Source organism: Pseudoalteromonas sp. OANN1, assembly GCF_024124685.1.
GTDB classification, from domain to species: domain Bacteria; phylum Pseudomonadota; class Gammaproteobacteria; order Enterobacterales; family Alteromonadaceae; genus Pseudoalteromonas; species Pseudoalteromonas piscicida.
On sequence record NZ_JAMXSE010000003.1, the window covers coordinates 173,015 to 230,685 of the forward strand.

Here is a 57,671-nt window from a genome sequence, read left to right on the forward strand (position 1 = left end):
CAAATCCGGTGCGGCTATCCGTTGTTAAGGTCTTCTTGTAGTACATAAAGTACAAGCTCACGACAACCAAAAACATCACAAAGAAGAAGCTAGCGTCAATGGCTGCATCCATTACACTTTCTTGTAACCGACTTTCTAAATCGTGAATGGTTAAGTCAGCACCTGCTATATAAGTAGTGCCATCTGGTAGCACAAAGGGAATAAACACACTTTTAAAGTGGCCCCATTTGTCTTTGGCGATTTCAAACACAGGTTCGGTAGAGTGAAAGGCGCTTTTTAGGGTAATCGAAGCCTCGGAATAAACATCTTGATAACGTGTAAGTCTGTTGAGTTTAAGATCTTCTCGGGTGTAACTGGACGCGGTAAAGTGCACATAAGGTGGCTTAAGCACCATAGTATAGACGTATTCAACATTTAGAGCACGGGCAAGCTCTGTGAGGGCATGACTTTTTTGCTTAAATTCGGCAGGGGTTATGTGTTCTGGTGACTCGTGATATTTTTTACCTACAATGACGTTGGCGCTGGTGGCTGCATTGATTAACTGGGCGTCGATCCTTGCCATGATATCGCGGCGCGTATCATAATAGTTGGCGATAACATAAATCGATAGGGCAGCTAAAAAGATAAAAGAGGCTAAAACGAGCCAAGCAACTGGGAGTCGGGAAGTGTAACCTGTGAGCCCTAAAAACTGAGTTGCTTTTGCTGTAGGCTGCCTAGATTTAGCTTTGAGCGGTTGAGCGATACTCCGAGTATTCATGATAATCCTTTATCCACAATATCGTTATCTAACAACGATAAAATGCCTAACTGGCGTAAGCGTGGTGGCTGCTTTGTTACATAATATAAACAATACAACATAAATTGACGTCTTGAGAAGAAATAAAGCAAAAAACTTTTTCTCCAATGATCAATAAAATGCATTGTTGCGAGCAAATCGGCAATATACCGTTTTGCTGGGTTTATGTCCCCATTTTATACCTTATTTTTGACGAGAATGTAAAATAGAAACGTCAAGATACTGGTGGATTTTTCACTGAACTTTCGTTGGGTTTTCATAAAATTGTCAATGTTTCATGAATTTTAACTAGACAATAGAAGACAACTCCCTTTCTTTACAGTAAAGTTAGCCATTTCATGTATCACAATCTCTTGTGCAATTTGTATTTACTCAATTTCTAAAATGGGTAGGTAGGCTACTGCACCGTTTGATGTTTAGGTAGTATTGATGGGTCCAAAGCGTTGCGCCGTTGCGTCTGAAGAAAGCTTAATGCGTATATTTACCGTGCCTGAGGCGCCTGATTCAACTTTAAGCAGAATCGAGCAAGAAATCTCGAGCAATTTGGCTGGCTTTTTAAATGAGAATATTGCGGCAATCGAAAAGCCACTGCACGAAGTTGAAAAAGACTTTCAGTCGGCAGTGATCCCCGAAGTGCCGATGTTTGTCTCAGACTATGCGCAAGATATCATGGAGCAATTAGTTGCTCACTCGGTACATACCGCAGCCCCAAGCTTTATTGGCCATATGACTTCAGCTTTACCGCATTTCGTGTTGCCTCTGTCGAAGCTGATGGTGGGACTCAATCAAAACCTAGTCAAAATTGAAACGTCAAAAGCCTTTACTCCACTTGAACGTCAAGTGTTGGGAATGATGCATCATTTGGTTTACGGTAGCGATGATGCTTTCTACGATAAGTGGATGCACAGCGCAAAAACGTCTCTTGGTGCTTTTTGTTCTGGTGGCACAATTGCCAATATAACCGCGCTTTGGATAGCAAGAAACCGCTTATTAAAAGCGGATGGTGAATTTAAAGGCATTGGCGCATCGGGTATTGTGGCCGCGATGCTACATTATGGCTACCGAGGCTTAGCGGTATTGGTTTCTGAAAGAGGCCATTATTCACTAGGTAAGGCCGCAGATGTGCTAGGTATTGGCCGCGATAATTTTATATCAATCAAAACAGCTGGCAACAATAAGGTAGATGTTGATGCCATGCGAACTAAAGCTCATGAACTTGAAGCACAAGGGATTAAAGTACTGGCTTTAGTTGGTGTTGCTGGGACGACCGAAACGGGTAATATTGACCCGTTAGAAGAGATGGCTGATTTAGCCGAAGAGCTCAATTGTCACTTTCATGTTGACGCCGCTTGGGGTGGAGCAACACTACTATCGAATAACAATCGCCACCTTCTTAAAGGGGTGGAGCGAGCAGATTCAATAACCATAGATGCGCACAAGCAAATGTATGTGCCTATGGGGGCGGGTATGGTGCTATTTAAAGACCCTGCAGCATCTGATGCAATCGAACATCACGCCGAATACATCTTACGGAAAGGCTCAAAAGATCTGGGGAGTCATACTTTAGAGGGGAGTCGTCCTGGTATGGCGATGTTAGTGCACGCATGTCTGCGTGTCATTGGTCGTCAAGGCTATGAGATGCTCATTGATAAAGGGATTGAAAAGGCACGGTATTTTGCTGAACTAATTAAACAAACCCCTGATTTTGAGCTGATCTCTGAACCTGAGCTATGTTTGCTGACTTACCGCTATGTGCCTGAGCAAATAAAAGCGGCAATCGCACAAGCGGATGAACAAGAAAAGATAGAGATTTATGCCGCACTGAACCGTTTTACTGCAAGCATGCAAAAGCGTCAGCGTGAAGCGGGCCGCTCTTTTGTTTCTCGAACACGCTTAACACCAGAGCAATATGACCGCCAACCTACGGTGGTATTCCGAGTAGTTTTAGCCAATCCTCTGACATCGGAGTCTTTGCTTAAAGAAATCATGGATGAGCAACGACAATTGGCAATGTCAGATCCGGTATTTAAAAAATACCTCGCAAAATATATTAAATAATCCAACGAATAAAGTGGCCTCGTGCCACTTTAATAAACTCAGGCTTATTACCTTTTAGCATTACCTCCTTTACGGATTGCTCTACTTATATTCTTATTTCTTACATAATCGTGTGAAAATATTCCAAAACATAGGTTAATTCTAGTATTTAAGACTATGCTTAAAAATTATGGCGCGTTATGCTAGCAGAAAAGAATAAAATCTTCGTATTATGTTGAAGAACTTTAGCAATGTCACTCAGAGGCTTCGGCGGCTCAGTTCGCAGGAGCTTGACGTATCGGGAACATTTCAAAGCTTCCTGATTGATTTACTTGATGAAGGTAAGCTTACCTTAGACGTCACTCGGGTTTCCGTTTGGTTGTTTGACGATCTCGACAAACCTTCTGAGCTTATCAATGTTGCTAACACAGATTGGCAGGGTGACGAGTTACCTGTGCAATTGCCGGCCTTAACGTATGAAAACTTTCCCGCTTATTTTTCAGCAATCAACAGTGGTCAATCGATCGATGCGAATGACGCTGCTGCCGATCCCAGAACGTCTGAATTTCAAGAGTGTTATTTAACCCCAAACCACATAGTAACCATGTTAGATACGGTGATCTTTAAAAATGGTATTCCTCACGGAGTGGTGTGCTGTGAGGGGAATAATGGCGTACGTACGTGGCACAAAGATGAAATCGCGTTTGCGGAGATGATTGCGGACTGCTGCAGTCGCCGATTACTGGTTAAAGAGTTATGGCAGTTACAGCTGCAACTCACTGACATGGCGTTTAAAGATCCACTCACTGGATTGAGTAATCGACGTTTTTTAATGGATAACGCAAAACGTGAGATCAGTCGTCATGCACGCTTTGATCATCCATTTAGTATGATGATGCTAGACATAGATCACTTTAAAAAAATCAACGATAACCATGGCCATGAAACCGGTGATTTAGTGTTAAAAAGCTTTGCTGAGATCTGCGTAAATACCTTGAGGTTAGAAGATTGTATGTGTCGCTTAGGGGGAGAAGAGTTTATTGTGCTGTTACCTAACACGCCGGTAAATTCAGCGATGGTGATCGCCGAGCGCCTGCGACAAGAAATAGAACAATCGGTTATCTCTACGCCATCAGGGAAGATCTCCATTACATCAAGCTTTGGGGTTGCTGAAGTCAATACTAATTTGCCTTTTGGTCACTCGCTAAAAGCCGTTGATCACGCGGTGTATCAAGCCAAAGCTGCAGGCCGCAACTGCGTGATCCCCGCGCAGTAAAGGTGGTGTTGAATACACCAACCACAATCGCAGCCAAGTTGCTATTGCAGGCTCAAGTTAGTTGAAGCGTCCGGCTCTGACGCGCCTTACCCTTTGGTTTATCCAATGTCTAAAGCAGTGTGCATAGAGCCATTGCTTGATGCCAGTTAGATTTTTGTGTTGCTGATAAAGCGCATCTGGACTTGTATAAAACCCTAGATCGCGTGTAATACTTTGCTTTTGAATATATGCACCATTTAACGAAAAACGATTATCGGGTTGCTGCAAACAGGGAGTGGAAATACCAAATCCTGTAAAGTTTTTTGCCATTGAGAACTGTTGCTGAACCTGTTTAAGGTAGCCGTCATCTATTATGTAACCTTCAAGCTCTACCCAGCGCTCCTCTAAATAAACCTCAACCCAACTATGGATAATACTTTTTGGAGCAAACCACGTCAGTAGGGTAGGAATTAACCCTTGTTTAAGACTGTTGGCTATCTCAAATCCATGAACTCGTGTTGGAATACCACAAGCTCTTAGCAGTGCAACCAGTAACGTTCCTTTGGTATTACACTGGCCATAACCTTGCTTAAGTACTTGGCTTGCAGTTAGTGTATCTGTTTCACTATAACCAAATTCGATGTCGTCTTTGACGAAGTTATAGATTTGCTCCGCTGCCGTGATGGTATCAAGTTGCTGCCAACCTTTTGCTTCTATTAAACTTTGGATCGCTGAATGTTGATAATCAACTAAAGGGGTAGTTACTAAAAATTGCTTCATGGTTATGCTCCTATTTTGGTAGCAGTGTGATGCAACTTAGGTAACTAAGCTTGAATAAACTGGCTAAGTTTGTGTTTTTAATGCCTCAGTCGGTGTAATGCCAAACTGCCGTTTAAATGTACGGCTTAAATGAGCGCTATCTGCAAACCCCGCAAGCATGGCTGCTTGTGTAAGGTTGTTGCCTTGTTGTATGGCGACAACCGAGCAGATCAGCCTGCGCCACAGCACATAAGGTCGCCATGCTATCCCCACTTGCTCGGTAAACAGGTGTAAAAAGCGACTTGGCGAGAGATAAAGTGACTCGGCAATCGTATTGGCGCTGAAGTGACTGGGTTTAAGGCAAGTTTGTGCGTTAAAGCACGCATCTAATTGTGCCAATACACGGTCAATTCGTGGATCTAAATCTGTTGTCGGTAGCTCGGTAAGTCCTACTGTGCGTATTAACTCGGCAAGCTTGGCATTGCTCTTTGGTGCAGTATTTATCTTGATTGCTGCGCAGTTATTGCCCTGTAGTTGCTTACCATACAAGCTTTTTGGCTCGACTAATATTACCCATCCTGAGGTCATTTTTAAGCTATGCTCTACGCCGCCTGCAATTACGCTCGGGCCAAATAGCGTCTTGTCACCGACTTGTGCGATACAGTCGCTCACGGGCAAGTTGATTTGAATAAGGTGATGTGAATGGCGCGCGGCATTCAAGTATTTGACAAAGGAGGCGAATATACCCGGAGTGAGGTGCAGCATAAAAACAGCCGAGACTTTCGTCTCGGCGAGCAGTATTAACCAGCGAATGCGTCTTGCAATGGTGGTACAACTTGCTTTTTACGGCTCAGTACGCCGTCCAACCATACTTTGCTTGCTTCAGGCTCAACGTTGTATGCTTTTGCGATGATCGCTTCATCATCTGAAGCGATCAGCATTTGTGATCCTTCTTTCATGATATCAGTAAGTAGCAGCATCACACTGTGGCGATTACCTTCTTCTTTTAATTTTGCGATGTCGGCATGTAGCTCATCTTTGATCTTATCAAATACAGCAAGATCAACCACTTCAAGCTGGCCAATACCAACAAGGTTGCCATTCATGTTAAAGTCTTTGAAATCACGCATGACTAGGTCACGAATTGGTGTGTCTTCAACTGCTGATTTCACCTTGAACATTTCCATGCCAAGCTCTTTAGCATCATCAACACCCGCGATTTTTGCAAGTGCTTCAACACATTTGATATCCGCAGTGGTGCAAGTTGGTGATTTGAAGATGACTGTGTCGCTTAGGATTGCACACATCATGATACCAGCAATGTTTGCTGGGATTTCTACATCGTAGAAGTCGTACATCATTTTAATAATCGTGTTACTACAGCCAACAGGGCGGATCCAACACTCAAGTGGTGTTGAAGTTGTAAGGTCGCCTAGTTTATGGTGATCAACTACGCCAACTACAGTTGCTTTATCGATGTCGTCTGGTGCTTGCGTTTTTTCAGTGTGGTCAACGATATACACATTTTCGCCAGCATAGCTCATCTTAAGCTCTGGTGCTTCAAAACCAAAACGGTCAAGAATAAACTGAGTCTCCGGTGAGACTTCACCCAAACGCGTTGGGATTGCTTCTTCACCAATTTGGTTTTTTAAATAAGCAAGTGCGATTGCACCGCAGATTGAATCTGAATCAGGGATCTTATGACCCACTACATACATTGCCATTGACGGAACTCCTTAAAATTTTGCCCACATTCTAGCAAAATAACTTGTCATTTAAATAGTGTAAATGCGCAATTTGGTGTAGATAGGGTGCGGCTATGACAGATTATTGAATTAGGCGAAATAGCCTCGGCGAGCAAGGACTAATTGAGCATGTATAAATGCAAATTAGTATTATACACTAACCGTTCAAACGCTTAGGAGGTGGGTATGATTCAAATGAGCCGTAAGGCGTGGAATAACGTGGTGATCTTTTCCATGTTACTGATGATCTTTTTTCTCAACGGCCTCCACTATAAATTGAACCCCAGTGACGATAAAGCAAAGGTACAAGCTGTGCTACCAGAGCAAAGCTTTGTCTTAACTGTGGCATTTCCTGGCTATAAAATTGAACGCATTGGTACAAGCTGGCGTATAGAGTTACCGCAAGGTTCAAACCAGACCTTTAGCGAAGATGCCTTACGTGCGCTTGTCGCCAAGTGGCAAAGTTTACAGCTATTGGTTGTTGAGGCGCCAAGGCAATTGGAGCCAGCGCTGAGCGCTGCGCAGTTTTGGCTGGCAACTCAAGAGCTTCCGCTTAGCTACCAACTGTATCGAAGCGATAATGGCTTTGTATTATTTGATAAACAGCAACAGCGCTGGTTTGAGCTTGATAGCGTGCAAGCCAAAGCATTATTTCTACCGATAGAATTGTAATACCACAAACCACACAGTAATAGAGTGAATTATGCCTGAGTTACCAGAAGTCGAAGTGAGCCGTTTAGGTATTCAACCGTATTTAGAGCAACATATTATCCAAAGCGTAAAAGTACACAATGGTAAGCTGAGATGGCCTGTACCAGAAGAAGTACAATTGCTTGAAGGTGAGAAGGTGCTTGCGGTTAAGCGACGGGCAAAATATTTGCTTATCGAATCCAAGCATGGCACTGCGATTTTGCATTTGGGGATGTCAGGAAACTTGCGTGTTGTTGATAGCAAAGAGCCGCTAAAAAAGCATGATCATGTGGAGATCATTCTGGCCTCAGGTAAGTCGCTCAGATTGAACGACCCACGTCGCTTTGGCGCTTTTTTATGGCAAGGTGCGGGCGAAGATCATAGCGTTTTTGAAAAGCTGGGTCCTGAGCCGTTGACCGAGCTTTTTACTGCAGAGTACTTATTTGAAAAAAGCAGAGGCAAAAAGCAGCCGATTAAACAATTTGTTATGGATAATCATGTGGTGGTTGGTGTGGGTAATATTTATGCCAACGAATCTTTGTTTAAAGCGGGGATCCACCCCAAAAAAGAAGCTGGTAAAATTTCACTTAAACGCTACCAATTACTGACACCGATCATCAAGGAAACCTTAAGTGCAGCTATCAAACAAGGGGGAACGACACTCAAAGACTTTGCTCAAAGTGATGGTAAACCGGGTTATTTTGCCCAAGAATTGCTGGTGTATGGTCGCAAAGGTGAGCCTTGTGTAAGCTGCGAAACGCCATTAAAAGAAATACGTCTAGGGCAACGCAGCACAGTGTATTGCTCTAAATGTCAGCGCTAGAGCAAAGTGCAGGCTAGGAACCTGCGGTTTTAAAGTCTATTTTAACTTGGTTTTCTTGCAGTGTTGCTGAGCAAGGGGGATAACTGCGGGTTGTTTTATACACGCGGTCAAAAATATGGATTTCAACCCCTGAATGAAGCGCTTTGTTTGCTGCAAGTTTCGTGTTCTCGAGTAGATCGTGTAAGTCGTGATCAAGCTGGCTGAGCTTTTGCTCAAGGTGCTCGGCTTGTTGACAGTAGTGCATCTGTGTCGCACCAATTTTAGTTTTGAGTTGTTGCTTTTTAGCGGCGTCTTTTACTAACTCTGCTTTTTCAATCGCTTGCTGTAGTTGATCTAGGGCATCATTGGTGGCGGCGACTTCTTTGAACAGGGTGTCGGTTTCTTGGGTGATTTTAAGACCTTTGCGTGCAAGATAAATCATCATCTTAGCGCCAGATTCACTGCCAATCTCTCCTGCAACCACCATTTGCGCATCTATGATTGAACCACCTATTAACTTGCCGCTTGGATGATCGCCAGTGCCAACTTGTATCAGCTTTTGTGCTTTAATATCGCAGTGGTTACTTTGCTTATTGATAATAATGTTATCGCCTTCAAGGTAAGTATATTGTCCATGGGCAATCTCAATATTGCCTTTGGCGATAAGCTTGCAGGTTAAGCCTTGCTCATTATTTTGATGGTCGACGTGGCCAATCACGCCACCTCGCACTTCAATATGACCACCTGCAATAAGTTCTCCAGATTCCACCGTGCCGAGCACTGTGATATCACCTTGTGCGGTAACGCGCATACCAGGTTCTATATTATGAGTGACTATGACGCTGCCATTAAAGTCGACATGACCACTTTTTACTGTGACATCGGCAATCGTAAATACGTCATCTACGCGCATTCCATTGGCGATATCTGAGGGGCAACCTGCGATAGTTGCGATAAGCTCTAGTGGGTTGTTGGGGTTGATCTCGGTGCCTTCACCCGCCATAAGCTGGAACGATTCGCCGGGCTTTGCTTCAATACTTTCACCGCTAACCGTAAAGCCTTCTTTACCTGGCGTTGCGGGCTTTTGAGTGACCAGTAAATCTCCCGGTGCAACGCTTGCAAGCTTACCAAAGTCACGCATATCAACGGTGCCATCTTCACGCATTCTAGGCTGCTTGAGCCTTTCTTTTAAAGTTTGTACGTGCGGCAGTAATTTTGCTGACTGGCCGTCTTGTGGGGGTCGGCCTTGGGCGATTAGCCCAGATGCCTCTTCACCTGGTGGAAGTTCAAATTGTTTGCGCAGGATATTTTCTAGGTAAGCTTGCTTATAGCCACGACTGACGCCAGCTTTGACAATGGCTTTTTTCGCTTCTTCTAATGATATCGCTTTACCACCACGAGCCGTTTTAAGTTGCCCAAAGGCCTGCATTTTATCGTCACTTAAGGTGACTTCAAATTCAGCATCATGTTGTTTAGCAACAACGATTTGGCTCTCGGGGAAGTCGCTTTGGAAAAAGGCATTAATCGAGTCGTGATCGATTTCGCAATCGGCAAATTGTGACTTTTCAAGGGCTTCAATCACAAACGCAGCACTGGGCGGTGAAGCAGACTTCACATCCATTAAGATATTGCCATTGTGCGCAAGCTTGAACACGATAACTGCCTCGTCGAATTTTTATCCTATAGTTTCAGCTTGCTAAATAAACATCAATTGGTCAAGTGCTTAGGCCAATTTTCTTACGTTAATATGGGTTAAGTTAAAAAACAGAAATAAATCGTGATTTTCTAATACTTTCAGGTGAATGAAAATCAGCGCGCTTAAAAATGTGCGGGCTTATCACGCGCTTCTTGCAGTAGTATTTTAATCGCTTCAGGAACAACCTTTTTCTGTGTTGAAATCGCATAAAAATACTCATAAATATTAGGTAGTTCCTGATATTGCTGTAGCACCCCTTGGGCTATTTCGTCTTTTACTACTACGGCTGGTAAAACAGCCACCGCGCCACTGTCTCGTGCCAGTAGTCGCATCATCGCCATATCGTCGACCTCTGCCAAAATGTTGGGGAAATACTGATACTGAGCGCACAGTGCATTAAATGCGGTGCGTAAATCTGAGTTGGCAGGTGGCAAGATCCAGCGTGTTTTTTCAAAGCCTTGTGGAAATGGCGTGCTTGGCTTGAGCGCAGGCGGACCAATGATCGCCAGCGGTTGCTTGGCTACTAGTTGGCACTGCCAATAGGGATCTGACGTATCTAGATTTATTGTTCGGTTGGTAAGCACTAAGTCCAGCTCATAATTAGTTAAGCCGTTGAGTAGCTCTGAAATACTGCCTGACTTTAACTTAAATTGTACATCGCTGCGTCGCATCAAAGGGCTAATAAAAGCTTCTACAAAGTTACGTGACAATGTGGTCAACACCCCAATAGTTACGTGGGTAGTTGACTGTACGCCTTTGCTTAGCAAGGCTTCGAGCTCTTGCCCTGTGGTAAAAATATCATCGGCATAGCTTAATACCTTTTTACCCTGATCGGTAAGCATTAGGCTACGGCCTACACGCTCAAATAGCGATACTCCGACATTATGTTCCAACTGTTTGATTTGCGCAGAAAGCGCAGATTGCGAAACATGCAATTCTTTAGCTGCTTGAGTCAGGTTTCCGAGCTTGGCAACCTGCCAAAAGTAGTAAAGGTGGTGATAATTAAGTCGGCTCATCTATATATAAGTAAAATAGAACGAATAGTTAAATTATATCTATTTTTATTAAATTAAAAAGGTTGGAATAATGACCTAATTCAATACTTAGGTGAGAACCATAGAAAGCGATGATTAATATCTTAGTGGTGCTGTTGCTATTACACTTTTTGATTGCGGCGTCTTTCATGAGCAAAGCGTCTCGTAGTAACGCTGGGTTATTTCGTATCGCGAACGGTTTTGCCATCGGTGTGGCAATTTGTATCGCTCTTGGCTGGGGGAGTTGGGCAACGCAAGGTGATATTGCTAGTGGCCTGTTTGAAATAAACTTTTTACGGCTTAGCGTGGTGTCATTAATTGGCTTTATGAGCTTTATTTTACTGCGTTACTCCATTCACTATTTACATGGTGAAAAACACCGGGGCCGCTATTTTCGCTATCTACTTACCACATTACTGAGCGTGACTATTGTGGTGCTTAGTAATCACCTAATCCTATTTTGGTTGGCTTGGGTCGGCATTAGTTTGAGTCTCCATCGTCTACTGCTGTTTTATCCTAACCGCCCGAGAGCGGCATTGGCCGCACACAAAAAGTTTATTTTGGCGCGCTTGGCAGAAAGTGCATTGCTTGGGGCTTTTATTTGTATCTACCTCAGCACTGGCATGCTCCAGCTTAATGACATCACCGACTATTACTTAACTCACGCAACGACACTGACTGTTCTAGAGCAATCTGCAGCTGGCTTACTTGCAATTGTGGCACTGATAAAGTGCGCGCAACTGCCAGTGCATGGCTGGTTGATGCAAGTGGTTGAATCGCCCACACCGGTGAGTGCTTTGCTGCATGCAGGGATCATTAATTTGGGCGGTTTTTTGGTGATGATGTTTGGTCCTTTGATTTTACGTGTAGAAGCTGCGAAATGGCTGATCTTAATCGTGGCAGGAATAACGACATTATTGGCCGCACTTATCATGACAACGCGGATCAGTTTAAAAGTGCGTTTGGCTTGGTCAACCTGTGCACAAATGGGGCTGATGCTAGTGGAGTGTGCTTTGGGACTTTATGAATTAGCGCTGCTGCACTTATTAGCGCATTCAGCCTACAAGGCCCACGCATTTTTAAACTCAAGCCAGTGGATCCATGAAGATTTGACTCGTCGCTTGAGTGACCAGCTTGAACCGCCGTTGTGGCAATGGCTCATTGCACTTTTCGTGGCAACTGGCCTCACAACAGCAGCTGCAGTTGTCATTGAATATCAAGGTCCTATCAGTATTTGGGGATTAATGGTTGGCGCATTAACGGTGTGGCTAGCGCTGCGTTTTGAGGCGCAAGCCCCTAGTAGCTATTTTAGAATTATCACCGCAGCCGTTGTGTTATTGGCAGCCTATAGTGCGCAAAAGTGGCTATTGCACTTGGTGGTCGCGCTACCAAATTATCTTAGAGCGCAAGCACTCGATGGTGCTGATATTTGGTTGCTTAGCTTAGTAGTGGTACTTATCGTAGTAAATTATCTGCTCTATTACCGCGCACATTTGGTAACGGTGCAAAAACTCTCTCGGGTGTTGTATGCCGGGCTGTATTTAGACGAGTGGATGACGCGATTGACCATACTACTTTGGCCCGTCCATTTACCAAGTATTAAAAAGCAGAAACACCTAGCCATTCATCGCTATGCTGCAGGGCACGAGGAGCAGAAGTAATGATAGACATACAAAATAACAAACAGACTCAGCTATCCAAGCCGCAACAGCAACAATTACTGAGCGCTGAAACACGTATTGCGCCAACTTGGCCGCTCGATCAATTGATCGCAGTGAATCCATTTTGGGGAATGCGCGATCTGCCTTTTGATGCTGTGGTCAATAAAATGAGTGCGTTGGCACAGGTTAGAATGCTGATGCCCGTGGCATTTTATCTAGAAAAATGGCAGCAAGAGGCGATTTCAGAGCAAGCGTTGCAGCAATCTGCGGCACATTACGGGGTGGATCGCAGCACCAATACGCTACTTAATTGGCTCAAAAAAAGTCACTGTGGCGAGTTGCCACATTGGCATACATTAGCGGACTTGCTTGACCGTTATCGCTCTGAGCATAAGATGCCTTGGCAGGAGGAGATCTGCCACCAAATTAGCCAATTTTGCGCCGCGCATTATCAGCAGGTGCAGCCTATTCTCAAACAAACCCAAGGTGAAGAGAGACTCTGTTTGTATCGTCATTGGCATGAAACTGTATCACGAGATTTGGGAATAAGCATCGTCATGGGGGAATCGGGCTTAGTGGATTACTTTAAGGCTTTGCCAACGTCTCCTGAGTCTTTAATTGCACTTGCTGTTGACACCTTAGGGATTGGTTTTAATGAGCTGAGTGATTATGCGCACATGCTCCTATCAGATATTAATGGTTGGGCATCTTGGGCGGCTTATGAACGCTGGCAAGCCGATCTTGCTCAGCATCCGGCTTCCGATATGCGTGCGTTATTGGCCATTCGAATGGCGTGGGAGCTGGTGATTTGGCGTTATGTGAGTGAGCGCCATCCAACGACCTTTACCCGTATTCAATACCATTGGAACAAGCAAAAGCAGCAACTTGCTGAGATTGTGCTTGAACATAAAAAAGCATTGTTGCCGCGCCTGGTATTTCAGCGGGCACTCGAGCTCAGTTATCAAGCCACTTTAGTGGGGCAGCTAAAGACTCAACAGGTAAAATCTGAGGGGGCTCGTGAGCAAGCCACACCGACCTTACAAGCGGCTTTTTGTATTGATGTGCGCTCAGAGGTGATCCGCCGTGCGTTAGAAACTCAAAACGCAGGCATTCAAACCATAGGTTATGCTGGATTTTTTGGCCTACCGATTGATTATCATGCGACTAACTGCCGTTTTAGTCGGCCACAGTTACCCGGATTATTAAAAGCACCAATCACCGCAATACAAACGCCCGCACCCCAGCACCTTGCCACAAAACGGCAGCAAGCTGGTCGTTGGCATAGCTGGTCTCATTCTGCTGCGGCTTCATTTTCGATGGTGGAGTCGATGGGGATGAGTTACTTTTATCAGCTATTTAGCAAAGTGTTTTCATTGCAAAAAACTCAGCACCCCGTCGATAGCCATATTGATTCAAGGAAGTGGCAGTTAAAACAAGGCGAGCAAGAAGTTACTGTTTTGGAGCAAGCTAAACTCGCAGCTGGCATATTAAAAGGAATGGGACTGACTGAATTTGCTGATACAGTCCTATTGGTTGGCCACGGAGCGCATACCACCAATAATTTACATGAAGCCGGGCTGCAATGTGGTGCATGTGGCGGCCAGTCGGGGGAAGTAAATGTTAAAGTACTCGCGCAACTTCTTAATGACCAAGCTGTACGCGCAGAATTAATTGCGCAGGGCACCACTATTCCATCGCAAACACGGTTTGTTGCAGCGCTACATAATACCACCACTGAAACAATAATCCTCTATGGTGATGTAGATATAGAGATAACCCGCTGGTTAAAGCAAGCAGCGCATCTGGCTCGAGTAGAGCGCGCCCATACGCTTGCGATAACTGGTAAAGCGTTATCCGAACAGCAATTAGAGCAGCGATTTATAGCCCGTACTAAAGATTGGTCTCAAGTTAGGCCGGAATGGGGCCTTGCCAACAATGCGGCATTTGTGGTTGCGCCGAGACAAGTTACGCAGGGGATTGACCTGCAAGGTCGAGTCTTTTTGCACGAATACAGCGCCGAGCAAGATCAAGACTTTAGCCAGTTAACTGCTATTTTAACCGCCCCTATGCTCGTCACTAACTGGATCAATATGCAATATAACGCTTCGGTAACCGATACTCACAAATACGGTAGTGGTAACAAGGTATTGCACAATGTAGTGGGGGGCAGAATTGGAGTGTTTGAAGGCAATGGTGGAGATTTGCGAATTGGTCTGCCAATGCAGTCCGTTCACAATGGTGACGAATGGATGCATACCCCACAACGTCTAAGTGTGATCGTACAAGCACCAACCGAAGCACTAGAGCGAATCATGACAGCACACCCAGTTGTAAAACAATTGGTAGAAAACGAGTGGCTTTATCTTCTGTCTATTTCGCCTAATTGTAACGAAGTTAGACGATTTGATAATAGTAAGTGGGAACTTCTTTGAATTCAAACGAAACTCGTTGCAACTTAACAAGTTATTGTGCAGAGTATTGCAGAAATTGAAAGGTGTGGCTGGACGCTGCGTAAACTAGACGACCTCCTAGCCACCGACATTGGACTGTTTATACAAGGAGGCTGCTAGTGGCTTTTGATTATGGCTCTATTGATTTAGGGCTTAAAAACCCATTTAAAACGGAAGGTAAAATCACTGCTATTCGTGGTGCAATACAAACTATTGCTGGAATTGCATTACTGGTGATTGCCGCCAGCTCAGTTAAGAGCGATGCGGGTATGGGTTGGATCATCATGCTATTTGGCATGTTGATTTTAGGTCTTGGGATCACTTCTCTTGCAAAAGGAATATATGCAACGCTGCGTTTTTTTGTGGGTCGTAACCATCCCACCTCTTTAGCTTATAACTTCAGTAAATCAGAAACTTCAACCGCCCAGCAAGAAAAGACTGATGTGGCTTATGCGGCGAAAACGCTAGAAGAAATGTTGATTGGCCGAAAGAACAGCACGTTTGTAGAACCGAAAGGGTTCTTATCGCGTTTACTTCACAGCATTGCACCTAAATTACTCTTTCTCCCTTACCCGATCAGAAATATGAGCCAACGCTTATTTGGTGCATGGGTGAGTACATTAACTGCACTTGTGCTTTATGGTGTGGTGGCGTTTGTATCGCTTTCTGGCTTTGCCGGTGATGCTGGGGAGCTGACTTTCCCAATCTATAGCACCTTACTGATGATATATATTTTGTCATGTTGGTATAGCGCGGCTAAACCGATTTCACGCAAAGCGGAACATGCCATTGAATCTTTGGGGAGTGCGACCCTCACTAAAGTGATTTCGCTCTCTTTTGTGCTACCAATCCTGATTGGTTTAACTTTGTCTTACATCATGGATGAAGGAAAGTTAAGTAAAGCCGATATTGAGCTCTTTTTTGCGCCGTTACCTAGTCTTCACACTTGGGCTTATCTCACGGGCGTTATCGTGCTTGCACTTGGCTGTAGCGCCATTATTGCTGTTATGCTTAAAGCGCGTTTAGACAAAGTAAATCCAGTGGTTGAAGTATCTGAGTTAAGAGAAAACTGGCAAGAGTCAGTACATCCAAACGAGATATTTATTAACCTCGACAACTTGGTGATGGCTAATCGCCGTTATAAAGAAGTACCAAACCGGGTTTATCGTGAGCTAGATCCCAGCTTGCAAGAACAAGTTGATGGTAAAGGTGGCTTTAAAGGTGAAATGATCCAAGAAGTACAACCTAAAGTCCTACCCCTAGATTTAGGTAAATCATTCGAACGCTTTAGGTTTTTATCTTTGCTAGGTGGTAACTTACTGCTGCTAGTGACCCTTGGATTAAGCGTCTTTTTTGCTTATGCCGTAGTAGATATTTACCACTATATAACGAGCGCCAATATCAGTAATTTTTCTAGTGCTTTCAGCGAAGAGAACATCGCGTCATTCAGCGCTGTTGTGATGGTAGCCGTACATTTACTGCTAAGTGGCTTATTGATTAAATCGTTTGCGTCAATGCTAAACAATGCTGCACACGTATTCTACGCCGAAATGCAGTTTGAATCTCTGCTGGTTTATTTTAAGTGTGAAGGGACATTTACTGAGTCTAAAATATCAACAGGTACTGGCATTCACGATTCCACACGCTCTGAAAATACGCTAGTACGCAGCAGTATTACCCCTTGGGTAGTGGTGTCGAGAATTGTATCAACGACCTTCGCTGCCACGGGCATGAAAAACCTAGAGCACCCAAGACATATTTTAGAAATGCATAAAGACGATGCACAGCTAAGCGACATCCGTAAAGATGTGATTAGCTTCTTAAAAGACCGAGAATCCATCGCCGCAATTACCAGCGAGCGTGATTTAGGTAACGCCTCACAAGTGTACCAACTCAATCAGCAAACAAGAGCGGTGGATCAAAACCACCAACTGCGTGCAAGTAGTGATGAAGTCGGTGCTTATCTACGCCGAGAAGAAGCACTCGAAAATAAAGAAGAGTAAAAGACAAATGCCACCCTCGGGTGGCGTTTTTGTTGAGGTTAGTGAGCTTTATTCAATATATTTTTTTGAATTTGCTCATTGAGTGGTAATCTAAACATTAAAAAAATTCAAAAGCTTACCGAAAATAAACCGTTCAAAAATGCCTGTTTTCTCACCAAGCTGCCCACCACTTGTCTATGGCTTTTACTAAATCTTAGTGGTGCTTCTTGGCTATGACTACGGAAAAACAGTGCCGTTTTTATGCTGCTGTTAGGACTTAAAAATAGAGGTTTTGAAGGGCTTTATCGAGCACGATTTCTGTCAACATAATTTGGCCATTTTTTGCTGGTTCTACGTGATAGTGATAAGTCAGCAGAAACTCACCTAACCTGAAGTGGACATTATGGTGTCCATTTCAATAGAAATAAGCTCAATATGGATACTATGGTATCCAATTGAGGTAAGACTGAGTGTCGAATATCAGGTATCAAGGTCTACAGATTGTTACCTTTGAAGTAACTTTATGTAGACCTCGGGGGCTAAGCAACGCGCTTTTACCATCTCTGAGGTAAATACTGCGTGAAATACAAAGGCATTACGATTTTGGTTTGTTCTAACGCTGATGAGCCTTGTGTACCAGTTAACTTAAAAGTTTTACTTGGTGCACATTTTTCAACATAAGATGCCAACGATTTTGCCCTTGTACGGTTACCACTTTTGACTTCAACAGGGATGATATCGCCTTCATCGGTTGCCAAAATAAATTCGATTTCGGCGCGGGCGTCATTCCATGAGTAACTTGGGTCAACGCCGATGGCTGTGAGCTCTTGCTGCACGAAGTTTTCAGCCACGTAACCTTTGTATTCATAGCTTTGTTGCTTAATCTCTTTATAACTGCTGCCTAGCATATGATTAAGCAGCCCCACATCAAATAGAAACAATTTAACCATATTTTCTTTTTTATAGGCCGCTAGTGGCGATTTTGGCAATCCTTCAACAGGGTAGTTTGGCAAAGCTAAACGGCAGCAATGAAGCCAATGGATCGCGGTTTCAAAATCGCTATAACGAGATTTACGCTCATGCACATGTTTAAATTTAAAGCGTTTAACGGACTCATCGCTGACAAGTGATAGCTGCGCTGGAATGCTATTAAACACAGATTCAATCAGTGTAGCATCGACCTTGCCTGCGTACTTACCAAAATCGCGGCGATAACCTTCAACTAAATCGGCATGAATTTTTGTGACTTTTTCAACACGCTCTAGAATGCTTGAATCCTTATACTGATACCAAGCAGAAACGGCTTCCGGCATACCACCGGTAAAAAAGTAATCTGTTAGTTTATCCATCAATTTAGTGTGCACCGCAGGTGTGCTTGCTTGACTGTCAAACGCTTTGATCAGCGCTTGCTCGTTTGATGCATAAATAAATTCTTGGAAGGTCAGTGGTCGTAAATTGTATTGTTCTACCTTGCCCACAGGGAAGGTGTTGAGCAAACCAATATTTGAACCGCTGGCAGCGACAAAATAGGAGGGGGCTTTCTCGGCAAAGTACTTAAGTGAGGTAACGGCACGCTCACATTCGCCAATTTCATCTAATATCAGCAGATCGGTTTCTGGGTTGAACACCTGATTGGTCAAAAGCTCAATGTTCATTATTAGCTCGTCAGGTGAGAGTGAGCCATCGAACGCTTCTTTGTAGGCGGGATTTTCAAGAAAGTCGATACGAAGGATGTTGGCAAAGGTGTTACCAAACAACTCTTGCAGCAGATAGGTTTTACCTGTTTGTCTTGCGCCATCGATTAATAATGGCTTGCGTACAGATTGGTTTTTCCATGCCATTAAGGCGTTAAGTAAGTTACGCTGCACTGTTATTTCCTGCCAATTAAGATTGTTAACGACCTATACTATAACTAAAACCACACTTTTATGCGCATAAAAGTGTGGTTTTTTACATTTTTACGCGCATAAAAGTGTGGTGGTGTTCGTTCTAATTGAAAAAGACTTTCTCTTTTTGACAAGGGGGCAGTATGGGCAAAGTCTTAATTCACGACACTTAGTCACACACCAACCCTGCCCACACGGTATTTATCACTTGGGGCATTATGTAAATTCTGGGGCTCGTTATGCCAGAGAGCAAATATTGGTTGGCTTTGGTGTGTCTACTTTTGAAAAGCAGGCTAATTCTCGAGAAGGTGTTTTTAGCATTCGAGAGCAAAATATTGAGCTGCTATTCGTTACGTTGAATAAAAACGAAAAGCAGTTTTCGCCCACTACTATGTATCACGACTACGCGATAAATGAACAGCTTTTCCATTGGCAAAGCCAAAACTCAGCAAGGCCTGATTATGGTAGAGGTCTAGACTATGTCACTCACAAAGCAAAGGGTAAGCGACTTTTTCTGTTTGTTAGAGAGCAAGCAAAAGACGAATTTGGCAAAACCATAGGATTTGTTAACTTTGGCGAAGTTGACTATGTATCGCACACTGGTAGGCAGCCCATGAACATTACTTGGCAGTTGCGAAATACCATGCCGACGTTTATGTGGAAACACGCGGCTAAGTTAGCAATGGCTTAGCAGGTTGATATTGGAGCGTTAGCTTAATAAAGCGAGCATTTCCTTAATGGGCCAAATACAGTCTTTTTGTCCTTTAACCATACAAGGGCGTTCAGCTAACCAGGCGGCAGTTCTATAAGGCGAACAATCCATGATGTTAATTTGGTCGAACCAAAGTTGATGTTCTATATCGCCTTTCATTTGATTCATCGTCCCTTGCACACTACGGTTATTGGCTTTGGCGATTGTTAGCGGGCCGAGTAATGAAGCTGCTTTTTGTAATTGCTGGTTAGTTGCACCTACTTTTAGCAAGGTATTCATAAAGCTATCAGCAAATAGAAAATCTAACTTTGCAAAATCTGGTTTGGTGAGACCAATAATAAATACCGGAAAGCGGGTTTGATTATGCATCAGGAGCACACAGTTTCTGCGTTGTATTGTGAGCAAATTAGCATGCCAATCTGACAAAGGGTGAGTGTTTGGCGTGCTTAAATCAGTCAGCTTTGCATCGGAACAAGCGGGTATAACTCCTTCATTGACAGGGAGCTTTGCAATGAGTTTTTGTGTACAGAAAAGGTTAATCATGCGGTTGCTTTTTTGTTCTAATAACAGTTGAAGTTTAGCGAAATTATGAAGGTTAATATACTTCATAAAATGAACCCAATAAAAAACCGCCGAGAGGCGGTTTTTCAAAGCTGATAGAATATCGGTGTGTTATTCAATATTCTGGATCTGTTCGCGCATTTGCTCAATTAACACTTTAAGTTCAACGGCGGCGTTGGTGATATCGCTGTTGATTGACTTTGAGGCTAGGGTGTTAGATTCGCGGTTGAATTCTTGCATCATAAAGTCTAAACGACGGCCACAAGCGCCTCCTTTTTTGAGGATTTTGTGGGTTTCTTTGACGTGTGACTTGAGGCGGTCGAGTTCTTCTGCAACATCTTGCTTTTGCGCAAGGTAAATCAGCTCTTGCTCTAGGCGGCCTTCGTCGATGTCGGTTTTTAGTTCTTCTAATTTTTGTGAAAGTTTTTCACGTTGCCACTTAGTGACTTCAGGCATGTAGCCTTCAACGATGGCAACTTGCTCTAGAATACCTTCAAGACGAGTGGTGAGCATGGTTTCTAGGTTTTCGCCTTCACTTGCTCGTGCAGCTTTAAAGTCTTCTACAAGTTCATCAAAGCCACCTAACAGTTCGCTGTTTACGGTGTCTAAATCGACTTCTTCGGCTTCCATTACGCCTGGCCAGCGTAGAATATCTACAGGGTTAATATCACCGCCGCTTTGTGATTGTAGCCACTTTGCGCTTTCAACAAGTTGCTTTGCGAGCGATTCGTTGACGGTTAGTTGGCCAACGTGTGCAGGATTTGCGGTGAACTTTAGGAATACTTCAACTTTGCCGCGTTGTAAGTGTTTACGCAGGCGTTCACGTATTACTGGCTCTAAGCCTCTAAATTGTTCTGGTGCGCGGATAAAGGTTTCGAGGTAGCGTTGATTCACTGAACGAATTTCCCAAACCCCAGTGCCCCAGTCACCTTTCACTTCTTTGCGGGCGTAGGCGGTCATACTATGGATCATATAAAGTCCCTAAATTAGCTTGGTTTAACCGGGGCATTATAGCCGAATTTCCGCACAGCCCTAAAGTGAATTTTATTTTTAGTCGGATCGCGTGGCATAGTCTCTATGATCCCTTTATAATGTACGGCAAATTTTGATGATGGGGGAACGTGGATGCGTCCAAGCGAAAGAACTGCAAATCAGATCAGGCCGGTTACATTTACTCGTAACTATACAATGCACGCTGAAGGCTCAGTAATGGTAGAGTTTGGTAACACAAAAGTGTTATGTACGGCTTCTGTAGAAGCGGGTGTGCCACGCTTTATGAAAGGTCAAGGCAAGGGCTGGATCACCGCAGAATACGGTATGCTTCCGCGCTCTACACATACGCGCAACAACCGTGAAGCGGCGCGTGGCAAACAAGGTGGCCGCACCATGGAGATTCAACGCTTAATCGCGCGCGCATTACGTGCCGCAGTTGATTTAAAAGCGTTAGGTGAGAATACCATTACTATCGACTGTGATGTGATTCAAGCGGACGGTGGTACACGTACGGCGTCAATTAGCGGTGCTTGTGTGGCATTGGTAGATGCACTAACTCACATGCGTGCCAAAGGCATGATCAATGTAAACCCGTTAAAGTTTATGATCGCGGCAATCTCGGTTGGGGTTTATAAAGGTCAGCCAATTACCGATCTTGAGTATCTTGAGGATTCAGAAGCTGAGACAGACATGAATGTGATCATGACTGAAACTGGCAAACTGATTGAAGTACAAGGGACAGCTGAAGGCGAACCGTTCTCGTTCGACGAGCTAGATGAGTTACTTGGTCTTGCGAAACACTCAATTCGTGAAATCATTGATCTACAAAAGCAAGCGTTAGCGTAATCAACACTCAGTAGGAAAAACATGAAACCGTATCAAAAAGAGTTTATTGAATTTGCCTTAGAAAAGCAGGTGCTTAAGTTTGGTGAGTTTACGTTAAAGTCTGGTCGTACTAGCCCTTATTTTTTCAATGCAGGCTTGTTTAACACAGGTCGTGATCTGGCCCGTTTAGGTCGTTTCTATGCTTCGGCATTGGAAGATGCTGGCATTGAGTTTGATGTGTTGTTTGGCCCAGCGTACAAGGGTATTCCTATTGCGACAACGACAGCCGTTGCACTTGCCGATCATCACAATAAAGATGTGCCTTACTGCTTTAATCGTAAAGAAAAGAAAGAGCACGGTGAAGGCGGTAACTTAGTAGGTTCGGCGCTTGAAGGTCGTATTATGCTTGTTGATGATGTGATCACCGCGGGTACTGCTATTCGTGAGTCGATGGAAATTATTGCTGCTAATGGTGCTGATCTTGCTGGCGTATTAATCGCATTAGATCGCCAAGAAAAAGGCAAAGCTGAGCTTTCTGCTATTCAGGAAGTTGAGCGCGACTTTAATACTCAAGTGGTGTCTATCGTGAAATTGGCTGATCTGATCACATACCTTGAGCAACAAGGTGGTATGGATGCGCACTTGGATGCAGTTAAAGCATACCGTGATAGCTACGGTGTAGCGTAAGGGTAAGACCTACGATTTTCTGCTGATGGCTAGTACCATGCTAGCCATCAATTTACTTCTCTTTCATCTCAGTTTTATTGTGTGTCTTTACACAGCTCTTAATTCAAACTCACTATTGGTATATGGCGTAGCGCCCAATTAGCAAGCTCAACTCGGTTGCGTGAATTGGTTTTTTTAAATGCGCTGTAGATATGCGTTTTAACTGTGTGACTACTGATGTTTAGTCTATCTGCAATATCTTCGTTTTTAGCACCAGCAGCAATAAGCTTGATCACAGACTTTTCTCTGCCGGTAAGCATATTTAACTCTTCATTACTTAAGATAATGTCGCTGTTAGGCAATGCTTGTGGCATCGCGGCAATCAGTTCGCTAAATGCCTCTGAGATGGCGCTGCGACAAAACCAAAGCTCGCCTTTGAGCACACTGCTTAATCCTTGAAATAACGTCTCTGGCGGAGCATTGTGATAGAGTATGCCTTTCACATTGCCAAGTAGCGCCGTTTTTTCATTAACGCTGTCTTCATTGGCATTAAAGAGCAGTACTTTGTGTTTAGCCGCCAATAGCTTTACTTCAGCACTGATAAGTTCATTGCAATCTCGGTGTTCTGTATCCACCAAAAATAACGCGATTTGTTCACGCAACGCAGGCTCTGGTAGTCGGGTATCAACTTTGACTGTATGTCCTAGCGTCTCTAGCACTTTGATAAGCACAGTATAATTGGTGGAGCTGGTATTGGCTCGAGCATGAGTCAGAATAAAAAACGCTCGATCTTGCCATGCTAGCGAGTTATTGGAATATTCCTTTGCAAACATAGAAGTATTAAATCCTTTTTTATTCCTGATTAAATTTAATATACATTTGTTTTACAAAAATTTTAAGTTTTTTATTAGGCTCAAACTAAAAAGTTGAGCCTAATACCATGGTTGTGCAAGTTCACGTTACTTATATAACGCACGCCATGCACAAGTACGATACCCATTCTTCTCAAAGAAGAAGCGATTACAGTTATCGTCATAGTTGGAGTTACCCACATCTATACGATAGCCGCTGATGTACCAGTTATGCAGTGAAATATGCCCACCGTTGTACAGCAGCGAAAAGTGAACGTGAGGACCGGTTGATTGGCCTCCTTGGCACAATGCCGTTGCTTTATCATCCGCATAACGGCCAAGCCAAGCGCCTGCAGAAATGACATCACCAGTGTTATATTGCAAACTTTCCATATGATAATACTGAGTTGAATAACCGCTTGAGTGAGTCACGCGAATATTACAAGCTGAGTAACGAGTCACTGTGCCGCCATGCGCTGCTTGAACCCAAGGTGTATTACTTCCCCAGCCACCTGAGCCGTTATTAAAATCAAGCGATGAGTAAGGGTAACCAGAACCGGTATTTGAGTGTGCACCACCGCTATACCAAGCGTAACCGGATGGCCATGGGAAGCTCATGCTAAAGCTAGCAGCTGATACCGCTTGTGTTGATGCCTGCTCACTAAAAGCGATGCTGTTGTCCGCTTTTAATGCCAACGACTCGCCGTTAAATAACGCTTCGTATGTATTGAATAGGGCATCTGCCGATGCGTGTGTCAGATCAGCAAGTGCGACAGTTGCTTCGTTTACCGCTGGTAACTTTTTGGCTTTGCCTTCATCACTAAGTTTTTGGAATGCGTAGTATCTCGCACTTAGATTAAGCGCTACATCTTTTACTTGCGCATCAAACCCTTGTTCATGAGAAAGTTTACCAAACGGTGCTGAGAGAGAGTGTTTATCAGGATTGCTTACCACACCTGACTCAAGCTCCATTAGTGCCAGCAATAACTTAGGGTTGATGCTGGCATATCCTGCATAGTGCAAGATCACTTCGAGCTTATCACTTAAATGCGGTGCCGTGCTATCAAGCACCTGCTGCCAATCAACTTGCTGTAAAGCATTGCTGAAAAGAAACAGTTCAGGGTTTACTGCCATTACACTTGAAACAGGTAAGGCACTGATGTGTTCAGCAGTAAATTCAGGCATAGCTACTGAGTCATGTTGACCAGCAGCAGTTGCCTGATGTGAGAGGAGCGCGACTAAACACGCTGATAGATAGTGGCGTTTCATGTTGTATCCTTTTTGTTTGTTTTTTGTTCAATTAAGTTATACTAAATTGTGATTATTTTGTAAAATAAAAGTTTAAAATGTGGTTTTTATTGATGTGGATCATATGTTTCTTATCCGATAAATTGGGGTTTAGTGTAAAAGCGACTATAGAAAAGAAAGTAATGTGATGTGGAGGTTGCTATGAAAAGGCAAATTACTCTGTCTCAACTAGAAGAGTTGCTTGAAGAAAGGCAAGGTGGAGAGCGTCGAATACAACGAAGTAATGTTTTGCCTTTCGTTGAAAGGCGCAAACATGTTAGGCGAAAGTCTGATAGGCAATACTTGCACGATAGAGTTGAATAGTACCCGCTATTCCTGCTTTGTTGAGAGTCCCGCATCTGAGTACAACGCATACGGTAATTGATTTGTCTTAGCGTGGTACATGGCTTTATCTGCTTTAGCAACTAACTCTTCGGCTGATGTTGCGTCAGTTGGATAAATCACAGCGCCAATGCTTAAGTCCAGCTTTACTTCGCGGATATTTGCGCTTTCATCTTGGAGACAGTAATTATCACTGAGCAAGTCATACTTATGCTGAGCAAGTTTCCGTAACTGATTTTTTTCGGTTAGGTGAGGGGCGATAACCACGAATTCATCACCACCATAGCGTGCGACAAAGTCCGAGGCACGTTTATACATTTTAAGTTTTGCCGACAGTATTTTTAATAATTGATCGCCCGCTTGATGACCAAGCTGATCATTGACTGGTTTAAAGTTGTCGAGATCAATAAACAACACACCGAAACCATGACCATATCGCTCTGATTCACTAATTGCTCTTTCTAGTTCGCTATCAAATGCGCCACGGTTATGTAGCATAGTGAGCCTATCCATCACCACCAGGTTCTCTAGATTCCGCTGCATTTCGTAGCGTTCTTTTGAGAAGGTTATTGTACGTGCTAGCAGTGGGCCGCTCACTTCGTGTTTTGGGATATAATCTTGCGCACCAAGTTGAATGGCTTTTTCGCCAAACAGCGTTTCAGATACCCCAGTTAGCACAATTATTGGGGCGCTAATGGGCAATTGTTTTACTTTAATCAGCGTGGTAAGACCTTGGCTTTCATCGATGTTCAAATCAATAAGGATGGCTTCTGGCTTAACTGTGTTTAAGGCGGTTTCAAGTTGCTCTAAATTTTTGAAGTGTTTAACGTTAAACTTTTGTCTACCATCAGTACTTGCAAGTGTGCGCTTAACTAAGTAAGCATCTTCATCGTTATCTTCAAGTAGATAAATCAGCCATGTATTCATAGTTACCCTTGCACGACACAGTTATTGTCAAACCAATACTGCTTGATTAATTTGATCAACGACTCTAAATCACTCAAGCGTCCGGGCTTGGTAATGTATGACTTAGCACCCAATTGATATGCCTTACGAATGTCACTGTGGTGAGTGGAAGTGGTATAGCACACCGTTATTAATTTATCGGCAACCTGTTCATTTTTTAAAGCTTCCATGACTTCAAAGCCACTCATTTTTGGCATGTTTAAATCCAGTAAAATAACTTGGTCGTAGGTTGCGATAGAATCGAGGTAATGCAGCAGCTCATGACCGTCAGAAAAAATTTTAAGCTCTGGCGCATTGGTAAGACTGCTGTATGCTCTTTTAAAAAAGTAGACATCATCTGGATCATCTTCAACTAATAACAGTTCCATTATTACTCCTTAACTTCTTTTGGCAGTATGATTTCAAATAAAGCGCCATCGTCACTTTGTAGGCATTTTATCGTGCCGCCATGTAGTTTTATGATTTGTCGGCACAGCGCAAGTCCAATACCACTGCCATACTCTTGTGTAGTACCAAAACGCCTGAACGGTTCAAAGATTTGCTGACGTCGAGATTTTGGGATCCCAAGCCCATTGTCTTTGTAATGGATCACCGTTTCATGGCCGGTTTGGCTGGCGTAAATTTGGATTACGGGCGTAACCTCTGGTGACTTAAACTTAATGCTGTTACTGATTAAGTTTTGCAGCACTTGAAGAAAAAGCGAGGGATCAAGTTCGATAGGTAATTCACCATTCTCTAGCTTAATTTCTGCGCCGCTTTCCTCGATACTAAAGCTCATCACTTCACAGATATCTTCTAACAATAAAGTGAGGTTGGTTGTTTGTAGCTTCAACTCATGGGAATGCAAGCGTGATAGCTTGAGTAGGTCTTGGATCATGATCCGCATTCGTTGACTGGCATCTACCAAGCGTTCTATTTCAAACTTTGCATCGTCGTAGTCTTTTAAATCTGGCGTAATTCTTTGCGCCAAACTGTCTGAAAAAGCGGTGATCTTTCTGAGTGGCTCTTGCAAATCATGAGAAGCAATATAGGCAAAGTGCTCAAGGTGTGCGTTAGATTCTTGCAGCTGTAATAGCAATTCGGTGTGCTCGGTCATATCGACAAAAGTACCCAGCATCAACTCTGGCTCGCCATTGTGATCTCGAGTGATCACGGTATCGACAGAGTAACACCAAACCCAATGCCCCTCTTTGTGTCTAAAGCGATACTTTATTGGGATAAGCTCACCATCTTGGCTAGCTCTCACCTCATCAATATGCTCGTAAACGAGTGCGTGTTCACTTTCATGAAAACACAGCTCTAAATTTGTGCTTTCTAATTCTTGAATTGTATAGCCAAGGAGTTGAGTATAACGCTTGTTTATCCGGGTATTCTTGTGGAGTTTTAAGTCGTAGAGATAAAGGCCGCATACCGCTGAGTCTATCATTCGCTGTAAAAAGCGCTGGTTGTCTTCCAGTTCTTTTTCTGCGAACTTTCGCGCCGTAATATCAACAGCGATACCGACTATTCGCTCGACTTGGTTTTTACCGTCTTTAAGTGGATAAAGAGTCGTTTGGTACCAATATTCTTTATTTTTGAAGGGTACCATTTCGGTATAATCTACGGGTTTTGCAATCTCAACACAAAGTTGGTAGTTTTTTTCAATCCTATCTACTAGCTCAGCCTCTAACGCTGTACCTCTGAGTTCATGGAGGGTTTTACCTAGTATTTGGTCGAGTTTTACGCCTGTGCGTTGACAGGCAAACTTATTGTACTCAAGCACTCGAAATGTTTGGTTTTCTTCTACCTTTAATAGCCAAATAGCCTGACTTGCGCCTTCGTAGATGGCATTGAGAATTTTGTTTTTTTCCGCGATTTGCAGCTCAAGAGATTTTTTCTGATGGATATTTCTTAGTGCCCCAGACATCACCACAGCTCTACCTTGGTCGTCAAATTGGCTGTTGCCAACGGCGGAAAACCACGCGTATTCTCCTTTGTTGTCTCGCCCTAAGTACTCTACAAAATATTGATCTTTGGTGGCAAAGTGATGGTCTATGGCATCTTGCACTTTGCCCTGATGGTCTGGGTGGATATGTGCAAACCAGTCGTCATAGGTGACTTTTTCGTCGTCGCGTTTACCTATCATGGTTTTTAAACGAGATGAATAGCTGACGCTGTTGTCGACAACGTTCCACTCCCAAATGCCATCTTCGGTTGCCCCGATTGCACGCTTCATTTGTTCGGTGGACTCCGCGAGTGCTTGCTCTGTGCGTTTAAGTGACGAAAGGTTATTAAACACCGCTAAAATGAGATTAGCACCGTCATGGGGTTCTTGTACTAAGCGCATCTCCATCGGGATTTGATTGCCAAATTTGTCTTTCACATGGCACAGTGCTTCTTTACTGTAATCGTTTTGGTTAAGTAGAGATTGGCTAATGGACTCTAAGCTGTCGAACGGATCATCCAAACTGACGATATCGTGTAATCTCAGCCCAATTAATGCATCTGGCGTGTCGTACCCAAGCTCGCGATAAAAATAAGGATTGCACTTACTCACAGTGAGTAGCTGGTCAAGCAGCAAGGTACTGGTGGGTAAGGCATCGAGCATAAACTCGGTAACTCTGTGTTGGTCGAGTTGCGAATGAAGCGCTTGCTTTTCATCGGTAATACGTTTGAGCCTTGCGGTTACGCCATGGAATTGATTGGGGGTTGGGATTGCGACGGCGCTTGGGATCAGTCTAAAAAGGTAAACCGCCGTTACCATTGAGATAAACGCTGTGACTGCTTTTGAAATGCCATGAATACCATAAGCGCCATGCCAAACGGTATAAACGCCAATTAAGTGCGTGAGTCCACACAAGGTGATGAAGCTACAGAACAACACAAAGACCCAATTTCTGCCAACATCAGGGCGTTGTTTTGCATAAATCATAATCGCCATGGGAATCGAAAAGTAGGCGGCGGCTATCAATATATCGGAGATAACATTGGTCCATAGCAAGTGAGGTTGCCACAAATAGCAATGACCATGCGGCATGTACGCGCTATTAAAAAATGACTCAAATGAGTTCAAATCCATGTTATTTCCTTACCTCAACGTAAAGCCGATTCATATAAAAATATCCGCGGTTAAGACGGTAAAAGCGCACTCAAGCTGCGATAGTAAAATACGCTTTAAAAGTCCTAATGCTCTGCTTTAACTGTAGTATATCTATTTGAAATTTCGACAAGAGGTGTAAGAAATCTTTATCGCGAGGTAGGGAAGAGGCTTGTTGAGAGGTTAATAAGGTGAAGCGCGTAGCTTCACCTTATTATTCGGTGAGTCGAAGGTACTTTTCGGCTAACTGATCAAGGCTTTCTTTGTGGTTTGGATCTGGTTTGATGCAATCAATGGGGCAGACACTCACACAGGTTGGTGTGTCGTAATGGCCGACGCATTCAGTGCATTTGTCAGGGTCAATTTGATAAATTTTATCGCCCATGTAAATGGCTTGATTAGGACACTCAGGGTCGCACATATCACAGTTGATACATTTATCATTAATAAGCAGTGCCATCGTTATGCCTTTTTAAAAGGATTACGAGTGTCCTCACTTTGGCCCAAATTGCGCATTAAAATGGCGTGACTTAAGTCTATGTCTTCTGGCAGTGGAATTTTGACGATATGACCAGAACCCTTGGCGTCATCTATCGCTTCACCTTTTTTATTTTCCATGTGTTCCAGATTAAAGTGAATATTGCCCTTAGGCGTCATCAATTCCAAGCTGTGACCAGTACAGAACTTGTTTTTAACCTCAATCTCAACGAGACCATTATTAGTGCGACCTAGCACTTCACCAACAAACTGCTGTTGGTCAGACACCGAATGACCGTAGTCGTAATTTTGATAGTCTTGATGTACATGACGTTTCAAGAAGCCCTCGGTATATCCTCGGTGGGCTAGGTTTTCTAGGGTTTTCATTAGGCTTGGGTCAAATGGTTTACCCGCAACGGCATCATCAATGGCTTTACGGTAAACTTGTGCGGTGCGAGCAACATAATAGAATGACTTGGTTCGGCCTTCGATTTTAAGGCTGTGCACGCCCATGCGGGTCAGTTGATCAACATACTGGACAGCACGTAAATCTTTGGAATTCATGATGTAAGTACCATGCTCATCCTCAAATGCTGGCATGTATTCACCTGGGCGACCTTGCTCTTCGAGCATAAACACTTCGTCGGTGGGTTGACCTTCCCCTAAGGTTGGAATAATTGCTTTTGGATCGACCTTATGGACAACATCGCCAGTTTCGTTTTCTTGACCCGGTTTGACATCGTAGCTCCAGCGGCAGGCATTGGTACAAGTGCCTTGGTTTGGATCGCGCTTGTTGATATAACCCGACAATAAACAGCGACCAGAATAAGCCATGCATAAGGCGCCATGAACGAACACTTCAAGCTCAGTATTTGGGCACAATGTACGAATTTCTTCTATTTCTTGTAGCGACAACTCGCGAGAAAGAATAACGCGCTCAACCCCTTGTTTGGCCCAAAATTGCACCGCCGCATAGTTAACAGCATTCGCTTGTACGGATAGGTGAATTGGCATGTCTGGCCACTTATCGCGCACCAGCATAATTAGCCCGGGATCGGACATGATAAGCGCGTCTGGTTTCATCGCGATAACGGGCTCAATATCACGTAAGTAAGTTTTCACTTTGCCGTTGTGCGGCGCAATATTTGATACGATATAGAGCTTTTTGTTTTGCTGGTGGGCTTCGTTAATACCGATTTCGAGGTTGTTTAGGTCAAATTCGTTATTGCGTACACGTAGACTGTATCTTGGTTGTCCGGCGTACACAGCGTCGGCACCGTACGCAAAAGCGTAACGCATATTCTTTAAACTGCCGGCAGGAGAGAGAAGTTCTGGTACAAACATGGTTTACCTCATACATTGAACTAGGGCCTGTTGAGTGATTTCGTGTGCTGATTCTAAAAAGCGGCGCAGTATAGAAGAAAGCTAAGTAAGTAATTTTGATGTAGATCAGGTTTTTTGACATTGTGCAAGGAAGGGCAAGAGACCTTACTGTTAAGGCTTCTGCTGGCAATTCTGCGTATTTAATCGACAAATAATTCACCAAACTTTCGTTTCTTCGCAAAGAAAGCGGCGCGAGATAGTAGGTTTTTTCTACCAAAACACGTATAATTCGCGCCCGTTAATATTCACAATAATATTTTGGAGCAAAAAAGATGGCTTTAGAGCGCACTTTTTCAATCATCAAGCCTGATGCTGTAGCTAAAAACCACATCGGTGCTATCTACAACCGTTTTGAGTCTGCTGGTCTTAAAATCGTTGCATCAAAAATGGTTCACCTTTCTCAAGAGAAAGCTGAAGGTTTCTACGCAGAGCACAAAGAGCGTCCTTTCTTTGGTGCACTAGTTTCTTTCATGACTTCTGGTCCAGTAATGGTTCAGGTGCTTGAAGGTGAAGACGCAGTTCGTAAAAACCGCGAAATCATGGGTGCTACTAACCCTGCTGAAGCGCTAGCTGGTACACTACGTGCTGACTACGCAGACAGCATCGACGAAAACGCAGTACACGGTTCTGACGCGCCTGAGTCTGCTGCTCGCGAAATCGCTTACTTCTTCGCTGAAGAAGAAATCTGCCCACGTACTCGTTAATTCGAGACTTGGTGCCAAAGAAGGGCTTTCGAGCCCTTTTTTTGTCCCGTAGCTAAGTAAAGGGATTAGCGTGCTTTGTAAAGTAATCACACTACTTCACAAAACACGTTACATTATTTGTGATGTTTGCTGCTTTTTTGTACAATGCGTTGTTGGCAATTTAGCTGTTCTTACCGTCTTTAACCGAGGTTGTTCATGACCACTATTGAGAAAAAAATTAACTTACTTGATTTAAATCGCGAGGGGATGCGCGAGTTGTTTGCATCATATGGCGAAAAGCCGTTTCGCGCGGATCAGGTGATGAAATGGATTTATCATTTTGGTATCGACAACTTTGATGACATGAGCAATTTGAACAAAAAGTTGCGTGCGCGGTTGCAGGCTGAGTGTGAGATTAAAGCACCTGAAATTTCAGTAAAGCAGGTGGCTTCTGACGGTACCATTAAGTACGCCCTATTGCTTGAAGGCGGCCAAGAAGTTGAAACTGTGTGGATCCCAGAAAAAGACCGAGCAACACTGTGTGTATCTTCTCAGGTTGGTTGTGCTTTGGAATGTACTTTCTGCTCAACGGCACAGCAAGGCTTTAATCGTAACTTAAAAGTGTCTGAGATCATTGGCCAGGTTTGGCGCGTGGCAACCGACATTGGTCTGCATAAAGGCGATAGCACTAAACGCCCAATTACTAACATCGTTATGATGGGGATGGGTGAGCCTCTGTTAAACCTAAATAATGTTGTACCAGCGATGGAACTGATGATGGACGATTGGGCATTTGGTTTATCCAAGCGCCGCGTTACGCTAAGTACATCGGGTGTGGTACCTGCGCTTGATATTTTGAAAGAAAAGATTGATGTGGCACTGGCGATTTCGCTACATGCGCCAAACAATCCACTACGTGATGTGCTTGTACCAATCAACAAAAAGTATCCGATTGAAGAGTTCCTAGCAGCATGTCGTCGCTATATCGATGGTTCTAAAGCAAATAAAGACGTCACCATTGAGTATGTGATGCTACAAGATGTTAATGACAGTACAGATCATGCCCATGAGTTGGTGCAAGTTCTCAAAGGCACGCCGTCAAAAATTAACCTGATCCCATTTAACCCGTTCCCGGGTAATGAATATGGTCGCTCTAGCAACAGCCGCATCGATAGGTTTTCTAAGGTGTTACAAGCAGCAGGACTGACCTGTATCGTTCGTCGTACCCGTGGCGATGACATTGACGCTGCATGTGGACAGCTAGTAGGTGATGTTGTAGACAGAACCAAGCGTTTAGCTAAGAAAAAACAGCGTGACGATAACGCCATTGCTGTCAATGTGAGCGCACAATAATATTCATGAGCTGGGTTTACCCAGCTCATTTCATCTTGACCACAGATAAGTTCTGACTATCTGGTAAAAAATAGATGAATCTCTTAGCCTTTTGGGTAATATAGGGCACACATAGAACCCAGTGGCATTCAAAGGTGAGTGATGCAATCGCGAAATTATCGCAAAACAGGATTGGCTGCATCCATTCTCGCAGGCGCGAGTTTAGTTCTGTCAGGTTGTGTGACGGAGAGTAGTTATCGCTCCGACGGGCGTCCTGTGGCCGAACAACAAGTCAATAACACCAATGCCGCAAGAACTCGCATTGCACTGGCACTTCAATATCTCAATTCAGGTAACACTACCTCAGCCAAATTTAATTTAGAGCGGGCATTACAGCTAGCGCCAAAACTGGCCGAAGCCCATTATACGTTGGCGTATTATTACGAGCAGGTGGGTGAGCAACAACGCGCTGATAATGCCTATCAGGCGGCTTTGGATATTGAGCCAGATAACCCCGACACGCTAAACAACTATGGCACTTTTCTTTGCCGAGTTGGTCAGTATGACAAGGCGAGCCAATATTTTTTCAAAGCGATTGAGGTACCAAGTTATTTGCGGGTATCGGCAAGCTACGAAAACTTGGCGCTGTGTGCGCTGAAACAAAATGAGTATTCCCTAGCCGAGGAATATTTGCAAAGCGCGATTAAGCATAACGCTCAGCAGATGTCGTCGCAACTTGCGCTCGCGGGCTTATACTATGCTCGCAGTGATTTCTTAAGAGCAGAAGATGTGCTTGATAATGTTGCCAAGCGTGGATTTATTTCACCAAGAAGCTTAATGCTTGGGCACTTAGTGCATATGCAAATGGGCCACTTACAGAAGGCGCAAGACATCGCCACGACTTTGGTGCAAAGTTACCCAAAATCTGCTCAAGCAGGGCTGATCTTAACGAATAATATCGCTGCAAGTGAATTTGAACGGTTGCGCAATCGCTACCGAGAAGCACAGTTAAATAAGCTTGCCGAGGCGTCGCCTAGTCATATTGTTGCGAATCCAAAAATTAAAATTAAACGTAAGAAAACGCAATCGAATTCAACCCAGTCATTCATCGTTGATTCACCCGATGAGGCCAATAATTTTGCGCCTTCGGCAAAACCTGAAGTGGCAAAAAGCACGTCTTTAGTGAACGTTAGCTCGGACTCTGAAGCTCGGGTTGAGTTTTATCAACCAGACCCATCGGAAGTCACATTTAGTCCTCGCTCACGTGAGCCTCAAGTGTTAGCGACTACGTCATCAAGTAGTTCAAGTGTGCCGTTATTAAATCGTGACGTTGCGCCTCCTCAGGTACCTTTTCATACTGTTATTGCAGGTGAAAACCTATTTAGTATTTCAGTCAAATACGACATTAAAATGGTTGAATTGATGGAATATAATCAAGTGCGGGAATCTGCAAGATTGTACGCAGGTCAAAAGGTGTATCTTAACAATCCCAATGTCGTGCATGAAATTACGGCGGGAGATACTTTGCTCAGTATTGCCGATCGATATGGTGTGTTGATCGATGAAATTATGCGATGGAATAAACTCACTCCTGATGTGGCGCTGCAAGCAGGCCACGGATTACTAATTGTAGACCCAACAAATTACGTTTTATGAACCAAACAATGAAAGAGCAGGAAGCACCTGAACAAGAGCAGCCTTCACTCGGGCAAACTTTAGCAACGGCAAGACAAAATGCCGGGATCAGCTTTGCTGAAATTGAATCGCGCTTAAAGATGACTCATGCCCAACTTACCAAGCTCGAGCAGGATGACTATCAAGACCTAGGGCCTGAAACCTTTGTGCGTGGCTATATTAAAAATTACGCCGCGTTACTGGGATTGAATCCGACGGAAGTACTGGCTCGATATCAATCTCCGGAGTTGCCGCCACAGAAAAAGCGAATGCAAAGCTTTTCTCGCCGCACTCATAAAGAAGCCCACGATAACCGCCTAATGATGGTGAGCTACATTGTGCTGGCTATCGTGCTGGGGTCGTCGGCATTTTGGTTTTGGCAGACCAGTAGCTCAGAGCAAGAAGTGGTGCCTGAAACGCCGGTCACTCAGCTTGAGACGCCAGTTGAAAATGCCACAACGCCAAAGGTTGATGAGTTAGCATTACCTACTGAGCAAAACAATGACACAACCCCGCAAAGCGAGCCACAGGAGAGTGAAGCGGAGGTTTCGGTGCCAGTTGAAACGAAACCGCAAACGGTAAAACGAAACTCGGCATTGAGCACGGTAGTCATGCATTTCAACGAAGAAAGTTGGGTTGAAATGTTTGACGCAACACAAGAGCGTGTTGCATTTGGTGTTAAAAAAGCGGGATATACTATGACAGTTGAAGGTAAGGCCCCTTTTTCTGTTATACTCGGCAAGCATCAGGCCGTAGAGGTCACGCTTGACGGTAAACCAGTGTCTTTGCCTGCGTTTACTAAAAACCGTCTAGCTAAATTCAATTTACCGTTAACAGAGTAGTCAGCATGTTTTCAGAACCACCTATAAAGCGTAGAAAATCAACAAGGATCTATGTCGGTAATGTGCCTATTGGTGATGGCGCACCGATAGCAGTACAGTCTATGACGAACACCAATACTCTAGATGTTGATGCGACGGTGGCACAAATTAAAGCTATCCAAGACGCCGGAGCGGATATTGTCCGTGTTTCTGTGCCGACAATGGATGCAGCTGAAGCATTCAAAAGCATTAAAGAGCAAGTAGATATTCCACTCGTTACGGATATTCACTTCGATTATCGTATTGCATTACAAGTGGCTAAGTACGGTGCCGATTGTTTGCGGATAAACCCTGGGAATATTGGCAGTGAAGACCGTATTCGTGCAGTGATTGACGCGGCGGGTGAGCACAATATCCCAATTCGTATTGGTGTGAATGGCGGCTCACTAGAGCGCGATTTGCAAGAAAAGTATGGTGAACCAACACCTGAAGCCTTGCTTGAGTCTGCGATGCGACATGTCGAAATTCTCCAGCGCCATAACTTTGAGCAGTTTAAAGTCTCGGTAAAAGCTTCCGATGTGTTCTTAGCCGTTGGCGCTTATCGTTTATTGGCAAAAGAAATCGATCAACCTCTGCACCTTGGGATCACCGAGGCAGGTGGTTTTAGAGCCGGTTCGGTTAAATCGGCAGTTGGTCTAGGGATGTTACTTGCTGAAGGGATTGGTGATACATTACGTGTTTCACTTGCGGCTGATCCGGTGCAAGAAATCAAAGTAGGTTTTGATATTCTAAAGTCACTGCGAATTCGTTCGCGCGGCATTAATTTTATTGCTTGCCCAAGTTGCTCTCGCCAAGAGTTTGATGTAGTGAATACAATGAATCAGCTGGAAGAGCGGTTAGAAGATATCGTCACGCCAATTTCGGTGTCTGTGATTGGCTGCGTGGTCAATGGCCCTGGTGAAGCACTTGTCAGTGACTTAGGTCTTGCTGGCGCAAATCGCCGTTCAGGCCTTTATATCAATGGCGAGCGCCAAAAAACACGGATTGATAATGATGATATCGTCGCTCAATTAGAGTTTCAGATCCGAGAATATGTAGAGAAAAAAGAAAGTGAAGAAAAAATCGATGTAAAAATCATCGACTGACACCTGCGTAATCGTTAAGATAAGCGAATTTTCGCGCTTTCTCACGGCGTGCTAAACTGCACGACGATAAATGGCATTAAAGAAATAAAACCAATGCGATGAGGCTGTTTGAGCGTATTTAGTTAAAAGTTCAAGCAGCAGTAAATCGATTGGTGACAAATTTAAGTTAGGGTTTTCAGTGACTAAACAACTTCAGGCAATCCGTGGAATGAATGATTGTCTGCCAGGTGACACGCAAGTCTGGCAGAAAGTAGAATCGGTATTAAGAGAGACAGTAGCGGCTTTTGGTTATCAAGAGATCCGCTTTCCTGTTGTTGAGTCGACCGATCTATTTAAGCGCTCTATCGGTGAAGTGACCGATATCGTCGAAAAAGAAATGTATACCTTTGATGACCGTAATGGCGATAGCTTAACGCTACGCCCGGAAGGTACTGCTGTGTGCGTACGAGCGGGTAATCAAAATGGTTTGCTATATAACCAAGAACAGCGCCTTTGGTACATGGGGCCGATGTTCCGCCACGAAAGACCGCAAAAAGGCCGTTACCGTCAATTCCATCAATTTGGTGTTGAAACTTTTGGTATGGCAACACCAGATATTGATGCTGAAGTGATCCTAATGACGGCGCGCTTATGGCAGCAGTTTGGTATTCAAGATCATGTAAAGCTTGAGCTCAATTCTTTGGGGTCAAATGAAGCGCGTGCTGAATATCGCGATGCTCTGATTGCATATCTGGAGCAACACAAAGAAGTGCTTGACGAAGACAGCCTGCGCCGTATGTACAGCAATCCACTGCGCGTGTTAGATAGCAAAAACCCAGAGGTGCAAGCTGTACTGGTTGATGCACCTAAGCTTTCTGAACACTTAGATGAAGAATCACGCGAACATTTTGCTAATTTGTGTGAACGTTTAGACGCAGCTGGCGTCGAATACCAAGTTAATGAAAAACTGGTACGTGGCCTAGATTACTACAACCGCACCGTATTTGAATGGGTGACAACAAGTTTAGGTTCTCAGGGCACTGTATGTGCTGGCGGCCGCTACGATGGCTTGGTTGAGCAGCTTGGCGGCAAAGCAACGCCAGCCGTTGGTTTTGCTATGGGTATCGAACGTTTAGTGTTGATGCTACAAACGCTGGAATGTGTGGGTGATATTCGTCGTAATGCTGATGTATATGTCGTTGCTATGGGTGACAAAGCGGCGATTCAAGCGCCAGTAGTTGCACAGCAATTACGAGATGATATTGCTGGCCTTCGCGTGATGGTTCATTGTGGCGGTGGCAACTTTAAGAAACAATTTAAACGTGCAGATAAAAGCGATGCTGTTATTGCGCTCGTGCTAGGCGAAGATGAACTCGCTGAAGGCAAAGTGACAGTGAAGTATCTGCGTGAAGAGAAAGAACAAATCACCTTACCACTTGCAGAAGTAAAAACGCTGTTAGCAGAGCTGGTAAGCTAAGAGGTTAGAATGGAAATTTATTCAACAGAAGAACAACAAGCAGAAGCAATAAAACGATTTTTCCGTGAAAATGGTACAACGATAGTAGTCGGTGCCGTGCTTGGTTTAGGTGGTCTGTATGGCTGGAAAGCGTATAACCAAAGCCAGATCGATAGCGCAGAAGCGGCATCGGAAGCATACACTCAGGTTGTTGAAAGTGACGATATACTAGCAAAAAGCGACGCCTTTGTTGCTGCAAATGCAGATTCTAACTACGCCGTGTTAGCGGCTTTCGTTGCTGCTAAAGAGGCAATTGACAAAGATGATCTTAAGCTAGCTGCCGAGAAGCTAACTTGGGCGGCTGACAATGTTGCCAACGCTGAACTAAAAGCAACGGCTTTATTAAGACTTGCACGTGTACAAGCGTCTCAGTCTCAATACGAACAAGCACTTGCAACACTGGCTAAGCCTATGCCAGAAGCGTTTAAGGCACAGCTTGCTGAGATCCAAGGTGATATTTACCTTGCTCAAGGCGATAAAGATAAAGCACGTAGTGCTTATCAATCGGCATTAGAAGCGGCGGAAGGCAATAGCAACCCTATGCTGCAAATTAAACTGGATGATCTTGCACAAAAGACAACGGTTTAAGGAGTTGCCATGAAGAAGTTAACGATGGCCTCATTGGCTTTATGTGTTGCAGCACTCACCGCTGGTTGTTCTTCTAGTGATGATGAAGAAGAGTTAAAACTCCCTGAGATCAACAATCAATTCGACGCCACTGTTGTTTGGCAAGAAGGGATTGGTGACGGGGTTGAGCACTACTTTTCGCGCTTATCTCCTGTAAGCTACCAGAACACTGTTTTTGCCGCTGCCCGTGAAGGTATAGTGACAGCGTTTGATACTGAAACAGGTAAAGAAAAGTGGCGAGTTGATGTTCGTGAGAATAAGAACTTTTGGCCATGGGAAGACAATGACAGTGCGAAGCTGTCAGGTGGGATCACACAAGCTTATGGCAAACTGTATGTTGGCTCTGAGCACGGACAGGTTTTTGCGCTTGACCGTGAAACCGGCGAAATAGTTTGGCGTAAGTCGGTACCGGGTGAAGCGCTTTCTGCGCCAGCTGCAGGCGATGGTCTTCTTTACGTTAACTTAGGTTCTGGCAAGCTGGTTGCGCTACACCCTGATACAGGTGAAGAGCGCTGGCACTATGAGCAAGAAGTCCCTGCGCTGACATTACGAGGCCTAAGCTCACCGACCAGCGCGAATGGTGGCGTATTAGTTGGCGAAGAAAGTGGTAAGTTAACAGCACTTATCGCTGAAAACGGTTTTACCGCATGGAGCTCGGATGTTGCAATTGCAAAAGGGGCCTCTGAGTTTGAACGTTTAGTTGATGTTGATACTAAACCCGTTGTAAGCGGCGCATATGTGTATTCTATCGCCTATAATGGTAAACTAGTCGCCATTGATGTGCGCAGCGGCAATGTGGTGTGGGATCGTGAGTACAGTAGTTACCGAGACCTCACACTCGATCTTGACGTAATTTATTTGGTTGATAGCGATGGCGTACTGTACGCACTAGACAAAAACTCAGGTATTGAACGTTGGACACAACCAGCTCTGCGCGGGTGGTACCTAACTGCTCCTACGGTTGCTGGCAACTACGTAGTGGTTGGCGATCAGGAAGGTAACTTACATTGGTTGGATAAGAGCTCTGGTGAGTTAGTATCGCGTACCGAGTTTGATAGTTCAGGTTTTTTTATCGAACCGATTGTGGTCGATGGCAAAGTGTTTGTTTACACGCGTGATGGTGAGCTTAGCGCAGTTCAAATTCCGCAGTAACTTTCTGAATTTTTAGATATTTTATGGGGCTTCGCTTTTGCGAAGCCTTTTGTTGTTTTTAAAAGAGGTAGTCTATGCTTCCTGTGATCGCTCTGGTTGGGCGACCTAATGTGGGTAAATCCACACTGTTTAATCGTTTAACACGTACTCGTGACGCGTTAGTTGCTGACTTTCCGGGTCTGACTCGCGACCGTAAATACGGCCAAGCAAACTATGAAGGCTACGAGTTTATTGTGGTAGACACGGGTGGTATCGATGGCTCTGAAGAAGGCATTGAAACTGAAATGGCCGAGCAATCGCTGCTTGCAATTGAAGAAGCGGATATTGTGCTATTTTTGGTGGATGCGCGCGCAGGTATGACGGTTGCTGATCAAGCTATCGCGCAACACCTTCGTAAACAACAGAAAAACTGCTTTGTTGTCGCCAATAAAACGGATGGCATTGACGCTGACTCCAACTGTGCTGAGTTTTACCAGCTAGCGCTCGGTGACGTTCAACAGATCGCCGCCGCGCACGGTCGTGGTGTTACTCAATTATTAGAGTTGACGCTACAACCGATTATCGCTGAGCTTACGGCTCAAGATGAAGAGCTTGAGAATGACGATGAAGATATCGCTGAGCTTTACCTTGAAGGTGAAGAAGCCGAAGACGGCAAAACAGGTTTTGAAGACAAGCCTGTTAAACTTGCGATTATCGGTCGTCCAAATGTAGGTAAGTCAACACTAACTAACCGTATTTTAGGTGAAGACCGCGTTATCGTTTACGATATGCCGGGTACGACGCGCGACTCAATTTACATTCCGATGACGCGCAATGATAAAGAGTACGTGTTAATCGACACCGCCGGTGTACGTAAGCGTAAGAAAGTCAGCGATGTCGTAGAGAAATTCTCGGTTATCAAAACACTGCAAGCGATTGAAGATGCCAACGTGGTATTGCTCGTTGTAGACGCGCGCGAGGGGATCTCAGATCAAGACTTGAGCCTACTTGGTTTTGCGCTAAATGCGGGGCGCTCGTTGGTTATTGCGGTAAACAAATGGGATGGTCTTGATGATTATGTCAAAGAGCGTATCAAAACTGAGCTAGACAGACGACTGGGCTTTGTTGATTTTGCTCGTCTGCACTTTATCAGCGCATTACATGGTACAGGTGTTGGTCACTTGTTTGAGTCGATTGACGAAGCTTATGAGTCAGCGACTAAGCGAGTAAGTACAGCAATGTTACGTCGTATTATGGATATGGCTCAGGCGGATCACCAGCCACCACTAGTTCGTGGACGCCGTGTGAAGCTTAAGTACGCACACGCAGGTGGTTATAACCCGCCGCGTATTGTTATCCACGGCAATATGGTGCACGAACTGCCAGATAGCTATAAGCGCTATTTGATGAACTACTATCGTAAAGCGCTTAACGTAATGGGTACGCCGATTAAGATTGAATTCCGTGAAGGGGATAACCCTTACGCTGGTCGTTCAAACAAAATGACGCTATCGCAAAAGCGTAAGCTTCGCGCATTCGCAAAAGAAAACCGCAATAAGTCGTAAGGCTTTTTGCGAGAATTTTAGCTCGACACCATTTGGTTAGTGTGTCGAGCTAAACATAAGTTCCACACCTATCCTACCAACTTCTGTTTACACCACCGACTATATTTAACCCCTGAACGCTCTTACTTTGTTTTACCTTGCCCAACATTTGTGCTTAAGTTATATATAACCTGAGCTTCGGATAATTAATGCCTTTCTAGCAGCTAGTTTCAGCGCTAACTTTGTTGAATTTACTTCCAATAGCCAGCTATTAGTGCGTAAATCCGCCTAGTTATCCCTAAAACTCTCTGGCTAGACAAGTATATGGTTTAGACAAGCTTGAAAAATAAAGAGTTAGCTCATTTCTTACCCAAAACTCAGGTTAAGTACATTAGGTTTATTGATAGTGGGGCTTAGGTGTTTGCTAAAGCGGTGATTTATGTAGAAAGTGTTGAGGAAGTGCTGGATTTTTACTATCAAGCATTTGGCTTGAGTACTTTTGATATGACTGATGAAGGGGATTATGGTGAGTTAGACACAGGAGAAGTGAAACTCGCCTTTGCCAGCCACCCGTTAGCCCAATCACAGTTTAGGCAAGACTATATTCGTTGCCATCCTAAACAGCCTGCACTTGGTTTTGAAATTACCATCAGCTGTGAAAATGTGCCCGAATGCTATGATAAAGCGGTCGCCGCTGGAGCTGAGCCATTAAGTCCACCAAACCAAAAGGGTAGAGTAACACAAGCTTATGTAAGAGCCATTGAAGGGACTTTAGTTGCTTTGGTGTCAAAGCCGGGTGAATAGCGACACTCACAAGGGATGAGTGTCACTTTGGTGAGGTGTGCTTTTATTCGGTATCGACAAGTAGTCTAGCAAGACCAACGGGCTCGATTTCAACACAAACATTGTCGTCATTCCAATTTAGACCAACAAGTGCATCATCTTCTTTTAGGTCGAGTACCCATTCGTCAAGAAAACTCTCAACATCAATACTCATCGGCGAGAATTCACTCCACTCGTCGCGACATTGAGCTTGCGCTTTTTCTTCACTATCCCACAGCAATAACACATCAGTCTCATCAAACTGGTTTGAGTCAACCACAACCATACCGCCGTCATCAGAGCTAAGTGCCCAAACGCTTTCAGTATTTTTTACTTGCTCAATAAACTCACTGACTTCTGAGCCAATTTCTTCTTCATTCATCATAGGTGTTCTCAATTTCGTGGATCAGTTTGCTGGGCGATTGCTTGGCTTTGCCAACGGTCATGAAATGCCATCAGGTTGGTGTAATCGCTCAGGTCGACGAGCTCTCTAAATAGAACCCAATCAATAAGGCAGTATAAACTGATTTGGAGATAATCACAGTGTAAAAACTCTTCTGTCACACACTCTTCATTGAGATAGTGCAGGGTATGGCCAATTCGTTCCCGCTGTAGATTAAAAAATAGTTTATCTTGTTCAATATCAAAACCAGAGCGCTTACTAAGTAACAGTTCTACCAAAGAATCATTACAGGCATTGATAAGGATCAGCCAATTTTCTTGATCCCAACTGGGAAATGGAAGTTGATGTTTTTCACGGAGATAGCGAACAATCAGATTTGAATCACAAATAAGTTGTGCATCGTCTATTAAAAATGGGATTTTACGGGCAGGATTATGGCGAATAAGTTCGTCATGGCCTGCTTCAGAAAATATATCTATATGCTGGTAGCTCATTGGGAGCTGTTTAGCCGCGGCCCACATTCTAATCCGACGGGCGTATGGACTGGTGTTCGAACCGATAAGTTTCATGCCATCATTCCTTCAACTAAGTATCTTTTCGCTCATTCAGTAAATGTAGCGAGTTGGTATTAAGGAATGATGGCGAAGTGATTAACTTTTCGCAAGCGAATTAATCGCTACGACTGGTTACCTCAAGCAAGTGAAAACCAAACTGCGTTTGCACTGGCCCTTGTACTTGATTGATTGGGGCTGAAAAAACCACTTTATCGAATTCAGGCACCATCATGCCTGGTCCGAACTCACCTAGCGCACCACCATCTTGGCCCGACGGGCAATTGGAGTACTGCTTTGCGATTTCTGCGAAATCTTCCCCTGCTGCAATGCGTTCTTTGAGCTCCATGCATTGCGCTTCACTATCTACTAGGATGTGTCTTGCACTAGCGATTGCCATAATTTCTCCGATGATTATTTATTATTCATACTTTATTCTAATCTAGGTACGTTAAAAAATCAGCTTATCTAGGCAAGAGTTTTTCAATTTCGCTAGTGAGCTCGTCAGACATAGGTTTTGTGCGACTGTTAAAACGCTTAATTGTCTTCCGATCAGCTGACACTAAGTATTTGTAAAAATTCCAATTTGGAGAACTTGTTACTTCATTCAAATGTTGGAAAATGGGGTTGGCATCCGAGCCTCTAACTTCCGATGTCGCAAACATATTGAAGGTTACACCGTAGTTGATAAAGCATACTTTTGCAGTTTCCTTTTCGTCGTCTTCTTCTTGAAAAAAGTCATCAGAGGGAAAACCAAGAACAACAAGACCTTTATCTTGATATTTTTGATGTAGTTGCTCAAGCCCTTCAAACTGTCCGGTAAATCCACAGTTGCTGGCTGTATTTACGATGAGAAGCGGCTTGTCTTTAAATTCACATAGATTAAGTGAGTCATCAGAACGCAGTTTTCGCAGCTCAACATTGGTAAAATCATCACAGCTGGATGTCTTTGCATACGTGTTACTCGAGATTAGGAAACCAAGCGCTAAGCTCAGAATCGAAAGACTTTTTATCATCAGTGCTTTCCTTTTATTTATGTTATCTCTTATGATACGAAAATATTCGTTACCTTGATCAGCTTTCATGAATATTAGACTCGCTAAACCGCATGACCTTTGCGCCATTGTTGCCATTTACAACGAAACGATACCGAGCCGCCAAGTCACAGCGGATACGGAGCCCGTAAGCGTAGCACAAAAGCAAAGTTGGTTCGCCGCACATACGCAAAATCGCCCAATTTATGTGGTAGAGCAGGCGGATGAGGTGGTTGCATGGATAAGCTTTAGCAGCTTTTATGGACGTCCTGCCTACGATGGTACGGCTGAGGTGAGTATCTATCTTGCAAAAGCGGCACAAGGCCAAGGGTTAGGTAGTAAACTCATGGATTTTGCAGAGCAGCAAGCGCCAACTCTGTTTATTACGACGTTACTTGGCTTTATTTTTTCTCATAATCTCCCCAGTATCCGCTTGTTTGAAAAACACGGTTATAAAAAGTGGGGAGAATTACCTAATGTCGCGGTCATGGATGGTAATCACTATAGCTTGACGATTTTGGGCAAATCTCTCGCATAGCTTTATACGCCGTTGGTCTTTGCTGTTTGAATTTTTTTCGTTGCGTGAATTAGACCGCGGCGTCAAACATATCAAAATAGTGCTATTTTTTAGCGTCTTGTGATTCTTCTACTAAACTGGATCTCAGAATTATCGGTAAAGGATCTGGTTATGACGAATCGAGTGCTGATTATTGACAGCAGCAGTGTGCAAGCGATGCGAGTAAAGGTATTATTTGAGTTACTCGGTGGTGAGGTAGAGCATGTGCATTACCGGAGTCTGGAAGCAAATCTCGATTTTGATAAGTTTGATGTTGTTGTTATTGCTCATGGGGTGCCCGCCAGTAAGCTCCAAGCGTTATATCAACTGAGGAATCATGATAAGTTAGTGTTGCTGGCACCTAAACCCGATAATGCCGAGCACTTAAAATCTTTCAGTGAAATCAACCGGGCCTTGCCAAATGGCATTGTGATCTATCCTTTCTTTGCCAATAAAGATATTACTGGCTTACTTGAGCGCCTACTGGAAATTGGTTCTACTAATACGTTAGTGCTGCCCAAAGTGTTGCTGGTTGACCATCATACGCCTCGCCTAGAGACCTTAGCTAACGGTCTACGCGGAGCACAGCTTGCGGTGACGACCGCGACGACGCTTGATGAAGCGATGCAAGTTGCCGAGCGACACCCTGTTGATCTCCTTATTTGTGACTTTAATCTAGAAAAAGACACAGGCTTAGATGTGTTTAATAAAGTTCGTCAAGTGCATCACAATTGCCGCTGCTTATTGATGACTTCTCGGGTTAATCAAGTGGATATGTTAGAAGCCGTGCGTCAAGGGGTTGAGGACATTCTGATTAAACCGTTTGATGAGAGCGATTTATTACAAAGCCTACATAAATTATGGCAAACAGAGCTCTTAAGACGCCATAACCAAGAGTTGGTTGAGCGCCTACAGGATACGGTCGATGCCTTAATTGAACGCGATAGTCTGTTGCGTGTGATTTATAAACATACCCCGGATCCGATTATGCTGTTCAACCGTCAAGGCCATATTATTGAAGCAAATGACGCGTGTTGCGAATTGTTTGAGCTGACGGAAGAAGAGCTACAGCCACTCTCTATTTTTGAGCTATTTGATGAAATATCCGTGTCGCAATTACGCGATTTGATGAAGCATGTTGGTATGTTAAAGCATTTTAACTGTGAGCTGAGTCTGCCAAAAGCGGGTGAACGCAGTATTCCTTTGATGGGAACGTTTAACGAAATCGATCATCACGGTGATATGGCATTTGCGGTCATTTTTAAAAATGTCTCAAAGCTTAAAGAGCAGCAAGAAGTACTAGAAGAAACCAAAGAGTTGCTAGAGTTTGAAGTGCAAGCTCGAACGGCACAGTTACAAAAAGCCAAAGAGGCGGCGGAAGCGGCCAACCTCTCGAAATCTGAATTTTTAGCCAATATGTCCCATGAGTTGCGTACACCAATGCACTCTATATTAAGTTTTGCACGTTTCGGTTTAGATAAGCTAACGGCTCCTGAAGTGCCGGCAGACAAGCTCAAAAAGTATTTATCTCGTATCGAAACCAGTGGTGAGCGTCTATTGGTATTGCTTAACAATCTGCTTGATTTATCAAAGTTAGATGCAGGTCGCTTTCCATTTAACCCAAGCTTTCACAACCTCGTTAATGTGATCCAAAGCGGTATTGAAGATGTATCGGGCACTGCGCTTGAGAAAAAGATAAAAATCCGTTTCGAAAAGCCCGCTCAAGGCGTGATGACCTTTTGCGATCCGGAGCAAATGAATCAAGTGATCAGAAACTTATTGGGCAATGCGCTCAAGTTTAGCCCGGAAGGTAGTGAGGTGAGTGTACTGTTAAGCTGTAAAGAGCAAGACATTCATATCAAGATTGCCGATCAAGGGGTTGGTATTCCGGATGACGAATTGGAACAGATCTTTGCCAAGTTTGTGCAAAGCAGTAAAACAGACAGTGGTGCTGGCGGCACGGGTTTAGGTCTTGCTATTTGTAAGGAATTTATTTTACTGCATAAAGGGCAGATTTACGCCGAGAATAATCCTGAAGGCGGAGCATGTATCAATGTGAGCCTGCCGTTAACAGAGCACCTTGAAAGTAACGCGGTGTAATTGTGGTAATTGGAAAGGCGTTGAGTAAGCGTCTATAAATAATGATAGAGCTTGTACTAATACAATCTGATTGGGAGCTGTTGAAGCACTGGTCTTAAGTTACCGTATTTTCCCCACAGTGCCTTTCCCATTGTGAATCGACGAAGGATATTCATTTATGGCTTTACGTAGAATCTTAGCAGTTGACGACGAACCATTTAATCTAGAAATCATTGAAGAGATTTTAGAAGACTTAGACTTTGAGTTAAAAACCGTTGAAAGCGGTCATGAATGTCTAGCTGTAGTTGAAGACTTTGACCCTCAAGTTATTTTACTTGATGTGAGTATGCCAAAAATGAGCGGTTATGAGGTATGTAAGGCGATTAAAGCCAATCCAAACACACAGCATATTATCGTTATGTTTGTGTCGGCAAGGGGCTCTGTTGAAGAGCGCATGGAAGGCTACTCAGTGGGTGCTGAAGATTATATTGTTAAGCCGTTTGGCCAAGGTGAGCTAAAAGCCAAGCTCACGCACTTGAATCAAATGCTACTAGAAAAAGATATTCTGGCTCAGCAAATTGAAGATGCAACCTCCACAGCATTTAGCGCCATGGCTAATAGCAGTGAAATGGGGCAAATCGTTACCTACATCGAGCAAATCGGTGAAATAGAAACAATCCCACGACTGGCGGAAGCTTTATGTCAATGTTTAAAGGGACTGGGACTTAATTGTAATGTTGAGGTTCGGCTTGAGGGACAAAAGCATCACTTTGCAACTACGGGAATTTGCTCACCTATCGTCATTGAATTATTTGAGATCTTACACACCAAAGGGCGATTACATGAATTTACTAACCGCATATTGGTTAACTATCCATTTTTGAGTATTTTAATCCTCAATATGCCGGGAGACGATCCTGATAAACACGGTAGATTGCGGGATCATATTTGCTTTATTGCCAGTGTAACGGAGCAACAGTTAATTGCTATTTCCACTAAACGCAAGCTGGTACAGCAACACGAAGATTTGGAAGAAGCGATAAAGATGGTGCAAGGTAAATTTAATAGCATGGTGTCGCTGCTTGATAGAAATCGTCAAGAAAACGAAAAAGTGTTCCGTTCATTACAAGAGTTATTTGAAGAGCGCATTCCGACAATGGGTCTAGACGAAGATCAGGAGATGTTTATCTATCAAAACGTCGATAAAGCGATTCAAAGCTCAGTCGCACGGGAAGAAAGTGTGCGAGAAGTGAAAACCGCTTTCCATGATATTGAAGAAGACTTAAAACTACTCTCGCGACGCTCAGAATAGCAACCCTACTTTCCAATACCGCCGTAGGTCGCGCTTTAGCGCGACTTTTTAGCACGGGTTTATCGCGACAAAGCCCTTAAAACATCTCGCAACAAATCCGCTAAGCGTCTCGTGGCAAGCCCTTTTCAATAATGCGGATCAACCTTGCTTTTTTGCGTTCATGTTGGTCTGACTTTTGTCTTTGTTGCTCCAACGCCCAGTCGATATGCTCGATAACAAGGGGAGTGGTATTTTGACGTTTTTCCTCAAGTGCTATAACGATAGCTTCATCGTATTGTGCATTGCCAAGGCCAACGGCTAAGTTTCGCAGCCAACGTTCATGTCCAATCCGGCGAATGGGGCTACCTTCGGTGTTTTTCAAAAATGTTGCTTCATCCCAAGCAAATAAGGCCAACAATTGCTGATCTTTAAGTTGAGTTCGCGGCAAAAAGTCGGCTTCTTCCGTTATTTGACCATAGCGATTCCATGGGCAGACTAACTGGCAATCATCACAACCGTATATCCGATTCCCCATTTTTGCCCTAAATTCCTCTGGGATAGCGCCTTGAAGCTCTATAGTGAGATAAGAAATACAGCGTCTCGCATCGACGACATAAGGTTCTACGATGGCGCCGGTGGGGCATAAAGTTAGGCAGGCGGTACAACGGCCGCAACCTTCTTCTTGGTTTGGTTTATCAATGGGAAGAGGAATATCAACAAACAGCTCACCCAAGAAAAACCAAGAACCCGCCTGCTTATTAATCACTAGACTGTTTTTTCCACGCCAGCCAAGTCCTGCTTTTTCTGCAATTTGTCGCTCTAGTACAGGGGCTGAATCGACAAAAGGACGAAACCCTAACGTGCCGACTTCTTGCTCAATCTTTTGTCCGAGCTGCTTTAGCTTGTTGCGCATTACTTTATGATAGTCTCGACCTAATGCATAACGAGAGATGTAGGCGGTGGTTTTGTTACCAAGCGCTCTGGCAAAGCTGGCATCGGGTGGCAGGTAGTTCATTTTCACCGAAATAATGCGCTGAGTGCCAGGAACCAGCTCAGCGGGGCGGGCACGCTTCATTCCATGCGCCGCCATATACGCCATTTCACCATGATAGCCTGCGTCTAACCAGCGCTGAAGTTGCGCTTCATGATCGCGTAAATCAATGTCGGTTATACCGACTTCTGCAAAGCCAAGTTCTTGGCCCCATTGCTTAATTTGTGCTGCAAGTTCACTATAATTGATATTATCGGTCGTCACGGGAAGAAATAATGGCTAATGAATACACGGACAATTTACCACAATTTGCTTATTCAGCCCAACAAGTACAGCAATATGAAGCAAAAGCCGCAAAGTTATCAGGTACAAACCTAAGTACCTTAATGCAACGAGCTGGGACTGCTGCATTTCGCTTTATTGAAAACAGCCAGCCAAAATCCAGCCATATCTTAGTTATCACAGGTAAAGGTAATAACGCGGGAGACGGTTTTGTCGTTGCTCAATTATGTCAGCAGGCTGGGTTTTCCGTCACCGTATTTGCGTTATTTGCACCCGAAAGCTTAATGGGCGATGCGCAGCAGGCATTTTCTCAATATCAAGGCGCATTGGTTTTTTCGTTGAACGAGGTAGAGTTAAGCCAGTTTACGGTTGTGGTTGATGGTGTGTTCGGCACCGGTTTTAGAGGTGAGCTGCCTGACCATGTTTGCCTTTGTTTTGACAAAATAAATAAACTGCCAATTACTAGGTTGGCACTTGATGTACCGAGCGGTATAAATGCCACAACAGGAGAAGTTGCGGCCAGTGCATTTTTAGCTACCAAAACCATCACATTTATCGCGTTAAAACAGGGCTTACTTAGCGGCTCAGCAAAGCGTTTTGTGGGAACGTTATTGTTAGCCGATTTGGATGTTGGTGAATCATTCAAAACCCTAGTAACGCCAACATCTAATTATTTAAATCATGAAACCTTCATGGCAGCAAGGCCGCAGCGAGCATTAGATAGCTATAAAAATGCCCATGGTCATGTGTTACTTATTGGCGGTAATCGTGGCATGGCTGGGGCAATTCGATTGGCAGCAGAAGCCGCTCTGCGAGCTGGGGCTGGCCTTGTATCGGTAGCGACTCATCCTGATAATATCGCGAGCGTCTTACAGGGGCGCTTTGAATTAATGGTGCACGGTGTTGGGAGTGCGAATGAGTTATCGCCACTGATGAAAAAAGCCAGTGTGATAGTGCTTGGTCCCGGGCTTGGTCAAGACGCTTGGGCAAAATCACTTTTTAACTGTGCGGTGGCAACTGAATTGCCGATGGTTATGGATGCTGATGGGCTCAATTGTTTAGCGCATGTACCGAGGCAAAAATCAAACTGGGTGTTAACGCCTCACCTAGGTGAAGCAAGGCGGTTATTGAGTTACTTAGAGACACCGCTAAATGAACACGACCGCTTCGCGGTGGCTAAAAAAATTAGCCATGAATATGGCGCTGTTACGGTACTAAAAGGGCCGGGCAGTTTGATATCTGAAGGTGAGCGGATAAATATTAATCGTTCAGGCTGTGCGGGAATGGCGAGTGCTGGGATGGGCGATGTTTTATCTGGTATCATAGGCGGTTTAATTGCCCAAGGGATGGAAGCATTTGCTGCAACAAACCTAGCCGTGTATATTCATGGTTTAGCTGCCGAGCAGGCCGCCCATGATGGCGAAAAAGGTATGTTGGCCGGGGATTTATTCGAACATATTCGAGGTATTTTAGGGTGACGACAGGTCATATGAAATTCGATTTGGCTGATGAGCCAGCAACAGTTGCCATGGGTAATAAAATTGCCAATGTTATTCGTCAAGGTGCGGTACTTTTTTTACACGGTGATTTAGGCGCAGGTAAAACCACGCTCACTCGCGGTATTGTGCAAAGCCTTGGTCATTCAGGTAAGGTAAAAAGTCCAACTTATACCTTAGTTGAACCTTATGAACTGGATGATGTCTCAATATATCATTTTGATTTATATCGATTAGGTTCGCCTGAAGAGCTCGAATACATGGGGATCCGGGATTACTTTGCAAGTAATGCTATCTGTGTTGTTGAGTGGCCTGAAAAAGGTGAAGGCTTTATTCCAAACCCAGATATAGACGTCACAATGCAGTATGCTGGTGATGGCCGTCAAATTACACTTGAGGCCAAGTCTAGCCGCGGCGAGGCACTATTAAAACAATTACAAGATTATGCGTAATCAGCCGACTATCAGTTATATTTTCATTTTTATCTGCATGCTCTTAACGAGCATGCACAGCATTGCCCAAAACGCCATCGAAAGTGTGCGTGTTTGGCCCTCTCCAGAAAGCACTCGTATTGTTTTTGATATGAGCGATAAGCCGGATTACAGCTATTTTGTGCTGAAAAATCCGCTGCGCTTAGTGATCGACCTTGAAAACACTAAGCAACAAAAAGACTTTCCGAGTATTCCTGACGAACATCGCGTTGTAAACAAAGTGCGTCACAGCAAACCGAAGAATAGCAATTCTGCACGGATTGTTGTGGAGCTAAGTCGCAGCGCTACGCCAAAAATCTTTGCGTTAGCACCAACCGGTCCGTATAAAAACCGACTAGTCGTTGATTTGTATGGTAAGCAGATGAGCGCTTATGACGATACAAAAACTGCCACGCCACGAAAAACACTGGCGCAAGACAGAGATATTGTCATCGCCATCGATGCGGGTCATGGCGGTGAAGATCCGGGTTCCATTGGGCCTTCAGGTACTTATGAAAAGCTCGTAACCATTCAAATTGCGAAGCGTTTAGCACGCTTAGTCGATAGCCAACCGGGGATGAGCGCAAAGCTTATTCGTACTGGCGATTATTACCTCAAGTTGAATACGAGAACCGCAAGAGCGCGCGAAAGGAAAGCGGATTTCTTTGTGTCTATTCACGCAGATGCCTTCACCAGCCCTCAACCACGCGGTGCGTCGGTCTGGGTGTTATCACTGCGCAGAGCAAATTCTGAAATAGGTAAGTGGCTAGAAGACAAAGAAAAACACTCACAGTTATTAGGTGGTGCAGCCGATTTAATTAAAGATACGGCCAACGAAAAATATTTAGCCAAAGCGCTACTTGATATGTCGATGGAACATTCGATGAAAACCGGGTTTCAGGTCGCAGAAGAAGTCGTCAAAGAGCTGAAAAAAGTGGCAAAAATGCACAAAAGCAGACCGCAAGCTGCAAACTTTGGGGTACTAAAATCACCAGATATACCTTCGATCCTGGTGGAAACAGGCTTTATTTCAAACCCTCAAGAAGAAAAACTATTAATGTCTCCGCATTACCAAGAGCGTTTAGCTCGGGCTATTTTTAGTTCGATAAAAGGCTATTATGAAAAAAATCCACCGGATAACTCGCTATTTGCGCGTATGCAATCCAATAAGCCGGTAACGCATAAAGTAAAAAGTGGCGAGTCATTGAGTGTGCTGGCTAGCCGTTATGGCATTACGGTCAGTGAATTGAAAAAAGCAAATAACCTGAAAAACAATACCTTGTTTATTGGGCAAGTCTTAACTATTCCAAAAGCGTAAATGATGACGATAGAAATACTTCCAGCTCGGTTAGCCAACCAAATCGCAGCCGGTGAGGTGGTGGAGCGGCCAGCGTCCGTTGTGAAAGAGCTGGTGGAAAACAGTATTGATGCTGGTGCGACGCGCATTCAAATAGATATTGAGCGTGGAGGACACAAGCTTATTCGGATCCGTGATAATGGTATTGGCATTGTTAAAGATGAGCTGATGTTGGCGCTTTCTCGCCACGCGACAAGTAAACTGAAAAGCTTGGATGATCTGGAGTGTATTGCTTCGCTTGGCTTTCGAGGTGAGGCGCTGGCATCCATCAGTTCAGTATCGCGACTGACTCTGAGCTCTAAACCTCAAGCGCAAGAAACTGCTTGGCAGGCTTTCGCCGAAGGGCGAGATATGGCTGTGCAGGTTCAACCTACCGCGCACCCAGACGGTACCACCATTGAAGTCAAAGATCTGTTTTTCAACACGCCTGCGCGCAGGAAATTTCTACGTACTGAAAAAACTGAGTTTAGCCATATCGATGAGCTGGTTAAGCGTATTGCATTGAGTCGTTTTGATGTTGCCATCACGCTCACTCATAACCAAAAGGTGGTTCGCCAATATCGCCCTCGCACTATTGAAAAAGGGGTTGAGCGAGTTGCGCAAGTTGGTGGTAAAGCATTCTTACAGCAAGCAAGCTTTATCGACTCAGGGCATGAGGGACTGAGGTTATTCGGTTGGGTGTTACCTGCAGGGGTCAACAACGGCACACAATATACCTACGTGAATGGTCGTATGATGCGAGATAAGCTCATCTTGCATGCTATTCGCCAAGCATTTGATGAATCAATCGGGCATGAAGAGCTTCCCGGTTTTGTCATATATCTTGAGTTAGATCCGAGACAAGTTGACGTTAATGTCCATCCCGCGAAACACGAAGTTCGCTTCCATCAAGCGCGCTTGGTTCACGACTTTATCGTACAAGCAATAAAGCAGGTCGCGACGGAGCAAATTGATTTACCTTGTGCAAGCGAGACCGAGACTCAAGCTCTTGATACCACATCGCCGTTATTTACGCCTCAAGAACAGGTAGATGAAACCTATCATCAAAGTTACCGTTCAAACTTACAGCCCGAAACGCAAGCACAGACCTATTCGGCTCCAAGTGCCTTCGGCGAGCGCTCTGAAGCATCAAGAGCAGCCTCAGGTAGCGGTCGAAGTAATTATGGCGGTGCAACAGGTGGTGGCAAAAAACAGGTGAATGTAAACCAGCTCTATCAAGGGCTATCACATCAACAGATGCAGCACTTCGATCAAATTGAAGAAGGTGTATTACCGTCAAGTGAAGTAAGTAGCGTCCCGATATCCGCCAGTAAATCTAGCTGGATGTTGTTGCCGCAAGGCAAAGTTATGCTTGAGCAAGACAATCAGTTGTTGTTTGGTGATTGTAGGCAAGGGCTGTTGCCATATTGGCAAATGCAAATTGAGCAAGATGGCACACTGCAAGGCAAAGCGCTGTTGTTACCTGTGCGCATCAAGTTAGATAAAGCCGCACTGGAAGCATTGCAGCAGCGTGAAACTTGGTTGGCAATTTTAGGGTTTACGATTGAAATTTTTGATGGCCATATTTTAGTTAAAAAGTTGCCAGTGTCGCTCTATAGCATAGATGTTGGTGAAATTTCTAAGCAGATGATGGAACCAAGCTCAGATGCTGAACTCCAAGATTGGTTACAGTGGCTAGAAGTCTCAACACCCAGTAGCTATTTCGATAGCCAGCATTTTGATTTAGTTAAAGAAAAATTACTTTCAAAAGCCTCATGTTTGGCTCGTATTCATAAAAGTGCGGTTACAATTGATGCCCAGAAGTTGGTCATTTTTTTAAGTTCGCAGTAATTCGTGTCTAAGTAGGTATTAATTACCATGTACTATCAGCTATAATACGAGATTAGTGCAATTTATTAGTAGGTTAGATGTGAACAAGTTACCTGTCATTACCCTAATGGGACCGACAGCAGCGGGCAAAACCGCATTGGCCATAGAGTTATGCCAAGCGTTAAATACCGAAATCATCAGTGTAGACTCGGCGTTAGTGTACAAAGGGATGGATATCGGTACGGCAAAGCCGAGCGCACAAGAGCAAGCACAGGCACCGCATCACCTAATTGATATTATTGACCCTGCACAAAGCTATTCGGTTGCTGAGTTTCGTGCTGATGCTATTAAACTAATTGATGATTTTCATCAGCGTGGCAAGGTGCCAATTTTAGTCGGTGGCACGATGATGTACTTTAAAGGCTTGATTGAAGGCCTGTCGCCATTACCAGAGGCTGATGCTGAAATCAGAGCGGTATTGGAGCGCGAAGCCGAACAAAAGGGTTGGCCTGCGCTGCATCAACAGTTAAAAGAGATTGACCCAGAAGCCGCGGCTAAAATCAGCGAAAACGATTCGCAACGCATCAACCGCGCTTTGGAAGTTTATCGCATTAGTGGTAAAACGATGACTCAATTGCAGCAAAGCAAACAGGATGCATTGCCGTATCAGTTTCATCAATTTGCGATTGCGCCAAATGACCGAAAAGTCTTACATGAACGTATAGAGAAAAGATTTAAAATAATGTTGGATGAAGGCTTTAAAAATGAAGTTTTGGCCTTATATCAACGTAAAGATTTACACCCTGATTTGCCTTCTATTCGCTGTGTCGGATATCGGCAAATGTGGGAGTATTTAGCTGGCGAGTGCGATTATAACGAAATGGTTTTCAAAGGCGTCGCAGCGACCAGACAACTGGCGAAGCGGCAATTAACTTGGCTGAGGGGGTGGCAAGATGTGACTTGGCTTGACACCGATAGTCAAGAAAACTTGCAACGTGTTCTAACTTCGCTAAGCTAATAGTAGTTGTTAAATCAGCGTGTTCTGATTAAATCAACGACCTGACATAATAACACCTAAAACGAAGGATAAGAAAATGGCAAAAGGCCAATCTTTACAAGACCCATTTTTGAATGTCTTGCGTCGTGAGCGCATTCCTGTCTCAATTTTTTTAGTGAATGGCATTAAATTACAGGGCAAAATCCAGTCATTTGACCAATTTGTGATTTTGCTTGAAAACACAGTAAACCAAATGGTTTACAAACACGCCATCTCCACTGTGGTTCCAGCTCGTGCGGTTAACTTCCAAAATGCAACCGGAAGTGAAGCGGGCGACCAAGGTGAAGAAGGTAATTATTAATTCTTATTAGTAGGAGCTTAATGCTTGTTTGACCGTTATGAAGCCGGCGAACAGGCAGTCTTGGTTCATATAGAATTTCCTCACGAAGGAGATCGCGAAGATCTACGTGAATTGGAAATGCTAGTTTCTTCTGCTGGTGTTAGTAGTGTGGCGGTTGTGCAAGGCAGCCGTCAAGCACCACATGCAAAGTTGTTTGTCGGAACGGGTAAAGCTGAAGAAATTGCCGAGATTGTCAACATCCACAACGCAGATGTCATCATATTTAACCACCAACTCAGTCCCTCACAAGAGCGCAATTTAGAACGCGTTTGTAAGTGCCGAGTGTTAGATAGGACAACGCTGATCTTAGATATTTTCGCGCAAAGAGCCCGTACCCACGAAGGTAAATTGCAGGTTGAGCTTGCTCAGCTAAGGCATATCTCTACGCGCTTAATTCGAGGATGGACGCACTTAGAAAGGCAAAAAGGGGGGATCGGCTTACGTGGTCCTGGTGAAACCCAATTAGAAACCGATAGACGGTTACTAAGAGAGCGAATTAAGAGTATTCGTAAACGATTAGACAAGGTAGCCGTTGTGCGTGAGCAAGGGCGTCGAGCGCGCAGTCGTAACGAGATCCCAACCGTTTCTCTAGTAGGCTACACCAATGCGGGTAAATCGACGCTGTTTAACAAAATTACGGATGCGGATGTTTATGCTGCGGACCAATTGTTCGCAACGCTTGATCCTACGCTAAGAAAGATAGAAATCGATGATGTTGGCCCCGTTATCTTAGCAGATACAGTGGGTTTTATTCGTCATTTACCTCATGACTTGGTAGCAGCATTTAAGGCGACTTTAACAGAGACTCGTGAGGCGGATTTACAGCTTCATGTCATCGATGTTGCAGATCCGAGAAGAAAAGAAAACATAGAACAGGTACAATTGGTTCTAGAGGAAATTGAAGCCAATGACATTCCTCAACTTTTAGTCTACAACAAAATTGATCTAATGGACGAAGTTGCGCCTAGAATAGATAGAGACGATGAAGGAAAACCGATCAGAGTGTGGTTAAGCGCACACTCTGGGGAAGGGATTTCGTTGTTATTCGACGCCGTTAAAGAGTTGTTGGCAAAAACCGTTTTCACAGCTGAGCTTGCTGTCCCTCCTGCGCTTGGGCGTTTACGAGGTGCGCTATTTGAGCTTAATGCCGTGGATGAAAAAGGCTACGACGAGCAAGGCAACTGGCTTGTTTCGGTAAGAATGCCAAAAATCGAATGGGAAAAGCTCAATAAGGAATTCGGGCGAAATCTCAATGATTTGGTCGTTGGTAGTTAAAAATCGTCAATTTCGAGCGTATTTTTATATGAGAGTCGCTCGAATTTTGTTAGATTTAACCTAATTCATTTAAATAACAATGGAGTATAGCTATGGCCTGGAACGAACCGGGTAATAATGGCAATGATAACGATCCGTGGAAAAACCGCGGGGGGCGGGATCAAGGCCCACCTGATCTAGATGAAGTATTCCGTAAATTTGGTAATAAATTCGGCGGTATTTTCGGCGGTAAGCCGGGGAAAGGTGGTAATGGCGGATTAGGCGGTGCTGGTTTCGTCTTTATACTTATTATCGCAGCCATCGTATGGGCACTAAGTGGTATTTACACGGTAAAAGAAGCTGAGCGCGGTATCGTGTTGCAATTTGGTAAGTTTGACCGTATTGCTGAGCCAGGTCTGCGTTGGAAAGCCACGTTCATCGAACGTGTTATTCCTGTAGATATTGAAGCGGTACGTTCATTGTCGGCCTCTGGCT

The 57,671-nt window shown here is 44.2% G+C and carries 52 protein-coding genes and 1 pseudogene (2 of these 53 running past the window's edge); 32 read left to right on the forward strand and 21 right to left on the reverse strand.

The features are described 5' to 3' along the window. Positions 1-757, reverse strand: the beginning of a protein-coding gene (locus NH462_RS04130; protein ID WP_253104322.1) for an EAL domain-containing protein. It extends 1,166 nt beyond the left edge of the window; only the first 757 of its 1,923 coding nucleotides appear in the window; the start codon lies at positions 755-757; the stop codon falls past the left edge of the window. Positions 758-1,225: 468 nt separating this feature from the next. On the opposite strand from NH462_RS04130, the gene panP reads away from it, so the two are divergent. Then, a complete protein-coding gene (gene panP, locus NH462_RS04135) occupies positions 1,226-2,854 on the forward strand; it encodes a pyridoxal-dependent aspartate 1-decarboxylase PanP (protein WP_211859218.1) in 1,629 nt (542 codons plus the stop codon). A gap of 211 nt (positions 2,855-3,065) precedes the next feature. Continuing rightward, positions 3,066-4,109, forward strand: a complete 1,044-nt coding sequence (locus NH462_RS04140; RefSeq protein ID WP_253104323.1) for a sensor domain-containing diguanylate cyclase — start codon at positions 3,066-3,068, stop codon at positions 4,107-4,109. 57 nt (positions 4,110-4,166) lie between these two features. On the opposite strand, the gene NH462_RS04145 is transcribed toward NH462_RS04140, so the two are convergent. From NH462_RS04145 to NH462_RS04155, 3 genes are all read right to left on the reverse strand, one after another. Further along, positions 4,167-4,868 carry a transglutaminase family protein gene (locus NH462_RS04145; RefSeq protein WP_253104324.1) on the reverse strand — a complete coding sequence of 234 codons (702 nt, stop codon included), beginning with the start codon at positions 4,866-4,868 and terminating at the stop codon, positions 4,167-4,169. Positions 4,869-4,931: 63 nt separating this feature from the next. Further along, a complete protein-coding gene (locus NH462_RS04150; protein ID WP_253104325.1) occupies positions 4,932-5,612 on the reverse strand; it encodes an AraC family transcriptional regulator in 681 nt (226 codons plus the stop codon). A 35-nt stretch (positions 5,613-5,647) separates the two neighbouring features. Next, positions 5,648-6,571 (reverse strand): manganese-dependent inorganic pyrophosphatase, encoded by a 924-nt coding sequence (locus NH462_RS04155; protein WP_253104326.1) that lies wholly within the window; start codon positions 6,569-6,571, stop codon positions 5,648-5,650. A gap of 207 nt (positions 6,572-6,778) precedes the next feature. Here NH462_RS04155 and NH462_RS04160 point away from each other — a divergent pair, with 207 nt between their 5' ends. Both NH462_RS04160 and mutM read left to right on the forward strand, forming a co-directional pair. After that, positions 6,779-7,264 (forward strand): hypothetical protein, encoded by a 486-nt coding sequence (locus tag NH462_RS04160; RefSeq protein WP_253104327.1) that lies wholly within the window; start codon positions 6,779-6,781, stop codon positions 7,262-7,264. 31 nt (positions 7,265-7,295) lie between these two features. After that, positions 7,296-8,105 (forward strand): bifunctional DNA-formamidopyrimidine glycosylase/DNA-(apurinic or apyrimidinic site) lyase, encoded by an 810-nt coding sequence (gene mutM, locus NH462_RS04165; RefSeq protein ID WP_039494310.1) that lies wholly within the window; start codon positions 7,296-7,298, stop codon positions 8,103-8,105. A 13-nt stretch (positions 8,106-8,118) separates the two neighbouring features. Here mutM and NH462_RS04170 read toward each other — a convergent pair whose 3' ends face one another. Both NH462_RS04170 and NH462_RS04175 read right to left on the reverse strand, forming a co-directional pair. Beyond that, positions 8,119-9,738, reverse strand: a complete 1,620-nt coding sequence (locus tag NH462_RS04170) for a FapA family protein (RefSeq protein WP_253104328.1) — start codon at positions 9,736-9,738, stop codon at positions 8,119-8,121. A gap of 164 nt (positions 9,739-9,902) precedes the next feature. After that, the gene (locus NH462_RS04175) at positions 9,903-10,796 is read right to left on the reverse strand and encodes a LysR family transcriptional regulator (RefSeq protein WP_010368484.1); all 894 of its coding nucleotides are present in this window, start codon (positions 10,794-10,796) and stop codon (positions 9,903-9,905) included. 110 nt (positions 10,797-10,906) lie between these two features. Here NH462_RS04175 and NH462_RS04180 point away from each other — a divergent pair, with 110 nt between their 5' ends. From NH462_RS04180 to NH462_RS04190, 3 genes are all read left to right on the forward strand, one after another. Next, a complete protein-coding gene (locus tag NH462_RS04180) occupies positions 10,907-12,475 on the forward strand; it encodes an NADH-quinone oxidoreductase subunit L (RefSeq protein ID WP_253104330.1) in 1,569 nt (522 codons plus the stop codon). Then, complete coding sequence (locus NH462_RS04185; RefSeq protein ID WP_253104332.1) at positions 12,475-14,907, forward strand: DUF2309 domain-containing protein; 2,433 nt, start codon at positions 12,475-12,477, stop codon at positions 14,905-14,907. The genes NH462_RS04180 and NH462_RS04185 overlap by 1 nt, the downstream gene beginning before the upstream one ends. A gap of 137 nt (positions 14,908-15,044) precedes the next feature. Further along, a complete protein-coding gene (locus NH462_RS04190; protein WP_253104334.1) occupies positions 15,045-16,928 on the forward strand; it encodes a hypothetical protein in 1,884 nt (627 codons plus the stop codon). Between the two features lie 533 nt (positions 16,929-17,461). On the opposite strand, the gene NH462_RS04195 is transcribed toward NH462_RS04190, so the two are convergent. Continuing rightward, positions 17,462-18,775 carry an AAA family ATPase gene (locus tag NH462_RS04195; RefSeq protein ID WP_253104335.1) on the reverse strand — a complete coding sequence of 438 codons (1,314 nt, stop codon included), beginning with the start codon at positions 18,773-18,775 and terminating at the stop codon, positions 17,462-17,464. 250 nt (positions 18,776-19,025) lie between these two features. Here NH462_RS04195 and NH462_RS04200 point away from each other — a divergent pair. Next, a pseudogene (locus NH462_RS04200) lies at positions 19,026-19,484 on the forward strand (DUF3427 domain-containing protein); the annotation flags it as partial. 18 nt (positions 19,485-19,502) lie between these two features. On the opposite strand, the gene NH462_RS04205 reads toward NH462_RS04200, so the two are convergent. Both NH462_RS04205 and NH462_RS04210 read right to left on the reverse strand, forming a co-directional pair. After that, positions 19,503-20,114, reverse strand: a complete 612-nt coding sequence (locus NH462_RS04205) for a hypothetical protein (RefSeq protein WP_253104336.1) — start codon at positions 20,112-20,114, stop codon at positions 19,503-19,505. Positions 20,115-20,177: 63 nt separating this feature from the next. Then, positions 20,178-21,038 carry a YicC/YloC family endoribonuclease gene (locus NH462_RS04210; protein ID WP_017217062.1) on the reverse strand — a complete coding sequence of 287 codons (861 nt, stop codon included), beginning with the start codon at positions 21,036-21,038 and terminating at the stop codon, positions 20,178-20,180. A 153-nt stretch (positions 21,039-21,191) separates the two neighbouring features. Here NH462_RS04210 and rph point away from each other — a divergent pair, with 153 nt between their 5' ends. Together rph and pyrE are read left to right on the forward strand one after the other, a co-directional pair. Then, positions 21,192-21,905: a ribonuclease PH gene (gene rph / locus NH462_RS04215; RefSeq protein ID WP_010377321.1), complete on the forward strand. Its 714-nt coding sequence runs from the start codon at positions 21,192-21,194 to the stop codon at positions 21,903-21,905. Positions 21,906-21,926: 21 nt separating this feature from the next. Beyond that, positions 21,927-22,571 (forward strand): orotate phosphoribosyltransferase, encoded by a 645-nt coding sequence (gene pyrE / locus NH462_RS04220; RefSeq protein WP_017217061.1) that lies wholly within the window; start codon positions 21,927-21,929, stop codon positions 22,569-22,571. A gap of 98 nt (positions 22,572-22,669) precedes the next feature. Here the strand turns inward: pyrE and NH462_RS04225 are convergent, their stop codons facing one another. Then, the gene (locus NH462_RS04225) at positions 22,670-23,383 is read right to left on the reverse strand and encodes a response regulator transcription factor (protein ID WP_045962055.1); all 714 of its coding nucleotides are present in this window, start codon (positions 23,381-23,383) and stop codon (positions 22,670-22,672) included. A gap of 126 nt (positions 23,384-23,509) precedes the next feature. Continuing rightward, positions 23,510-24,670 (reverse strand): M23 family metallopeptidase, encoded by a 1,161-nt coding sequence (locus NH462_RS04230; RefSeq protein WP_253104338.1) that lies wholly within the window; start codon positions 24,668-24,670, stop codon positions 23,510-23,512. 180 nt (positions 24,671-24,850) lie between these two features. Here NH462_RS04230 and NH462_RS04235 point away from each other — a divergent pair, with 180 nt between their 5' ends. After that, a complete protein-coding gene (locus tag NH462_RS04235) occupies positions 24,851-25,012 on the forward strand; it encodes a hypothetical protein (protein WP_017217058.1) in 162 nt (53 codons plus the stop codon). A gap of 6 nt (positions 25,013-25,018) precedes the next feature. Here the strand turns inward: NH462_RS04235 and NH462_RS04240 are convergent, their stop codons facing one another. From NH462_RS04240 to yegQ, 5 genes are all read right to left on the reverse strand, one after another. Beyond that, positions 25,019-25,957, reverse strand: coding sequence for a GGDEF domain-containing response regulator (locus NH462_RS04240; protein ID WP_017217057.1), 939 nt, complete (start codon positions 25,955-25,957; stop codon positions 25,019-25,021). A 2-nt stretch (positions 25,958-25,959) separates the two neighbouring features. Next, a complete protein-coding gene (locus NH462_RS04245) occupies positions 25,960-26,364 on the reverse strand; it encodes a response regulator (RefSeq protein WP_253104340.1) in 405 nt (134 codons plus the stop codon). A 2-nt stretch (positions 26,365-26,366) separates the two neighbouring features. Further along, positions 26,367-29,054, reverse strand: a complete 2,688-nt coding sequence (locus tag NH462_RS04250) for a PAS domain S-box protein (RefSeq protein ID WP_253104343.1) — start codon at positions 29,052-29,054, stop codon at positions 26,367-26,369. A gap of 232 nt (positions 29,055-29,286) precedes the next feature. Further along, complete coding sequence (locus tag NH462_RS04255) at positions 29,287-29,532, reverse strand: YfhL family 4Fe-4S dicluster ferredoxin (RefSeq protein ID WP_010377334.1); 246 nt, start codon at positions 29,530-29,532, stop codon at positions 29,287-29,289. Positions 29,533-29,534: 2 nt separating this feature from the next. Then, complete coding sequence (gene yegQ, locus NH462_RS04260; protein WP_253104346.1) at positions 29,535-30,893, reverse strand: tRNA 5-hydroxyuridine modification protein YegQ; 1,359 nt, start codon at positions 30,891-30,893, stop codon at positions 29,535-29,537. A gap of 311 nt (positions 30,894-31,204) precedes the next feature. On the opposite strand from yegQ, the gene ndk reads away from it, so the two are divergent. From ndk to NH462_RS04310, 10 genes are all read left to right on the forward strand, one after another. Beyond that, positions 31,205-31,636, forward strand: coding sequence for a nucleoside-diphosphate kinase (gene ndk, locus NH462_RS04265; RefSeq protein WP_010377338.1), 432 nt, complete (start codon positions 31,205-31,207; stop codon positions 31,634-31,636). Between the two features lie 195 nt (positions 31,637-31,831). Next, the gene (locus NH462_RS04270; RefSeq protein ID WP_039494386.1) at positions 31,832-32,968 is read left to right on the forward strand and encodes a bifunctional tRNA (adenosine(37)-C2)-methyltransferase TrmG/ribosomal RNA large subunit methyltransferase RlmN; all 1,137 of its coding nucleotides are present in this window, start codon (positions 31,832-31,834) and stop codon (positions 32,966-32,968) included. Positions 32,969-33,109: 141 nt separating this feature from the next. Then, entirely contained in the window at positions 33,110-34,603 is a 1,494-nt protein-coding gene (gene pilW, locus NH462_RS04275; protein WP_253104349.1) for a type IV pilus biogenesis/stability protein PilW, read from the forward strand. Between the two features lie 8 nt (positions 34,604-34,611). After that, positions 34,612-35,463: a RodZ domain-containing protein gene (locus tag NH462_RS04280; RefSeq protein WP_253104351.1), complete on the forward strand. Its 852-nt coding sequence runs from the start codon at positions 34,612-34,614 to the stop codon at positions 35,461-35,463. Positions 35,464-35,468: 5 nt separating this feature from the next. Further along, the gene (ispG, locus tag NH462_RS04285; RefSeq protein ID WP_253104355.1) at positions 35,469-36,587 is read left to right on the forward strand and encodes a flavodoxin-dependent (E)-4-hydroxy-3-methylbut-2-enyl-diphosphate synthase; all 1,119 of its coding nucleotides are present in this window, start codon (positions 35,469-35,471) and stop codon (positions 36,585-36,587) included. 178 nt (positions 36,588-36,765) lie between these two features. Next, positions 36,766-38,043 carry a histidine--tRNA ligase gene (gene hisS / locus NH462_RS04290; protein WP_045987785.1) on the forward strand — a complete coding sequence of 426 codons (1,278 nt, stop codon included), beginning with the start codon at positions 36,766-36,768 and terminating at the stop codon, positions 38,041-38,043. A 9-nt stretch (positions 38,044-38,052) separates the two neighbouring features. Then, positions 38,053-38,670 (forward strand): tetratricopeptide repeat protein, encoded by a 618-nt coding sequence (locus NH462_RS04295; RefSeq protein ID WP_010377351.1) that lies wholly within the window; start codon positions 38,053-38,055, stop codon positions 38,668-38,670. A 9-nt stretch (positions 38,671-38,679) separates the two neighbouring features. Continuing rightward, positions 38,680-39,861, forward strand: coding sequence for an outer membrane protein assembly factor BamB (gene bamB / locus NH462_RS04300; protein ID WP_017217048.1), 1,182 nt, complete (start codon positions 38,680-38,682; stop codon positions 39,859-39,861). 74 nt (positions 39,862-39,935) lie between these two features. Continuing rightward, positions 39,936-41,405 (forward strand): ribosome biogenesis GTPase Der, encoded by a 1,470-nt coding sequence (gene der, locus NH462_RS04305; RefSeq protein ID WP_010377355.1) that lies wholly within the window; start codon positions 39,936-39,938, stop codon positions 41,403-41,405. A gap of 396 nt (positions 41,406-41,801) precedes the next feature. Further along, complete coding sequence (locus tag NH462_RS04310) at positions 41,802-42,188, forward strand: VOC family protein (protein ID WP_039494395.1); 387 nt, start codon at positions 41,802-41,804, stop codon at positions 42,186-42,188. A 43-nt stretch (positions 42,189-42,231) separates the two neighbouring features. On the opposite strand, the gene NH462_RS04315 is transcribed toward NH462_RS04310, so the two are convergent. From NH462_RS04315 to NH462_RS04330, 4 genes are all read right to left on the reverse strand, one after another. Further along, a complete protein-coding gene (locus tag NH462_RS04315; RefSeq protein WP_253104480.1) occupies positions 42,232-42,588 on the reverse strand; it encodes a DUF2750 domain-containing protein in 357 nt (118 codons plus the stop codon). 11 nt (positions 42,589-42,599) lie between these two features. Beyond that, positions 42,600-43,178 carry a glutathione S-transferase family protein gene (locus NH462_RS04320; protein WP_017217044.1) on the reverse strand — a complete coding sequence of 193 codons (579 nt, stop codon included), beginning with the start codon at positions 43,176-43,178 and terminating at the stop codon, positions 42,600-42,602. A 100-nt stretch (positions 43,179-43,278) separates the two neighbouring features. After that, entirely contained in the window at positions 43,279-43,560 is a 282-nt protein-coding gene (locus tag NH462_RS04325) for a peptidylprolyl isomerase (protein ID WP_010377362.1), read from the reverse strand. A gap of 64 nt (positions 43,561-43,624) precedes the next feature. Then, positions 43,625-44,176 (reverse strand): glutathione peroxidase, encoded by a 552-nt coding sequence (locus tag NH462_RS04330; protein ID WP_010377364.1) that lies wholly within the window; start codon positions 44,174-44,176, stop codon positions 43,625-43,627. Between the two features lie 67 nt (positions 44,177-44,243). Here NH462_RS04330 and NH462_RS04335 point away from each other — a divergent pair, with 67 nt between their 5' ends. The 3 genes from NH462_RS04335 to NH462_RS04345 all read left to right on the forward strand — a co-directional run bounded on the left by NH462_RS04335 (position 44,244) and on the right by NH462_RS04345 (position 48,141). Beyond that, complete coding sequence (locus tag NH462_RS04335; protein WP_239979745.1) at positions 44,244-44,732, forward strand: GNAT family N-acetyltransferase; 489 nt, start codon at positions 44,244-44,246, stop codon at positions 44,730-44,732. Positions 44,733-44,882: 150 nt separating this feature from the next. Then, positions 44,883-46,850 carry a hybrid sensor histidine kinase/response regulator gene (locus NH462_RS04340; protein ID WP_253104358.1) on the forward strand — a complete coding sequence of 656 codons (1,968 nt, stop codon included), beginning with the start codon at positions 44,883-44,885 and terminating at the stop codon, positions 46,848-46,850. 157 nt (positions 46,851-47,007) lie between these two features. Then, positions 47,008-48,141, forward strand: coding sequence for a response regulator (locus NH462_RS04345; RefSeq protein ID WP_253104361.1), 1,134 nt, complete (start codon positions 47,008-47,010; stop codon positions 48,139-48,141). A gap of 100 nt (positions 48,142-48,241) precedes the next feature. Here the strand turns inward: NH462_RS04345 and queG are convergent, their stop codons facing one another. After that, entirely contained in the window at positions 48,242-49,375 is a 1,134-nt protein-coding gene (gene queG / locus NH462_RS04350; RefSeq protein ID WP_253104365.1) for a tRNA epoxyqueuosine(34) reductase QueG, read from the reverse strand. Between the two features lie 11 nt (positions 49,376-49,386). Here queG and NH462_RS04355 point away from each other — a divergent pair, with 11 nt between their 5' ends. The 8 genes from NH462_RS04355 to hflK all read left to right on the forward strand — a co-directional run. Beyond that, on the forward strand, positions 49,387-50,871 hold the full coding sequence (locus NH462_RS04355; protein ID WP_253104367.1) for an NAD(P)H-hydrate dehydratase: 1,485 nt from the start codon (positions 49,387-49,389) through the stop codon (positions 50,869-50,871). After that, positions 50,868-51,341 (forward strand): tRNA (adenosine(37)-N6)-threonylcarbamoyltransferase complex ATPase subunit type 1 TsaE, encoded by a 474-nt coding sequence (gene tsaE / locus NH462_RS04360; RefSeq protein WP_010605655.1) that lies wholly within the window; start codon positions 50,868-50,870, stop codon positions 51,339-51,341. The genes NH462_RS04355 and tsaE overlap by 4 nt, the downstream gene beginning before the upstream one ends. Beyond that, positions 51,334-52,677 carry an N-acetylmuramoyl-L-alanine amidase gene (locus tag NH462_RS04365; protein WP_253104370.1) on the forward strand — a complete coding sequence of 448 codons (1,344 nt, stop codon included), beginning with the start codon at positions 51,334-51,336 and terminating at the stop codon, positions 52,675-52,677. Before tsaE ends, NH462_RS04365 begins: the two co-directional genes overlap by 8 nt. Before the next feature lie 3 nt (positions 52,678-52,680). Next, on the forward strand, positions 52,681-54,546 hold the full coding sequence (mutL, locus tag NH462_RS04370; protein ID WP_253104372.1) for a DNA mismatch repair endonuclease MutL: 1,866 nt from the start codon (positions 52,681-52,683) through the stop codon (positions 54,544-54,546). Between the two features lie 106 nt (positions 54,547-54,652). Next, on the forward strand, positions 54,653-55,543 hold the full coding sequence (gene miaA / locus NH462_RS04375) for a tRNA (adenosine(37)-N6)-dimethylallyltransferase MiaA (protein ID WP_226899384.1): 891 nt from the start codon (positions 54,653-54,655) through the stop codon (positions 55,541-55,543). A gap of 76 nt (positions 55,544-55,619) precedes the next feature. Further along, the gene (hfq, locus tag NH462_RS04380) at positions 55,620-55,883 is read left to right on the forward strand and encodes an RNA chaperone Hfq (RefSeq protein WP_010377383.1); all 264 of its coding nucleotides are present in this window, start codon (positions 55,620-55,622) and stop codon (positions 55,881-55,883) included. A 24-nt stretch (positions 55,884-55,907) separates the two neighbouring features. Next, complete coding sequence (gene hflX / locus NH462_RS04385) at positions 55,908-57,197, forward strand: ribosome rescue GTPase HflX (RefSeq protein ID WP_010605651.1); 1,290 nt, start codon at positions 55,908-55,910, stop codon at positions 57,195-57,197. A 92-nt stretch (positions 57,198-57,289) separates the two neighbouring features. Continuing rightward, positions 57,290-57,671 carry the start of an FtsH protease activity modulator HflK gene (hflK, locus tag NH462_RS04390; RefSeq protein WP_099030575.1) on the forward strand. Its footprint extends 794 nt past the window's final position, so 382 of the gene's 1,176 nt are visible here — the first part of the coding sequence; it begins with the start codon at positions 57,290-57,292; its stop codon lies beyond the right edge, outside the window.

Coding starts and splice junctions, on each gene's coding strand:
- ndk (WP_010377338.1), top strand. CDS start 31,205: ATGGCTTTAGAGCGCACTTTTTCAATCATCAAGCCTGATGCTGTAGCT.
- miaA (WP_226899384.1), top strand. CDS start 54,653: ATGGGACCGACAGCAGCGGGCAAAACCGCATTGGCCATAGAGTTATGC.
- NH462_RS04320 (WP_017217044.1), bottom strand. CDS start 43,178: ATGAAACTTATCGGTTCGAACACCAGTCCATACGCCCGTCGGATTAGA.
- NH462_RS04225 (WP_045962055.1), bottom strand. CDS start 23,383: ATGTTTGCAAAGGAATATTCCAATAACTCGCTAGCATGGCAAGATCGA.
- NH462_RS04150 (WP_253104325.1), bottom strand. CDS start 5,612: ATGCTGCACCTCACTCCGGGTATATTCGCCTCCTTTGTCAAATACTTG.
- NH462_RS04240 (WP_017217057.1), bottom strand. CDS start 25,957: ATGAATACATGGCTGATTTATCTACTTGAAGATAACGATGAAGATGCT.
- panP (WP_211859218.1), top strand. CDS start 1,226: ATGGGTCCAAAGCGTTGCGCCGTTGCGTCTGAAGAAAGCTTAATGCGT.
- NH462_RS04145 (WP_253104324.1), bottom strand. CDS start 4,868: ATGAAGCAATTTTTAGTAACTACCCCTTTAGTTGATTATCAACATTCA.
- NH462_RS04140 (WP_253104323.1), top strand. CDS start 3,066: ATGTTGAAGAACTTTAGCAATGTCACTCAGAGGCTTCGGCGGCTCAGT.
- bamB (WP_017217048.1), top strand. CDS start 38,680: ATGAAGAAGTTAACGATGGCCTCATTGGCTTTATGTGTTGCAGCACTC.
- ispG (WP_253104355.1), top strand. CDS start 35,469: ATGTTTTCAGAACCACCTATAAAGCGTAGAAAATCAACAAGGATCTAT.
- NH462_RS04255 (WP_010377334.1), bottom strand. CDS start 29,532: ATGGCACTGCTTATTAATGATAAATGTATCAACTGTGATATGTGCGAC.
- yegQ (WP_253104346.1), bottom strand. CDS start 30,893: ATGTTTGTACCAGAACTTCTCTCTCCTGCCGGCAGTTTAAAGAATATG.
- NH462_RS04160 (WP_253104327.1), top strand. CDS start 6,779: ATGATTCAAATGAGCCGTAAGGCGTGGAATAACGTGGTGATCTTTTCC.
- mutM (WP_039494310.1), top strand. CDS start 7,296: ATGCCTGAGTTACCAGAAGTCGAAGTGAGCCGTTTAGGTATTCAACCG.
- NH462_RS04280 (WP_253104351.1), top strand. CDS start 34,612: ATGAAAGAGCAGGAAGCACCTGAACAAGAGCAGCCTTCACTCGGGCAA.
- NH462_RS04180 (WP_253104330.1), top strand. CDS start 10,907: ATGATTAATATCTTAGTGGTGCTGTTGCTATTACACTTTTTGATTGCG.
- NH462_RS04175 (WP_010368484.1), bottom strand. CDS start 10,796: ATGAGCCGACTTAATTATCACCACCTTTACTACTTTTGGCAGGTTGCC.
- NH462_RS04155 (WP_253104326.1), bottom strand. CDS start 6,571: ATGGCAATGTATGTAGTGGGTCATAAGATCCCTGATTCAGATTCAATC.
- NH462_RS04365 (WP_253104370.1), top strand. CDS start 51,334: ATGCGTAATCAGCCGACTATCAGTTATATTTTCATTTTTATCTGCATG.
- NH462_RS04270 (WP_039494386.1), top strand. CDS start 31,832: ATGACCACTATTGAGAAAAAAATTAACTTACTTGATTTAAATCGCGAG.
- hfq (WP_010377383.1), top strand. CDS start 55,620: ATGGCAAAAGGCCAATCTTTACAAGACCCATTTTTGAATGTCTTGCGT.
- NH462_RS04345 (WP_253104361.1), top strand. CDS start 47,008: ATGGCTTTACGTAGAATCTTAGCAGTTGACGACGAACCATTTAATCTA.
- NH462_RS04330 (WP_010377364.1), bottom strand. CDS start 44,176: ATGATAAAAAGTCTTTCGATTCTGAGCTTAGCGCTTGGTTTCCTAATC.
- NH462_RS04205 (WP_253104336.1), bottom strand. CDS start 20,114: ATGAAGTATATTAACCTTCATAATTTCGCTAAACTTCAACTGTTATTA.
- NH462_RS04185 (WP_253104332.1), top strand. CDS start 12,475: ATGATAGACATACAAAATAACAAACAGACTCAGCTATCCAAGCCGCAA.
- NH462_RS04315 (WP_253104480.1), bottom strand. CDS start 42,588: ATGAATGAAGAAGAAATTGGCTCAGAAGTCAGTGAGTTTATTGAGCAA.
- NH462_RS04325 (WP_010377362.1), bottom strand. CDS start 43,560: ATGGCAATCGCTAGTGCAAGACACATCCTAGTAGATAGTGAAGCGCAA.
- NH462_RS04230 (WP_253104338.1), bottom strand. CDS start 24,670: ATGAAACGCCACTATCTATCAGCGTGTTTAGTCGCGCTCCTCTCACAT.
- mutL (WP_253104372.1), top strand. CDS start 52,681: ATGACGATAGAAATACTTCCAGCTCGGTTAGCCAACCAAATCGCAGCC.
- NH462_RS04295 (WP_010377351.1), top strand. CDS start 38,053: ATGGAAATTTATTCAACAGAAGAACAACAAGCAGAAGCAATAAAACGA.
- NH462_RS04245 (WP_253104340.1), bottom strand. CDS start 26,364: ATGGAACTGTTATTAGTTGAAGATGATCCAGATGATGTCTACTTTTTT.
- pilW (WP_253104349.1), top strand. CDS start 33,110: ATGCAATCGCGAAATTATCGCAAAACAGGATTGGCTGCATCCATTCTC.
- NH462_RS04250 (WP_253104343.1), bottom strand. CDS start 29,054: ATGGATTTGAACTCATTTGAGTCATTTTTTAATAGCGCGTACATGCCG.
- NH462_RS04340 (WP_253104358.1), top strand. CDS start 44,883: ATGACGAATCGAGTGCTGATTATTGACAGCAGCAGTGTGCAAGCGATG.
- rph (WP_010377321.1), top strand. CDS start 21,192: ATGCGTCCAAGCGAAAGAACTGCAAATCAGATCAGGCCGGTTACATTT.
- pyrE (WP_017217061.1), top strand. CDS start 21,927: ATGAAACCGTATCAAAAAGAGTTTATTGAATTTGCCTTAGAAAAGCAG.
- der (WP_010377355.1), top strand. CDS start 39,936: ATGCTTCCTGTGATCGCTCTGGTTGGGCGACCTAATGTGGGTAAATCC.
- NH462_RS04355 (WP_253104367.1), top strand. CDS start 49,387: ATGGCTAATGAATACACGGACAATTTACCACAATTTGCTTATTCAGCC.
- NH462_RS04335 (WP_239979745.1), top strand. CDS start 44,244: ATGAATATTAGACTCGCTAAACCGCATGACCTTTGCGCCATTGTTGCC.
- NH462_RS04235 (WP_017217058.1), top strand. CDS start 24,851: ATGAAAAGGCAAATTACTCTGTCTCAACTAGAAGAGTTGCTTGAAGAA.
- NH462_RS04210 (WP_017217062.1), bottom strand. CDS start 21,038: ATGATCCATAGTATGACCGCCTACGCCCGCAAAGAAGTGAAAGGTGAC.